This is a genomic window from Bradyrhizobium sp. WYCCWR15520 (assembly GCF_056174665.1).
This window is the reverse complement of sequence record NZ_JBWBWM010000005.1, coordinates 168,898-224,352: the sequence shown is the minus strand read 5'-3', so window position 1 is coordinate 224,352 and position 55,455 is coordinate 168,898. Positions and strand designations below refer to the sequence as shown.

The 55,455-nt window shown below is 62.0% G+C and carries 57 protein-coding genes and 1 tRNA gene (2 of these 58 cut by a window edge); 35 read left to right on the top strand and 23 right to left on the bottom strand.

Annotated features, from left to right (window positions below):
• A protein-coding gene (locus tag AC0QUY_RS07830) for a hypothetical protein (RefSeq protein WP_161851897.1) crosses the window boundary here: on the top strand, positions 1–430 show its 3' portion. 11 nt of this gene lie to the left of the window's left edge; 430 of the gene's 441 nt are visible here — the last part of the coding sequence; the start codon falls outside the window, past its left edge; its stop codon occupies positions 428–430.
• A 142-nt stretch (positions 431–572) separates the two neighbouring features.
• Positions 573–1,349 (top strand): DUF2189 domain-containing protein, encoded by a 777-nt coding sequence (locus tag AC0QUY_RS07825; RefSeq protein ID WP_475386400.1) that lies wholly within the window; start codon positions 573–575, stop codon positions 1,347–1,349.
• 13 nt (positions 1,350–1,362) lie between these two features.
• On the opposite strand, the gene AC0QUY_RS07820 is transcribed toward AC0QUY_RS07825, so the two are convergent.
• The 6 genes from AC0QUY_RS07820 to AC0QUY_RS07795 all read right to left on the bottom strand — a co-directional run bounded on the left by AC0QUY_RS07820 (position 1,363) and on the right by AC0QUY_RS07795 (position 5,509).
• Positions 1,363–3,591 carry an ATP-binding protein gene (locus AC0QUY_RS07820; protein ID WP_475386399.1) on the bottom strand — a complete coding sequence of 743 codons (2,229 nt, stop codon included), beginning with the start codon at positions 3,589–3,591 and terminating at the stop codon, positions 1,363–1,365.
• Positions 3,592–3,804: 213 nt separating this feature from the next.
• Positions 3,805–4,008 carry a hypothetical protein gene (locus AC0QUY_RS07815; protein ID WP_475386463.1) on the bottom strand — a complete coding sequence of 68 codons (204 nt, stop codon included), beginning with the start codon at positions 4,006–4,008 and terminating at the stop codon, positions 3,805–3,807.
• Positions 4,009–4,034: 26 nt separating this feature from the next.
• On the bottom strand, positions 4,035–4,229 hold the full coding sequence (locus AC0QUY_RS07810) for a Fic family protein (RefSeq protein ID WP_475386462.1): 195 nt from the start codon (positions 4,227–4,229) through the stop codon (positions 4,035–4,037).
• A gap of 155 nt (positions 4,230–4,384) precedes the next feature.
• Positions 4,385–4,639 carry a hypothetical protein gene (locus tag AC0QUY_RS07805; protein ID WP_475386398.1) on the bottom strand — a complete coding sequence of 85 codons (255 nt, stop codon included), beginning with the start codon at positions 4,637–4,639 and terminating at the stop codon, positions 4,385–4,387.
• 32 nt (positions 4,640–4,671) lie between these two features.
• A complete protein-coding gene (locus AC0QUY_RS07800) occupies positions 4,672–5,184 on the bottom strand; it encodes an SRPBCC family protein (RefSeq protein WP_475386461.1) in 513 nt (170 codons plus the stop codon).
• 10 nt (positions 5,185–5,194) lie between these two features.
• Positions 5,195–5,509: an ArsR/SmtB family transcription factor gene (locus tag AC0QUY_RS07795; RefSeq protein WP_475386397.1), complete on the bottom strand. Its 315-nt coding sequence runs from the start codon at positions 5,507–5,509 to the stop codon at positions 5,195–5,197.
• Positions 5,510–5,629: 120 nt separating this feature from the next.
• Here AC0QUY_RS07795 and AC0QUY_RS07790 point away from each other — a divergent pair, with 120 nt between their 5' ends.
• From AC0QUY_RS07790 to AC0QUY_RS07780, 3 genes are all read left to right on the top strand, one after another.
• On the top strand, positions 5,630–7,072 hold the full coding sequence (locus AC0QUY_RS07790; protein ID WP_475386396.1) for an LVIVD repeat-containing protein: 1,443 nt from the start codon (positions 5,630–5,632) through the stop codon (positions 7,070–7,072).
• 10 nt (positions 7,073–7,082) lie between these two features.
• On the top strand, positions 7,083–7,628 hold the full coding sequence (locus tag AC0QUY_RS07785; protein WP_475386395.1) for a hypothetical protein: 546 nt from the start codon (positions 7,083–7,085) through the stop codon (positions 7,626–7,628).
• 126 nt (positions 7,629–7,754) lie between these two features.
• Complete coding sequence (locus AC0QUY_RS07780; protein ID WP_475386394.1) at positions 7,755–8,372, top strand: LysE family translocator; 618 nt, start codon at positions 7,755–7,757, stop codon at positions 8,370–8,372.
• A gap of 25 nt (positions 8,373–8,397) precedes the next feature.
• Here the strand turns inward: AC0QUY_RS07780 and AC0QUY_RS07775 are convergent, their stop codons facing one another.
• Positions 8,398–8,619 (bottom strand): DUF3551 domain-containing protein, encoded by a 222-nt coding sequence (locus AC0QUY_RS07775; protein WP_475386393.1) that lies wholly within the window; start codon positions 8,617–8,619, stop codon positions 8,398–8,400.
• A gap of 351 nt (positions 8,620–8,970) precedes the next feature.
• Here AC0QUY_RS07775 and AC0QUY_RS07770 point away from each other — a divergent pair, with 351 nt between their 5' ends.
• Positions 8,971–9,099, top strand: coding sequence for a hypothetical protein (locus AC0QUY_RS07770; protein ID WP_256380320.1), 129 nt, complete (start codon positions 8,971–8,973; stop codon positions 9,097–9,099).
• 175 nt (positions 9,100–9,274) lie between these two features.
• Here the strand turns inward: AC0QUY_RS07770 and AC0QUY_RS07765 are convergent, their stop codons facing one another.
• Positions 9,275–10,072, bottom strand: coding sequence for an N-formylglutamate amidohydrolase (locus tag AC0QUY_RS07765; protein WP_475386392.1), 798 nt, complete (start codon positions 10,070–10,072; stop codon positions 9,275–9,277).
• Between the two features lie 102 nt (positions 10,073–10,174).
• Here AC0QUY_RS07765 and AC0QUY_RS07760 point away from each other — a divergent pair, with 102 nt between their 5' ends.
• The 3 genes from AC0QUY_RS07760 to AC0QUY_RS07750 all read left to right on the top strand — a co-directional run bounded on the left by AC0QUY_RS07760 (position 10,175) and on the right by AC0QUY_RS07750 (position 12,447).
• Positions 10,175–11,095: a transglutaminase family protein gene (locus AC0QUY_RS07760; protein ID WP_475386460.1), complete on the top strand. Its 921-nt coding sequence runs from the start codon at positions 10,175–10,177 to the stop codon at positions 11,093–11,095.
• Positions 11,096–11,098: 3 nt separating this feature from the next.
• A complete protein-coding gene (locus AC0QUY_RS07755) occupies positions 11,099–11,911 on the top strand; it encodes a transglutaminase-like domain-containing protein (protein WP_475386391.1) in 813 nt (270 codons plus the stop codon).
• A 137-nt stretch (positions 11,912–12,048) separates the two neighbouring features.
• The gene (locus AC0QUY_RS07750; RefSeq protein WP_475386390.1) at positions 12,049–12,447 is read left to right on the top strand and encodes a gamma-glutamylcyclotransferase family protein; all 399 of its coding nucleotides are present in this window, start codon (positions 12,049–12,051) and stop codon (positions 12,445–12,447) included.
• Positions 12,448–12,497: 50 nt separating this feature from the next.
• Here AC0QUY_RS07750 and AC0QUY_RS07745 read toward each other — a convergent pair whose 3' ends face one another.
• Positions 12,498–13,064 (bottom strand): chlorite dismutase family protein, encoded by a 567-nt coding sequence (locus AC0QUY_RS07745; protein WP_475386459.1) that lies wholly within the window; start codon positions 13,062–13,064, stop codon positions 12,498–12,500.
• A gap of 242 nt (positions 13,065–13,306) precedes the next feature.
• Between AC0QUY_RS07745 and dnaG the strand changes: the two genes are divergently transcribed.
• Positions 13,307–15,307 (top strand): DNA primase, encoded by a 2,001-nt coding sequence (gene dnaG, locus AC0QUY_RS07740; RefSeq protein WP_475386389.1) that lies wholly within the window; start codon positions 13,307–13,309, stop codon positions 15,305–15,307.
• Positions 15,308–15,649: 342 nt separating this feature from the next.
• The gene (gene rpoD, locus AC0QUY_RS07735; RefSeq protein WP_474416220.1) at positions 15,650–17,758 is read left to right on the top strand and encodes an RNA polymerase sigma factor RpoD; all 2,109 of its coding nucleotides are present in this window, start codon (positions 15,650–15,652) and stop codon (positions 17,756–17,758) included.
• A gap of 91 nt (positions 17,759–17,849) precedes the next feature.
• Here rpoD and AC0QUY_RS07730 read toward each other — a convergent pair whose 3' ends face one another.
• On the bottom strand, positions 17,850–18,086 hold the full coding sequence (locus AC0QUY_RS07730; protein WP_161851912.1) for a hypothetical protein: 237 nt from the start codon (positions 18,084–18,086) through the stop codon (positions 17,850–17,852).
• Positions 18,087–18,429: 343 nt separating this feature from the next.
• On the opposite strand from AC0QUY_RS07730, the gene AC0QUY_RS07725 reads away from it, so the two are divergent.
• Both AC0QUY_RS07725 and AC0QUY_RS07720 read left to right on the top strand, forming a co-directional pair.
• Positions 18,430–19,680: an MFS transporter gene (locus tag AC0QUY_RS07725; protein ID WP_475386388.1), complete on the top strand. Its 1,251-nt coding sequence runs from the start codon at positions 18,430–18,432 to the stop codon at positions 19,678–19,680.
• A 75-nt stretch (positions 19,681–19,755) separates the two neighbouring features.
• Positions 19,756–20,697 carry a DUF817 domain-containing protein gene (locus AC0QUY_RS07720; protein ID WP_475386387.1) on the top strand — a complete coding sequence of 314 codons (942 nt, stop codon included), beginning with the start codon at positions 19,756–19,758 and terminating at the stop codon, positions 20,695–20,697.
• Here AC0QUY_RS07720 and AC0QUY_RS07715 read toward each other — a convergent pair.
• A complete protein-coding gene (locus tag AC0QUY_RS07715; RefSeq protein ID WP_475386386.1) occupies positions 20,660–22,243 on the bottom strand; it encodes a glycosyl hydrolase family 79 N-terminal domain-containing protein in 1,584 nt (527 codons plus the stop codon). The genes AC0QUY_RS07720 and AC0QUY_RS07715 overlap by 38 nt on opposite strands.
• Positions 22,244–22,291: 48 nt before the next feature.
• Complete coding sequence (locus AC0QUY_RS07710; RefSeq protein WP_475386458.1) at positions 22,292–23,188, bottom strand: OmpA family protein; 897 nt, start codon at positions 23,186–23,188, stop codon at positions 22,292–22,294.
• A 284-nt stretch (positions 23,189–23,472) separates the two neighbouring features.
• Between AC0QUY_RS07710 and AC0QUY_RS07705 the strand changes: the two genes are divergently transcribed.
• Positions 23,473–24,225 carry a lytic murein transglycosylase gene (locus AC0QUY_RS07705; protein WP_246738681.1) on the top strand — a complete coding sequence of 251 codons (753 nt, stop codon included), beginning with the start codon at positions 23,473–23,475 and terminating at the stop codon, positions 24,223–24,225.
• A gap of 235 nt (positions 24,226–24,460) precedes the next feature.
• The gene (locus AC0QUY_RS07700; protein WP_475386385.1) at positions 24,461–25,267 is read left to right on the top strand and encodes a lytic murein transglycosylase; all 807 of its coding nucleotides are present in this window, start codon (positions 24,461–24,463) and stop codon (positions 25,265–25,267) included.
• Positions 25,268–25,588: 321 nt separating this feature from the next.
• On the opposite strand, the gene AC0QUY_RS07695 is transcribed toward AC0QUY_RS07700, so the two are convergent.
• Entirely contained in the window at positions 25,589–26,434 is an 846-nt protein-coding gene (locus AC0QUY_RS07695) for an SDR family NAD(P)-dependent oxidoreductase (protein ID WP_161851918.1), read from the bottom strand.
• Positions 26,435–26,604: 170 nt separating this feature from the next.
• On the opposite strand from AC0QUY_RS07695, the gene AC0QUY_RS07690 reads away from it, so the two are divergent.
• The 4 genes from AC0QUY_RS07690 (at position 26,605) to AC0QUY_RS07675 (ending at position 30,271) form a co-directional block, all read left to right on the top strand.
• Complete coding sequence (locus AC0QUY_RS07690) at positions 26,605–27,009, top strand: response regulator (protein ID WP_161856398.1); 405 nt, start codon at positions 26,605–26,607, stop codon at positions 27,007–27,009.
• A gap of 51 nt (positions 27,010–27,060) precedes the next feature.
• On the top strand, positions 27,061–27,678 hold the full coding sequence (locus AC0QUY_RS07685) for a LysE family translocator (protein ID WP_161851919.1): 618 nt from the start codon (positions 27,061–27,063) through the stop codon (positions 27,676–27,678).
• A gap of 622 nt (positions 27,679–28,300) precedes the next feature.
• Positions 28,301–29,524 (top strand): GGDEF domain-containing protein, encoded by a 1,224-nt coding sequence (locus tag AC0QUY_RS07680; RefSeq protein ID WP_475386384.1) that lies wholly within the window; start codon positions 28,301–28,303, stop codon positions 29,522–29,524.
• 123 nt (positions 29,525–29,647) lie between these two features.
• Positions 29,648–30,271 carry a peptidoglycan recognition protein family protein gene (locus AC0QUY_RS07675; protein WP_475386383.1) on the top strand — a complete coding sequence of 208 codons (624 nt, stop codon included), beginning with the start codon at positions 29,648–29,650 and terminating at the stop codon, positions 30,269–30,271.
• Positions 30,272–30,532: 261 nt separating this feature from the next.
• On the opposite strand, the gene AC0QUY_RS07670 is transcribed toward AC0QUY_RS07675, so the two are convergent.
• From AC0QUY_RS07670 to AC0QUY_RS07660, 3 genes are all read right to left on the bottom strand, one after another.
• A complete protein-coding gene (locus tag AC0QUY_RS07670; protein WP_475386382.1) occupies positions 30,533–30,925 on the bottom strand; it encodes a hypothetical protein in 393 nt (130 codons plus the stop codon).
• A 316-nt stretch (positions 30,926–31,241) separates the two neighbouring features.
• Positions 31,242–32,138 (bottom strand): RNA polymerase sigma factor RpoH, encoded by an 897-nt coding sequence (gene rpoH, locus AC0QUY_RS07665; RefSeq protein WP_065750914.1) that lies wholly within the window; start codon positions 32,136–32,138, stop codon positions 31,242–31,244.
• Between the two features lie 214 nt (positions 32,139–32,352).
• Positions 32,353–33,378 carry an RluA family pseudouridine synthase gene (locus AC0QUY_RS07660; RefSeq protein WP_475386381.1) on the bottom strand — a complete coding sequence of 342 codons (1,026 nt, stop codon included), beginning with the start codon at positions 33,376–33,378 and terminating at the stop codon, positions 32,353–32,355.
• Between AC0QUY_RS07660 and AC0QUY_RS07655 the strand changes: the two genes are divergently transcribed.
• Together AC0QUY_RS07655 and AC0QUY_RS07650 are read left to right on the top strand one after the other, a co-directional pair.
• A complete protein-coding gene (locus tag AC0QUY_RS07655; protein ID WP_475386380.1) occupies positions 33,377–33,715 on the top strand; it encodes a hypothetical protein in 339 nt (112 codons plus the stop codon). The genes AC0QUY_RS07660 and AC0QUY_RS07655 overlap by 2 nt on opposite strands.
• Before the next feature lie 131 nt (positions 33,716–33,846).
• Positions 33,847–33,921, top strand: a tRNA-Glu gene (locus AC0QUY_RS07650).
• Between the two features lie 614 nt (positions 33,922–34,535).
• On the opposite strand, the gene AC0QUY_RS07645 is transcribed toward AC0QUY_RS07650, so the two are convergent.
• Positions 34,536–35,129 carry a TetR/AcrR family transcriptional regulator gene (locus AC0QUY_RS07645; protein WP_475386379.1) on the bottom strand — a complete coding sequence of 198 codons (594 nt, stop codon included), beginning with the start codon at positions 35,127–35,129 and terminating at the stop codon, positions 34,536–34,538.
• Positions 35,130–35,296: 167 nt separating this feature from the next.
• Between AC0QUY_RS07645 and AC0QUY_RS07640 the strand changes: the two genes are divergently transcribed.
• From AC0QUY_RS07640 to AC0QUY_RS07630, 3 genes are all read left to right on the top strand, one after another.
• The gene (locus AC0QUY_RS07640) at positions 35,297–36,130 is read left to right on the top strand and encodes an oxidoreductase (protein ID WP_475386378.1); all 834 of its coding nucleotides are present in this window, start codon (positions 35,297–35,299) and stop codon (positions 36,128–36,130) included.
• A gap of 60 nt (positions 36,131–36,190) precedes the next feature.
• A complete protein-coding gene (locus tag AC0QUY_RS07635) occupies positions 36,191–36,487 on the top strand; it encodes a YciI family protein (RefSeq protein WP_161851926.1) in 297 nt (98 codons plus the stop codon).
• Positions 36,488–36,562: 75 nt separating this feature from the next.
• Complete coding sequence (locus AC0QUY_RS07630; RefSeq protein WP_161851927.1) at positions 36,563–37,336, top strand: SDR family NAD(P)-dependent oxidoreductase; 774 nt, start codon at positions 36,563–36,565, stop codon at positions 37,334–37,336.
• A 259-nt stretch (positions 37,337–37,595) separates the two neighbouring features.
• Here the strand turns inward: AC0QUY_RS07630 and fabF are convergent, their stop codons facing one another.
• From fabF to AC0QUY_RS07615, 3 genes are read right to left on the bottom strand one after another with little or no spacing between them, the layout of a single operon-like run.
• Positions 37,596–38,858: a beta-ketoacyl-ACP synthase II gene (gene fabF / locus AC0QUY_RS07625; protein WP_475386377.1), complete on the bottom strand. Its 1,263-nt coding sequence runs from the start codon at positions 38,856–38,858 to the stop codon at positions 37,596–37,598.
• 44 nt (positions 38,859–38,902) lie between these two features.
• Positions 38,903–40,063, bottom strand: coding sequence for an iron-containing alcohol dehydrogenase (locus tag AC0QUY_RS07620; RefSeq protein ID WP_475386376.1), 1,161 nt, complete (start codon positions 40,061–40,063; stop codon positions 38,903–38,905).
• 37 nt (positions 40,064–40,100) lie between these two features.
• On the bottom strand, positions 40,101–40,679 hold the full coding sequence (locus tag AC0QUY_RS07615; protein WP_475386375.1) for a TetR/AcrR family transcriptional regulator: 579 nt from the start codon (positions 40,677–40,679) through the stop codon (positions 40,101–40,103).
• Positions 40,680–41,065: 386 nt separating this feature from the next.
• On the opposite strand from AC0QUY_RS07615, the gene AC0QUY_RS07610 reads away from it, so the two are divergent.
• Complete coding sequence (locus tag AC0QUY_RS07610; protein WP_475386374.1) at positions 41,066–42,265, top strand: ABC transporter substrate-binding protein; 1,200 nt, start codon at positions 41,066–41,068, stop codon at positions 42,263–42,265.
• Positions 42,266–42,631: 366 nt separating this feature from the next.
• Complete coding sequence (locus tag AC0QUY_RS07605; protein ID WP_475386373.1) at positions 42,632–44,215, top strand: AMP-binding protein; 1,584 nt, start codon at positions 42,632–42,634, stop codon at positions 44,213–44,215.
• A 132-nt stretch (positions 44,216–44,347) separates the two neighbouring features.
• On the opposite strand, the gene AC0QUY_RS07600 is transcribed toward AC0QUY_RS07605, so the two are convergent.
• Positions 44,348–44,863, bottom strand: a complete 516-nt coding sequence (locus AC0QUY_RS07600) for a winged helix-turn-helix transcriptional regulator (RefSeq protein WP_161856399.1) — start codon at positions 44,861–44,863, stop codon at positions 44,348–44,350.
• 239 nt (positions 44,864–45,102) lie between these two features.
• On the opposite strand from AC0QUY_RS07600, the gene AC0QUY_RS07595 reads away from it, so the two are divergent.
• Together AC0QUY_RS07595 and AC0QUY_RS07590 are read left to right on the top strand one after the other, a co-directional pair.
• Positions 45,103–45,735, top strand: a complete 633-nt coding sequence (locus AC0QUY_RS07595) for a DsbA family protein (protein ID WP_475386372.1) — start codon at positions 45,103–45,105, stop codon at positions 45,733–45,735.
• Positions 45,736–45,818: 83 nt separating this feature from the next.
• On the top strand, positions 45,819–47,018 hold the full coding sequence (locus tag AC0QUY_RS07590; RefSeq protein WP_475386371.1) for a CaiB/BaiF CoA transferase family protein: 1,200 nt from the start codon (positions 45,819–45,821) through the stop codon (positions 47,016–47,018).
• A 33-nt stretch (positions 47,019–47,051) separates the two neighbouring features.
• Here the strand turns inward: AC0QUY_RS07590 and AC0QUY_RS07585 are convergent, their stop codons facing one another.
• A complete protein-coding gene (locus AC0QUY_RS07585; RefSeq protein WP_475386370.1) occupies positions 47,052–47,729 on the bottom strand; it encodes a glutathione S-transferase family protein in 678 nt (225 codons plus the stop codon).
• A gap of 1 nt (position 47,730) precedes the next feature.
• The gene (locus AC0QUY_RS07580) at positions 47,731–48,474 is read right to left on the bottom strand and encodes an SDR family NAD(P)-dependent oxidoreductase (protein ID WP_475386369.1); all 744 of its coding nucleotides are present in this window, start codon (positions 48,472–48,474) and stop codon (positions 47,731–47,733) included.
• 224 nt (positions 48,475–48,698) lie between these two features.
• On the opposite strand from AC0QUY_RS07580, the gene AC0QUY_RS07575 reads away from it, so the two are divergent.
• The 7 genes from AC0QUY_RS07575 to AC0QUY_RS07545 all read left to right on the top strand — a co-directional run.
• On the top strand, positions 48,699–49,241 hold the full coding sequence (locus tag AC0QUY_RS07575) for a hypothetical protein (protein ID WP_475386368.1): 543 nt from the start codon (positions 48,699–48,701) through the stop codon (positions 49,239–49,241).
• A gap of 264 nt (positions 49,242–49,505) precedes the next feature.
• Entirely contained in the window at positions 49,506–50,243 is a 738-nt protein-coding gene (locus AC0QUY_RS07570; RefSeq protein ID WP_475386367.1) for an SDR family oxidoreductase, read from the top strand.
• A 16-nt stretch (positions 50,244–50,259) separates the two neighbouring features.
• On the top strand, positions 50,260–51,441 hold the full coding sequence (locus AC0QUY_RS07565; protein WP_475386366.1) for an acyl-CoA dehydrogenase family protein: 1,182 nt from the start codon (positions 50,260–50,262) through the stop codon (positions 51,439–51,441).
• 22 nt (positions 51,442–51,463) lie between these two features.
• Entirely contained in the window at positions 51,464–52,594 is a 1,131-nt protein-coding gene (locus tag AC0QUY_RS07560) for an acyl-CoA dehydrogenase family protein (RefSeq protein WP_475386365.1), read from the top strand.
• Positions 52,595–52,645: 51 nt separating this feature from the next.
• Positions 52,646–53,833 (top strand): acetyl-CoA C-acyltransferase, encoded by a 1,188-nt coding sequence (locus AC0QUY_RS07555; protein ID WP_475386364.1) that lies wholly within the window; start codon positions 52,646–52,648, stop codon positions 53,831–53,833.
• Positions 53,834–53,883: 50 nt separating this feature from the next.
• Positions 53,884–54,897: an NAD(P)H-dependent flavin oxidoreductase gene (locus AC0QUY_RS07550; RefSeq protein WP_475386363.1), complete on the top strand. Its 1,014-nt coding sequence runs from the start codon at positions 53,884–53,886 to the stop codon at positions 54,895–54,897.
• Positions 54,898–55,012: 115 nt separating this feature from the next.
• A protein-coding gene (locus AC0QUY_RS07545; RefSeq protein WP_161851943.1) for a flavin reductase family protein crosses the window boundary here: on the top strand, positions 55,013–55,455 show its 5' portion. Its footprint extends 211 nt past the window's final position; only the first 443 of its 654 coding nucleotides appear in the window; its start codon is at positions 55,013–55,015; its stop codon lies off the right edge, out of view.

Below are 55,455 nucleotides of genomic sequence, written 5' to 3'. Positions count from 1 at the left end.
GGACATTATTCTGCTTCTCAATACGCTCTGGTTCGGCGGCGCGTTCATCCAGTTCAGTATTGCCCAGGGCAATACGCTCAAGATATTGGTGCCGCGCGAGGAGCGCGGAAATCCGATCGCCCCGACCTTGTCGGCCAGCGTTGCGTTTCTGGGTGGGATCAATCTGCCGATCGGCCTCCTGTCCTTGTATCTCCTTTTGTTCCGGCCGCCCTTCTTTCAGGCGGACGCGCAGCTTGCGTTGTTCCTGTTCTTCGCCGCGTGTCACTTCAGCCAGTTCGCCTACAACCTTCCGGTCCTGATGCGCGGCGGACGGGTCGGGGTGGCGTATTGGCCTGTGCTGAAGGGGCCGATGCTCCGGATTTTTGTCATCGATGCGGTGCTGTTTGTTGCGAACCTTGTTGTGGCGCTGCTGCTCCTGCTCCGGTTCTGACATGCGGTGCTCCCGTTTCCAGCCGCCGAAGCGGTGAGGGGGAGCCGTCAGGCGGCAATGCCGGCGCCCGATGGCTTGACGAAGATCAATACGCAGTCCCGTGGATCGGCTCCAATACGTCCGATCATGGAGGGGGAGCGCGATGTCGATCTCCGGAAAGGCCGATCCGGTGGTGCGGCCGATTACTGCGGCGGACATTGCGGAGGCGCTGAGCCAGGGGTTGCGGGATTTTCAGGCGATGCCGCTCTACGGGCTCGCCTTCGGTGCATTCTATGCCGCCGGCGGGATCGCAATCCTGCTTTGCCTGACGGCATTCGGCATGGTCTATCTGGTTTATCCGCTTGCCGCGGGCTTCGCGATGATCGGCCCGTTCGTCGCTATCGGGCTCTACGAGGTGAGCCGGCGGCGCGAAGCCGTGCAGCCGGTTTCGTTCGGCGCGATCTGGGCCACGATAAGGTCGCGCAGCGAGATCGGCTGGATGGCCTTCGTCACGCTGTTCGTGTTCGTGGTGTGGATGTACCAGGTGCGGCTGTTGATCGCGCTGCTGCTCGGGCTCAACGCCTCGTTCTCCAGCCTGCACGATTTCATCACGGTGGTGCTCACCACCCATGAGGGTCTGCTGTTCCTCGCAATCGGCAACGCGGTCGGCGCCGCGCTGTCGCTGATCCTGTTTTCGCTGACCGTGGTGTCGTTTCCGCTATTGCTCGACCGCGACGTCGATTTCGTCACCGCGATGATCACAAGCGTCCGCGCGGTGGTGACGAGCCCGCTGCCGATGATCGGCTGGGCGGCACTGATCGTGGTGCTGCTCGCGGTCTCGGCGATGCCGTACTTTCTCGGTCTCGTGGTGACGCTGCCGGTGCTCGGCCACACCAGCTGGCACCTCTATCGCCGGATCATCGCGCCGGTGCCCGGCTAGATCGCGACCCCGATCATTTCGCCTTCAGAACCGCACGCAGCATCGCTGCCAGATCGTGCCGGCGGTAGGGCTTGTTCAGGATCCGCACGTCGCGGCCGGCCCCGTCGATCGCCTCGGCGGGATGTTCGGTATGGCCGGAGGTGAGGAGAATCTTCAACTGAGGCCGCAGGCGCGCGGCCTGGCGGGCGAGCTCGGTGCCGAACATGCCGCCGGGCATCGCGACATCCGTGAACAGGAGATGGATGTTCTCGGGGCCGCGCAGTATTTCGAGTGCCGCGGGCGCGTTGGGCGTGACGATGACGCGATAACCGAGCGCCTTCAGTTCGCCTTCGACATAGCCGCGCACCATGTCGTCGTCCTCGACCACGAGAATGGTTTCGCTGCCAGTCGGCGCGGCCGGCTGACTGCTGGACGGCACGGCGCTCGGCTGAGATGTCCCGACCCGGGGAAAGAAGAGTCTGACCGCGGTGCCATGGCCCGGCTCGGAGCGGATCTGCATCGCACCGCCGGATTGCTGCGCGAAGCCGTAGACCATGCTCAGGCCGAGGCCGGTGCCTTTGCCGACCTCCTTGGTGGTGAAGAACGGCTCGAAGGCGCGGCCGGCGACCTCGGCCGTCATGCCGGTGCCGGTATCAGTCACCGCAACCATGACATAGTCGCCGGGCCGGGCTTCGCCGTTGACATCGACGTCGGTTTCACCGAGCGACGTATTCTTGACCTCGACCGTCAGCTTGCCGCCTGATGACATGGCGTCGCGCGCATTCAGCACCAGGTTGAGCAGCGCCGAGGCCAGTTGGCCGGGATCGACGCTGGCCTGCCACAGGTCCTGATCGAGGTGGAATTCGCACTCGATATGTTCGCCGAGCGTTCGGCGCAGCAATGGCTCCATGCCGAGAATTTTCTGGCCGATGTCGATGTGCTTCGGCATCAACGGCTGCTTGCGCGCGAACGCCAGCAGGCTTCGTGTCAGGTCCGAGCCGCGTTCGGCGGCGGTCGCGATGCTCTCGGCGATGTTGCTCAGCTCCTTGTGAGGAGCCAGCCGCTCGGCAAGGTGCTCGGCATTGCCGAGAATGACGGTCAAGAGATTGTTGAAATCATGCGCCACGCCGCCGGTGAGCTGACCCATCGCCTCCATTTTTTGGGATTGGGTGAGTTTCTGGTTGAGCTCGTCAATGGCGGCGCGCTGACGCTCGAGCGATTCAGCGGTGCTGTTGAACTGTGTCATCAGCCCGCCGAGCTCGCCGCCCGGATGGGGCAGGGGAATCCGCGCGCGCAGATCGCCAAGCCCGAGCTTCGTCGCCATCGCGGCCAAACGTCCGACCTGACGGCCGATAATCATGGTCGCGAGAATCCAGACGCCCGCGAGCAGCAGCAGCGAGGCCACCGCAAGGATTGCCAGGTCCTCGTAAAGACGGCGGTTGGCCGCGGCCACCAGGCTGTCCTTGGGCCGCCCGACCATGATGTGGAGCCCGGCATCGCGCGCTGAGGGCGAGCGAGCAGCAGTCCAGACACGGGTTCGGCCCTCGCGCCCGGCCGCTTCATGGAACGGCTCGCGGTGCGGCGAGGCCGCAAACCGGAACAGCTCCGAACTTGCAATCGATGCGCCGGCCGGCTCGGTCCAGTCCTTGCTGTCGGGCGCGACGAGGACCGTGCCTTTCCTGTCAACCAGCAGAATCTCGCTATCATCGGACAGGCGCCTGTCGTGGTCCTCGGCGAATTTCTGCAGGTTGAACGAGGCGAGCAGGATGAATTTCAGTTCGCCGGATTCGGTGCGAACCGGATAGGCGATCTGCAGCACGGACGTCCCCGTCAGCCGGCCGAACACAGGCTCGAGCGTGACGATGCCGTGTGCTGTCAGCGCCTGCCTGAAATAGGCGCGATCCCTGAGATCGAGCGTCCGGTTGGTTCGTAGCGAATCGCAGAACAGGCTGCCGTCCGGATTGATGGTCAGGATGCCGGTGTAGCGCGTGTATTCCTCGCGCACGGCGGACAGGAAGGCCGAGCAGGCCGCCTTGTCGCTGGTATTGAGGTCGCGGGCGCGGGCGAGGCCATAGTGAAGCTGGGCCGTGCCCTGAATCTTCTCATCGAGATCGCCGAGGATATCGTTGGCGGTAGCCGACAGGCTGGCCAGCGCGGCATCGATGTCGCTCGTGCGGTTCTGCACGAAGCGCAGCCCCACCAGGATGGCCGGCACCAGCATCGCGGCAATAACGAGAATTAATAGCCGGGTGCGCAGGCTCATCGGTGCGTCGTTCCGCGCTCAAATCAGCTGTTTCGTTGTTAGAGTGACGTTCGGAATCTACCTGCGAACCAGCCATTCTGGAACCACGCGTGCTGGAATATCCTCTAGGCAAGTCCGAGTCCACTCGTGAAGCCCGGCAAGAAGGCTATGGCCCTCCATCGTCGTTCCCGTGGGAGCCGTGCTTCTATTGTTGCGCTGGGTTCCGCTGGAGGATCACGCAATCAGATCATTGATCACACTGGCGAGCTTGCGTTCGTCGCCGTCGAAACTGGCAATCATCGCCCCCAGCATTTCGTCCGGCTTCAGTTTTTCGATTTTGAGCGGGTGGCCCGCGCGGTCGGCCAGCAGGGCGAAGAACGTAAGCTGCGACCGTCCATTTCCTTCGCGGAAGGCATGGATCGCATTCAGCTCTGCCAGGAAATGCGCAGCTTGGTTTGCGAACCTCAGCGCATCGAGATCCGAAGGAAATCCGCAGATCGCAAACCGTCGAACAGCTTGTTCGCCTGGTCTTCGATGTTTTCGGGAAAGCAGAACGGATTGCCGCCCTTCGCAATCCTGACCGTGCGGATCTGCCCTGCCCACTGATAGACATCTTGAAACAGATGGTGGTGGATAGCCCTGTAATGCTCGAAGTCCATCGATCCGTCTGGCAGCGGTTCTTCCGCTCGCGCGCTGGAAATTTCTGTCTCGAATGTCTCGAGTTCGTTCTGGTTTCGCAAGTCGAGCTTATTCACCAGTACGGTCGAATTCTTGTAGGTGTAGGGATCTTCGATCGCATCGTACATGCGGTCGGTCAGCCCTTGCGATGGCTGCGAATGATTGCCTGGCGATATTCGTCCGCCGTGAGGCCTTTGCTGCGCGCATCGGTGGCGCGCTTTTTCATCGCCGGCGTGAGCTTGATGCCCTCGACTTCACTGATCTTGGCAAAGCGATCGCTTCCGAGCACGAACCGGCCAGACCCCGCCTTTTTTGCCGCAATGTTCTTCCGTTTCACCATAACCGCAGGATACCACGAGTCGTAGCCAATAGCACGCACAGGAATCGGCACGCGAGTGATGGTTGGGGGAGGAAGGACGCCGCCTACGGCGTCCCGATGCCCATTTCCTTCAGCGCGGCCAGCATTCGTTCCGGCGGCTGCATCTGGATGGCCAGCGCGTTGCCGGTCTCCAGGAGGCTCTTCAGGCTGGACAGGATCGCGGGCCAGCCCGTGCGGCCGCCGGACAGGATGTCGTCGCTGATGTCGCGGTCGTGCGATTGCAGCATCGTCAGCTTGACGACATCGCCGGCCTGCTCGATCTCGTAAGTCACGAGCGTCGGCCCGAGCTTTTCCACCAGCGCCGGCCAGTTGACGTTGAAGGTGACGGTGAGCTTCCTTGGCGGTTCGCACTCGATCACCTCGCCCGAAATATGCAGGGCGCCGTCCGGCGTTCGCATAATGAAGGCACCGCCGATCCTCTGATCGACTTCGACCGCATGGCCGGAGAAATACTTCCTGGAAAATTCCGCGCGCGTCAGCGCCTCCCACACCTTCTCCGGCGTCGAGGCGATGTAGATCGTGTAGACGATCGCCGGCTTGAACTCTTTGATATTCAGAGCCTCAGGCTTACTCATCACGCTTCTCCAACTGCCGTTTCAACTCGCTAAGCGCGGCAAGTTTCCCGCGCTCGAATTTCTTGATCCACCGCTCGCCGATCTGATGAATCGGAACCGGATTGAGGTAATGCAGCTTCTCGCGGCCATGCCGGAGCGTGGAGACGAGGTTGGCTGCTTCGAGAATTCCAAGGTGCTTGGTCACGGCCTGCCGCGTCATGTCGAGGCCGTCGCAGAGCTCGTTCAGCGTCTGTCCGTTTTTGGCGTGAAGCCTGTCCAGCAGCGCGCGCCGCGACGCGTCGGCGAGCGCTTTGAAGACTTCATCCATGGTTCGGATAATAGGCAACCAAAAGGTTGCATGTCAAGAGCGTGTGTTGGGCGCGGCCCACAGCCTGTGTTATCGTGCGCCCAGCCAACGCAGATTGGCCTTGAACAGTCGGGGTGGAACATGGTCGATCGCCTCAAACTCGCAGCCTGGTGCTCGATCTATTTTCTCGCTTGCCCGGGCGCTGAGGCGCAGCAACAGGTGATCGGCGCGCCGCCCGAAGCGCTCAACATGAAGCTGGTTGGAACCAGCGATCTGCAGGCGCGCAGCGCCTATCAGCCGACCATCCACCATCAGGGCGACCGCTGGATTGCCTATATCGGTCATCACGGCGGTAGCGACGAAATTCCGGCGCCGGTCAATCCGCAGACCGGCAGGGCGGAGCCGAACGGCACGTCGATCGTCGACGTCACCAATTCCTCGCAGCCGAAATATCTGCGCCATCTCCCGGGCCAGGAAGGAAAATATGAAGGGGGCGGCGCGCAGATGGTGCGGATCTGTGACGGCAAGGCATTGCCGAAGGGCGATCGCAACGCGGTTTACATGCTCAGGACGTTTGGCGGCGAGGCGCATGAGATCTGGAATGTCGCCGATCCCGCCAATCCCGTGCTGATCACGCGGATCGCCGGCCTGAAGGACACGCACAAGAACTGGTGGGAGTGCGACACCGGCATTGCCTTCCTGGTTTCGGGCGCGCCGGACTGGCGCACACGCCGCATGACGCAGGTCTACGATCTCTCCGATCCTGCGCATCCGCAGAAGATCCGCGATTTCGGCCTGCCTGGCCAGGAGCCGGGCTCGACCGGCGCGGTGCCGACCGAACTGCATGGGCCGATCTCGACCGGGCCTTCCGGCAACCGGGTCTATTTCGGCTACGGTACCAACAAGGGCGGCATCTTGCAGATTGTCGACCGCGAGAAGCTGCTCAACGGGCCCAAGGAGCCGACCCCTGACAATCTGCGGCTGCCGGAAATTGCGCGGCTGCCGATGTCGGCATTCAACGGCGCCCACACGACCTTTCCGATGCTTGGCATGCCGATTGCGGAATTCGCGCGCGACAAGGACGGCAAGACCCGCGACATCGTGATGATCGTCGATGAGGCGATCCTGAACGAATGCAACGAGCCGCGGCAGATGGTGTGGTTCGCCGACGTCACTGTCGAGAACCGGCCGATGATGATCTCGAGCTACACCGTGCCAGAAGCGAGCGGAACGTTTTGCGAGCGGGGCGGGCGGTTCGGCGCGCATTCCTCCAACGAGAGCATGGCGCCGGTGTTCTACAAGAAGATGGCCTTCATCGCCTTCTTCAATGCAGGCGTTCGCGCCCTCGACATTCGCGATCCCTTTCATCCCGCCGAGGTCGGCTATTTCATTCCGGCGATCACGGCGGCGACCGACAAGCGCTGCGTCAAGATCGATGACAAGCACCGCTGCAAGGTCGCGATCCAGACCAACAATGTCGAAACCGACGAGCGCGGCTACATCTACATCGTCGACCGCGCCAACACCGGCCTGCACATTCTGGAACTGACCGGCTCGGCGCGCGCCGTCGCCGGCCTGCCGTAAGGGGCCGGCGATGCGCCGCTGGCCGGTCATCGCGTTCGCCACCATCGCGCTCGGTGCGCTGTCGGGCGCTGCGGCCTACCAGCATGCAGGGTCGTTTCAGCACGAAGGGAATGGCGAGTGGCGGGAAATCCCTTGGCCGTTCCCGCGCGATGGCTGGCCTGCCGGCAAGGCTTTTCGCTGTGATGGATGCGGCGGCGATGTCGCGATCTATCTACGGTCGAAGATCGGTTTCTGCAATTGCGACCGCGGCGTCGCCGACGACGATGAGGTCGATCGCGTCGCCGATGTCGATTTGATAAATGAGCGCTTTGTGCCCGTCAGCAGCGGACAGGTGGTGCGCGTGGCAGATATGCCGGGGCGGATCAGGACGTATGAGCTGCCGCCGGCCGCCAGCACGAGACACGCGGTAGGCATCGCCGTCTCGCGCCGCTGCGATCTCCTCGTCGCGGTCGCGCATGGCAACGGCGACGCGTCGGAGATAGGGCGCGCCGCGCTGGCGTTTCTGGCTACAAATGAGATGACCCGCTGGGTGATCGCCGCGATGGAGGAACGGTGACGGTGCTTCTTAACCTCGCCCCAGCACTCTCCCCGTAAAGAATGGGCAGAGAGAGTCAGAGCGCGGCTTCCATCTGCGGCTCCCACATGCATAATGTCCTAACCGCCCTCACAGTCGGAACCCCACATGTCCCTCCAGGTCTATCTAGCCTTTGTCGCCGCCTGCATCGCACTCGCCTTGTTGCCCGGTCCAGTCGTCACGCTGTTGATCGCGAACGGGTTGCGGTACGGGACGCGCGCGGCGATGATCAATTGCGCCGGGGTACAAACCGCGATGGCGATCGTGATCGGCACCGTCGCCATCGGTCTGACCTCGCTGATGGCGACCATGGGTTACTGGTTCGACTGGGTGCGCTTTGCCGGTGCAGCCTACCTGATCTGGCTGGGCATCAAGCTGATCCGCGAGCCGGTCGAGGGCGTCAACGCCGACGAGCCGCCACCGCCGCCGCGCGGCGGCTTCTTCCTTCAGGGTTTTCTGGTGCTGCTCTCCAATCCGAAGGTGCTGATTTTCTTCGGCGCGTTCATCCCGCAGTTCATGGACATGGAGAAGCCTCATCTGCCGCAGGTGGCGCTGCTCGGCATCACCTTCATGGTGATCGCCGCCTCGACCGATGCGATTTACGCGCTGCTGGCCGGTCGGGCGCGAAAATTCTTCTCCAAGCAGCGGACGCGGCTGGTGTCGCGCGTCTCCGGCGGCGTCATGATCGGCGGCGGCATCTGGCTGGCGCTGACACGGGCGCGCTGATTCTACGGCCCCTGCCTCGAGCGCATCAGCGACGGCGTTTCCCGTAATACGGGTTGGTCACGCATTGCGCCGAGCGGCCGGATGCGACTGCTTTGCACTGCGCCATCGACCCAAAGCGGCATGAAATGCCGCCCTGAGGCCCGTACGACTGCAGGCAAACCGGGTAAGCCGGATCATACATCTGGGCTTGCGCGGGCAGCGTCGTCGGGCCCAGAACCAGCACGACTGAAATGGTCAATGCGCGCATCATAACTCTCCCGACGCACTTTTCCGGATCATGGTCTAGCGCCTGGACTTCGGCTAGGACAACGCTGCTGTTTGATCCAGATCAAAGGCGCTGCGGGCGATCGGTAAGGTGGGGTGACCGAATACTGCACGTTGGATCAATAGCAAACGCTGCCGGTTCACGCTTCGATGGGATTGCGGCCGCAGCTTGCCGGCACCCACCCCGCCAAGCGTGCTCGTGCGCTGGCGAGACCCCAGGGCTCACCCCCTCAAACGGCCAGGGCGGTCTTGCCGGCAGGCCGCACTGTGTGGGCCAAAGGAGGGGCATCCCTTGGAGACGATACATCTGGACTGTCCGAAATGCGGACGGAAAATGATCCTGGTCGCAACGCGCGACGGCAAGATCCCTGCGGTCATGCAGTGCCCGACATGCGACCGTCCCGACCCGCTGAAATCCGAAATCGTCGAAGGCTGGATCAGCTCGCTTCGGCCGCCTGCGTGACCCGCAGCTCGCCGCTGCAATCTCGTGTCAGGGCTCAATGAATGGCCAACATCGTCGCCATTTAGGAGCGAAGCGAGAGCCACGGGGGCAGTAGGCTCCCTCCCCCACAAGTGGGGAGGGAACGTACCTCGTGCATGGCATGCCGGGCGGAACCAGCAGCCCAAGGCAATCGGGGTCAAATCAACCGCTGCGCCCGCAGTGCCACTTCGATCTCGCCAAGGATCCGCGCCAGCCGCTCCGCCCATGCCTTCTCGCCCGCGGGATCTGAGATCAGGTCCTGGCGGATCTCGATTCCCGTGTTCATCAGCCCGCGCGCCTCGCCGTGGACGGGGATCGTGTAGTCGGTCTCGTCGCTGACGGCATAGGGCTCGTTGTCGCCGACCACGAGATCGCCCTCGGCGCGCAACAGTTTCAGAAGCAGCGGCGCCAGATGCGTGTCGCGGTGGTAGAGCGTGCCGATGTGCCAGGGCCGCGCGATCCCGGCATAGACGGGCGTAAAGCTGTGCAGGGATACCAGCACCGTCGGCATGCCTGCGTTGCCGCGCTGGTCGATGATCTCGCCGATGCGGCGGTGGTAGGGATCGAATATCTGCGCACGCCGGATCGCGGCAGCTTCGCGCGAAATGCCTTCGTTGCCGGGTATCGTGGTCGCCTCGCTGATGCGCGGGATCGAGCTTGCGACATGGGGCGGGCGGTTGCAGTCGATCACGAGGCGCGAGTATCGCTGCACGATCAGATGCGCATCCAGATGCGCAGACAGCGCTTCCGCGACGCCGGCGATCCCGATGTCCAAGGCGATATGGCGCGTCAGTTCGCTCTCGCTCACGCCGAGATCGCCGAGCAGGCGCGGAATAAGCCTGCCGTAATGGTCACATGTGAGCAGAAACGGCGAGCGGCCTACTGCATTATATTCATGGACCGGAGGAACATCCTCGGCGCTGAGGAGTAGGGCTGTGCTTGCGGAGTCGTTCAAATCATTTTCCCTGAACCGGTGCCTATCGAAGCGGCAGCCCGATCTACAATTGAGCAGGATTCGGCCTAGATGAGACCTACCAGAATCGACGATTGTTTGACGATGCCGCTCCTGACCATCAATCACAAGACTGTTTATCGCTATACGCGCCCGGTCGCGTTCGGCGAACACCGCGTCATGCTGCGCCCGCTGCCGGGGCACGACCTGCACATCCGCGCCAGCCACCTCGAGATCGAGCCGCAGCCGATGCAGCTGCGCTGGATCCACGACGTGTTTGGCAACAGCGTGGCGATCGCGACCTTCGACGAGCGCGCCGACACGCTATCGTTCACCGCGACCGCGACCGTCGAGCACAGTCCGGCGGAAGAGTTCGCGCTGACGCCGGACGATCCGGCCTATTTCTATCCGTTCCTCTATGACGACGAGGAGTTTCCGGACCTGTTGCAGTTCGTCACGCCGCAATATGGCGATCCCAACGGCGAGCTGTCGGCCTGGGCGCGGCAATTTCTCGACGCCGAGGCGCCGACGCCGACGTTCAAGATTCTCAGCGGCATGACGCACGGCATTCGCAAGGCCTTCATCTATCGCAAGCGCCATGAGCAGGGCACCCAGCATCCGCTCGACACGCTGCAGACCGGCTCGGGCACCTGCCGCGACTATGCGCTGTTCATGATCGAGGCGCTGCGCCGGCTCGGCATCGCCGCGCGCTTCGTCTCCGGCTACATCTTCATTCCCGGCGACGGCGCGCATGGTTATGTCGGCGGCGGCTCGACCCATGCCTGGGTGCAGGTCTACCTGCCGAGTGCAGGGTGGATCGAGTTCGACCCGACCAACGGCATCGTCGGCACCCGCGATCTTGTCCGCGTCGCGGTCGCCCGCGATCCGCGCCAGGCGATCCCGCTGCACGGCACTTATCTGGGCTCAGCGGATGAATTCGCCGGCATGGAGGTCGCTATCAGCGTCGTCGCGGCCGGCGAAGAGGCGGAAGTGGGGGAAGGGGTCCAGCAGGCGGAAGAGGTCTGATCCATGGAGATCAAGGTCGGCTTCGAGATTTCCTATGCGGCCGCGCAACCGACGCCGATGGTGATCATGCTCTCGATTCATCCCTCGCGCTTTGCCGACATCGTCGGCACCGAGCGCATTGTCGCCGAGCCTGACGTTCCGATCGGCTTCTATCGCGACAGCTTTGGCAATGTCTGTGGCCGCCTCGTCGCGCCCGCCGGCGGCGTCACGCTGCGCGGCGAGGCGCTGGTGCGCGATTCCGGCCTGCCCGACGCGGTGGTGCCGACCGCGCAGCAGGTGCCGATCGACCAGTTGCCCGACGATGTGCTGCTCTATCTGATGCCGAGCCGCTATTGCGAGACCGACAAGCTGACCGACATCGCCTGGTCGCTGTTCGGCACCACGCCGCCCGGCTGGGCACAGGTGCAGGCGATCGTCGACTTCGTGCACAACCACGTCACCTTCGGCTATCAGCACGCCCATCACATGAAGTCGGCGCATGACGTCTACGAGCAGGGCGCCGGCGTCTGCCGCGACTTCGCGCACCTGGCGCTGACCTTCTGCCGCTGCATGAACATTCCGGCGCGCTATTGCACCGGCTATCTCGGCGACATCGGCGTGCCGCGCAGCCCCGCGCCGATGGATTTCTCCGGCTGGTTCCAGGTCTACCTCTCGGGACAGTGGTACACCTTCGACGCCCGCCACAACGTCCCCCGCATCGGCCGCGTCCTGATGGGTACCGGGCGGGATGCAGCCGACGTCGCGCTGACCACGAGCTTTGGCCGGATGGATCTGGTGAAGTTTTTCGTCGTCAGCGACGAGGTCGTGCCGGCGTAGCTGCCTGCCAGAGCCGTCATTGCCTGCGACAAACGCGAAGCGTTTGCGCAAGGGAGCGAAGCGACGAAGCAATCCACCTTTCCGCGCATGAGGCGGCAATGGATTGCTTCGCTTCGCTCGCAATGACATAGAAGGCCATGATTTCAGATCGTCTCTTCGTCTACGGCACGCTGATGCGCGGCTTCGACCATCCGATGGCGCAGCTCTTGTCGCGTAGCGCGGATTTTTTGGGCACCGCGACCTGCCGCGGCCGGCTCTATCGCATCAAGCATTATCCGGGGCTGGTGCTGTCAGACAATCCGGCCGACATCGTGTTCGGCGAACTATATCGCCTGCGCGACCGCGACGCCTTGCTCGGCGAACTCGACATGTATGAAGCCTGCGGCGAAGGCTTTCCGGAGCCGACCGAATACGTCCGCCGCATGCTGCCGCTGGCGCTGGAAGACGGCAGCACCGGCGAGGCGTGGACTTATGTCTACAACTGGCCCGTCACCGGCCTGCCGCAGATCGCATCGGGGAAGTTTCTGGAGGCGTGAGTCTCTTGTCCCGGACGCGGTGCATCGATCGCGGCGATGCGAAGCGAGACCTACCCCGCATCCAGCCGCTCGCGCTCCATCCTTATATCGATCTCGCGCTCGACAAATTTCCATTCCTCGGTGGCGCGCAGCGTGCGGACCAACTCCTCGAATTCGTCGGCATGCGCCGGGGCGTATTCGAACCAGGTCAGGAAGTCGAAGGGCTCGCCGAGATCGCGGCTGTGGAAGAGCTGGCGGGCGACCGCTGGCAGATGTTTCAGGCTGCTCGCGATGTGCTGGGATTTGTCCTCGAAAATCTGCCGCCGCTCCTCCTGCGTCAGCTCCCACCAAGCCGCCGATTTCTTGATCGGGATCAGCGCGGCATAGGTCGCCTCGGGGCGGCCGATCTCGGCAGGCGAGGCGTCGAGCTGTTGCTTCTCGGCGCGCTCGGCATAGCGCAGATGGCTGGCGACGCCGGCAAGCCGCCAGGCGGTCGGCGAGGGCATGATCGGCAGCGTGATGGACAGCGTATGCACGACCGACACCGAAGGCGTCGGCGCCAGCGACGCTCCCTTGACGGGCGCGAACCGCGTCACCCGCCACGCCCCGCTCCTGCCACCCCGGAAGATCGTGAACATGAACGGGATGGAAGCGCGGAACGGGAAGGGATTCAAGCAGGGTCGGCGCCCGCGTACGCCGTCAGGCCCGCCCCTGACCCGGGCATCCACGTCTTTCTTTGCTGTGGCGGGCTATGGCGGCGAGCGATAGTGCCACTTTCCGTCCTGTGAATAGCGGCGAGAAGCCTGATAAACATCGCTTTCGGAGCCCGCCTCCCTATATCCATGCTCGGTTGGCAATCGCCCAGGCAAAAGCTTAACTTATGCGCTTCACCCCCCAATTCCTCGAAGAGCTGCGCGCCCGGCTTCCGGTCTCCGAAGTCGTCGGTCGGCGCGTGAAGCTGAAAAAGGCGGGGCGGGAGTTCAAGGGGCTGTCGCCGTTCCAGCAGGAGAAGACGCCTTCGTTCACGGTCAACGACCAGAAGCAGTTTTACCACGACTTCTCGACCGGCAAGCACGGCAACATCTTCGACTTCGTCATGGAGACGGAAGGCGTTTCGTTCCCCGAGGCCGTCGAGCGCCTCGCCTCCATGGCCGGCATGCCGCTGCCGGCGGCAACCCCGGACGCCGCGCGCCACGAGCAGCGCCGCAAGACGCTGCACGATGTGATGGAACTCGCGGCCAAATTCTTTGCCGACACGCTCGCCTCCCGCAACGGCGCCAAGGCACGCGGCTATCTCGGCGACCGCGCCATTTCGCCGGCGACGCAGCTCCAGTTTCGCCTAGGGTATGCGCCGCCGGATCGGTTTGCGCTGAAGGAGCATCTGGGCGCGCAGGGCATTTCCACCGAGGACATGGTGGAAGCCGGGCTACTCGTAGCCGGCGACGACATCCCCGTTCCCTATGACCGCTTCCGCGACCGCGTGATGTTTCCGATCACCGATGCCAGGGGCCGCGTCATCGCCTTCGGCGGCCGCGCGCTGGAAAAGGACGTTCCGGCAAAATATCTGAACTCGCCGGAGACGCCGCTCTTCCACAAGGGCGACAATCTCTACAACCTCGCCACCGCGCGGCAGGCGACGCACAACGGCGCGCCGCTGATCGTGGTCGAGGGCTATGTCGACGTCATCGCCATGGTCACCGCCGGCTTCGGCGGCGCCGTCGCCCCGCTCGGCACGGCCTTGACCGAAAACCAGCTTGCGCTGCTCTGGAGGATGGCGGACGAGCCGATCCTCTGCTTCGACGGCGACCGCGCCGGGCAGAAGGCCGCCTACCGCGCCGCGGATCTCGCGTTTCCCAATCTCGCGCCCGGCAAAAGCCTGCGCTTTGCCCTGCTACCGGAGGGGCAGGACCCGGACGACCTCGCGCGCACCGGCGGCCGCGTCGCGATCGAGGAAGTGATTTCTGCCGCGCGCGGACTCGCCGACATGATCTGGTCGCGCGAGATCGAGGGCGGGACGTTTGCCACCCCCGAACGGCGCGCCGCGCTGGAAGCGCGCATCAACGAACTTTCCAACGGCATCCGCGACGAGGTTGTGCGCCGCTATTACCGCCAGGATCTCGCCGAGCGCCTGCAGCGCACCTTTGCGCCGCAAGGCGGGGGCGGCAGTTACGGAAGAGGTAATTTCCGGTCCGGCCGCGGCGAATCACCCCGCGCGTTTGCCCCGCGCGGAGCGGCTCCGGCCGGCCGATTCGCCCCCCGCGGCGGCCGTCCCGGGGCAGCCCTGGGGATCGCGCCCGGCCCCTACCAGGCGGCGAGCCCCCAGCTCGCGACCAGTCCGATCATGCGGGGACAGCGTAGCGCCATGTCCCGCCGCGAGGCGCTGATCCTGCAATCCCTCATTAACCACCCCTGGCTGTTGCACGACCATCTGGAGGAGGTGGCCGCCCTGGAACTGGCCCATCCCGAGGCCAACAAGCTCCGCGCCGGCATTATCGCGGCCTTCGCCAACGACCATCACCATTCCCCTGACGTCGAAGAGCAGGCCGAGAAAATGCGCGGCGATCTCGAAATCCGTGGATTAAGCGAGATTCTTCAACGGGTTGAGCGGGCGATCACGACCGCTGCCGTGTGGGCTGCAAGGCCGGGCGCGGCCCGCGAGGATGTTTTGGCCACCTGGCAGCAACTGGTTGTCTTGCATCAGAAAACACATGCCCTACTTAGGGAGAAGAAAGATGCCGAATTGGCGTTGGCTGAGGAGACCAGCGAGGCCAATCTGGCATGGCTGAAGGATGTCGGCGCCCGGCTGGACTCCCTCGACGGCACCGAGGCCCTGATCGAGGGTTTTGGGGAGCTTTCGGGCCGGTTCCGTAAAAGCGTTTGACGTTTAAAAAATGATGCGGACGGCCTTGGCCTGGCCCGCGAAAAGACTCGCCAAATCCATGATTTGGCGGCAAAAACAGGGTTAAGCGAAGCTTAAGGGCCCTTCGGGCTACGAAAGACAGAAACCGACGAATTGGAATTCGGGGTGGCGACGGTCTGCGCCGCCCTTTGCGCGTCGTAACCATGGTGCGGAAAAGCGGGTGCCGCTTTCCTCTCGTCATGCGAAGGCGAATGAACAGAACGGGGTGACGATCGCTCGACGTCATCTCGAACGAATTGAGTGAACAACTTGCGGGCCGGTGTGACGCACGCCCGCATGAAGCGCGTTTCGGGAGCTTGATGAATGGCCACCAAGGCAAAGACGCTGCAGGTTAAGGACAAGGAAAAAGACGACAAGGCAGCGGACGCCCCCGAGAAGGACAGCCCCGACGCACCGTCGCCGTTGCTCGACCTCTCGGATGCCGCCGTCAAGAAGATGATCAAGCAGGCCAAGAAGCGCGGCTTCGTGACCTTCGATCAGCTCAACGAAGTCTTGCCCTCCGATACCACCTCGCCCGAGCAGATCGAGGACATCATGTCGATGCTCTCCGACATGGGCATCAACGTCTCCGAGGCCGAGGAGGCCGACGAGGAGGCCGAGAAGGAAGAGGCCGACGACGACACCGACAACGAGCTTGTCGAGGTCACCGCAAAGGCCGTCACCGAGGTCAAGAAGTCCGAGCCCGGCGAGCGCACCGACGATCCCGTCCGCATGTATCTGCGCGAGATGGGCACGGTGGAGTTGCTGTCGCGCGAAGGCGAAATCGCGATCGCGAAACGCATCGAGGCCGGCCGCGAGGCGATGATCGCGGGCCTCTGCGAAAGCCCGCTGACCTTCCAGGCCATCATCATCTGGCGCGACGAACTCAACGAAGGAAAGATCTTCCTTCGCGACATCATCGATCTCGAAGCCACCTACGCCGGCCCCGACGCCAAGAACAACATGAACCCGGCGATGATCGCAGCCCCCGCCGAAGGCGCTCCCGCCAATGGCGAGGCCGCGCCCGCGCATGTCGCGCCGCCGGCCGCTCCGCCGTCGCCGACCCCGTTCCGCGCCGCGCCCGCCGGCGAAGCCGAGGTCGAGGAGAAGGATCCGGCAGAGGCCGCCGCCGAAGGCGACATGGATGACGACGAGTTCGAAAACCAGATGTCGCTCGCGGCCATCGAGGCCGAGCTGAAGCCGAAGGTAGTCGAGACCTTCGACAAGATCGCTTCCGAATACAAGAAGCTGCGGCGTCTTCAAGAACAGGACATCGCCAACCAGCTTCAGAGCGAGTCGCTCTCGCCCTCGCAGGAGCGCAAGTACAAGAAGCTGAAGGACGAGATCATCGTCGAGGTGAAGTCGCTGCGCCTGAACCAGGCTCGCATCGACTCGCTCGTCGAGCAGCTCTACGACATCAACAAGAAGCTGGTCTCGTTCGAGGGCCGCCTGCTGCGTCTGGGCGACAGCCACGGCGTCGCGCGCGAGGACTTTTTGCGCAACTACCAGGGCTCGGAGCTCGATCCGCGCTGGCTCAACCGTGTCTCGAAGCTCTCGGCCAAAGGCTGGAAGAATTTCGTCCACCACGAGAAGGACCGCATCAAGGAGCTGCGTCACGAGATCCAGTCGCTGGCGGCGCTCACCGGTCTTGAGATCGGCGAATTCCGCAAGATCGTGCACGGCGTGCAGAAGGGCGAGCGCGAGGCGCGCCAGGCCAAGAAGGAAATGGTCGAGGCCAACCTGCGTCTCGTGATCTCGATCGCCAAGAAGTACACCAACCGCGGCCTGCAGTTCCTCGATCTGATCCAGGAAGGCAACATCGGCCTGATGAAGGCGGTCGATAAGTTCGAATACCGCCGCGGCTACAAGTTCTCGACCTACGCCACGTGGTGGATCCGGCAGGCGATCACACGCAGCATTGCGGATCAGGCACGCACCATCCGCATCCCCGTGCACATGATCGAGACCATCAACAAGATCGTGCGCACCTCTCGCCAGATGCTCAACGAGATCGGCCGCGAGCCGACCCCGGAAGAGCTCGCCGAAAAGCTCGGCATGCCCTTGGAGAAGGTCCGCAAGGTCCTCAAGATCGCGAAAGAGCCGCTCTCGCTGGAGACGCCCGTCGGTGATGAAGAAGATTCACACCTCGGCGATTTCATCGAGGACAAGAACGCGATCCTCCCCATCGATGCGGCGATCCAGTCCAATTTGCGCGAAACCACCACGCGCGTTTTGGCCTCGCTCACCCCGCGCGAGGAGCGCGTGCTCCGCATGCGCTTCGGCATCGGCATGAACACCGACCACACGCTGGAAGAAGTCGGCCAGCAGTTCTCGGTCACCCGCGAACGTATTCGTCAGATCGAAGCCAAGGCGCTGCGCAAGCTGAAGCATCCGTCACGGTCGCGCAAGCTGCGGAGCTTCCTGGATAACTGATTTTGTCAGTCAGTATTGACTGTCATTGCCGGGCTTGACCGGCAATCCATCGAAAAGAAACGGCGGGCCGAGGCCCGCCGTTTTTGTTTATCTACTTCTTCTTCGCGCCTACCCGGCTGATGCTCTTGATCTTGAGTTGCGGCCGGCCGGATTTCTCGGCGATTTCGCGATCCTGCTCGCTCAAATACGCGCGCGCCGGCTCATCGCCATCGAGCCCGCCGAGCAGTTCGGCGGGCACGCGGCGGTTGGAGCGCTGGGAATCGTCTTCATAAACGACGTTGAAAAAGGCGAATTCGCCTTTGGGATTGGTTCCGGGTTTTTTCGGCATGCGCGGCTTGTCCCCGATCGGGGCGCCGCTGTCAAAGAAAATAACCCGCGTTGCGCGCCGATCTGCCCTGCGCGATCGGCGGAGAAAGCCCGTGCGAAGCGAGAGCGGTAAATCAAGAGCTGAGCGGTCTCGACGGGCAACTGTCGGCTGGCGACACTGCCAGGCTAACGCCGCCGGTGACGCGATTTGTTTATGACGGCTTTGGCGGCATACTGTTCGCCTGGAACAAACGGAAGGGGCGGTGGTGATGCCGGCGGCCTCCAACACGAAGAGCGATCTCGCATCGGTGCTGATCGCGTGCTGCCTTGCCATGCTGGCGGTGGGCGACAACAGTACGGCGATCATGGCGGCGCTCCCCGACATGAAAGCCAGCCTGCAGCTTGGTCCGGCGGAAGTCGAATGGGTGGTCAATGCGTATCTCCTGACGGCCGCGATCTTCATCATCGTCGGTGGCGGCGCGGCGGACCAACTCGGAGCGCGCAGGTCCTCGGTTGCCGGCATCGCCTTGTTCGCCCTCGTTTCGCTGCTCATTGCGCTTGCGCCGACAGGCTCGGTCGTGGTCGGCGCACGCGCGCTGCAAGGGCTCGGAGCCGCGTTTGCGGTGGCCGGCACGCTCGCGGCAGTGTCCGAAGCCGCGCCTGATGCAAAACGGGCGGAGGCGATCGGCGCCTGGACCGGCTTTCTGATGCTCGGCTTCAGCATCGGGCCACTTATCGGCGGGGCGGTGACGCATTACGCGGGCTGGCGCTTTATCTTCTGGCTGAACGTCGCCGCCATGGTGCCCGCCGCGCTGATGCTGCAGCGGCATCCCGGCGCGGGCGGCCGACGCGCGATTTCGATGGACTGGGTGGGCCTCGGCATTCTCGCCGTCTTCATGGTGACGCTGATATCGGGATTGCAGGCGCTGGCGCATGTCCGCACCAATCCGCTGGCCGCCATTGTCCCGCTCGCGCTGGCCGTGATGGCGTTCATTGCATTGATCCGGACGGAGACACGGCGTCCGCAGCCGCTGGTCGATTTCGCCCTGTTCGCGAACCGGAATTTCGCGATCGCCGCCGGCCTGTTGTTTCTCGTGATGTTCGACATCATGACGCTGCTGCTCTACTACAACCTCTTTGCGCAATCTGCCGACGGCCTCGATATGTCAGCCATTGCGGCCGGCCTTTCCCTCTTGCCGCTCTCGATTGCGCTGTTCGCCTTCGCGCGCGCGGCTCCAATGATTGCAATGCGGATCGGTGTGCGGCGCATGCTGACAGGCGGATCGCTTTTGCTCGCCGTCGGCTGCGCCATCGTCTGGTTGTCGTTTCAGACGAACGCGAAGTTCGCTGCTCTGATGCCCGGCCTGTTTGTCGCCGGCGCAGGGATAGCGGTCATCTACGCCTCGGCGCCGCGGCTCGGACTTGCGACACTGCCGCAACTGCAGGCGGGGAAGGGCTCCGGCATGCTCAATTCGTGCAGCTTTCTCGGCGGAACAGTCGGGGTGACGTTCGGGGGCATCGTATTCGCGCTCGCCGGATTCTCCGGCGTGCTTGTGCTGCTGGGAATTTCGGCACTGGCGAGCGCTGCGCTCTGCCTTCGGCTAAGGACGGAATGAAACTGCGCTTTATCTGAGGGAAATCTGCAAATCTCCGCCCAGCTTTGATCGCGGTCATCAGCCACGCTCCGCGGCGTGCATCACGTCCCCAACCCGAGCGCCGCCGCCATCTGGGCACCGCTTCGCCGTTTTATCGCGGGCGAATATCGCCTCGGCCGCTTCATGGCGCGCCGCCGCGCGACATCAGCGGTTTACGAATTCTTCCGCTTTGGCGTGAAGCAGGCATGGGCCTGCCTGTTCGGCGGCATCGCCGTGTTCCTGATGATCGCCACCTGGCGGTTCTATCCGGCGAGCGCGCCGCTCGCGCGCTACGACTTCCTGTTTCTCTGCATGATCGCCGTTCAGATCGCGCTGCTCGCCGGCCGGCTGGAGACGCTGGAAGAAGCCAAGGTGATCCTGATCTATCACCTCGTCGGCACGGTGATGGAGCTCTTCAAGACCGAGGTCGGCTCCTGGATCTACCCGGAGCCGAATTTTATCCGGATCGGCGGCGTGCCGCTGTTCTCCGGCTTCATGTATTCCTGCATAGGCAGCTATATCTGTCGCGCCTGGCGTCTGTTCGATTTCGAATTCACCGGTCACCCGCGTCGACTCGCGCTGGCTGTGCTCAGCGTCGCGATCTATGTCAACTTCTTCAGCCATCACTACATGCTCGATCTGCGCTGGCTGCTGTTCACTCTTGCGGGCTGGCTCTTCTTCCACACCCGCGTCTATTTCAGGGTCTGGCACGCGCAACGTTCGATGCCGCTGTTGCTCGGGCTCGTGCTGGTAACGCTGTTCATCTGGTTTTCGGAAAACATCGGCACGTTCACAAAAACCTGGGTCTATCCATCGCAGCGGCACGGCTGGTCGATGGTATCCGTCGACAAGATCGGCTCGTGGTTTCTGCTGCTGATCATCAGCTACACGCTGGTGAGCCTGATCAACAAGCCGAGGCAGAGGCGGGGGGATGATCGTGCGACCAGTGTCCGGGAACAGCTCAATCGCACGCCGGATTTTTCGCATCCCCGATCGTGAGGAAGGTGATCGTGGCAGGCAGCAGCTCAACCGTATCAGGTGACGCTGTCACCGCGGCAAGCTGCGGAAGTTTCTCATTCGGGCCAAGCTCCAGGACCGTTCCATTGAGCTTCACGGCTTCGCTTTGCAGATCATCCGCCGACAGCGTGTAGCGTTCGCCGGCCTCGGGCAATCGCAGCGCTGCGGCATCCGTCCTGCTGGTATTGATGGCAAGCAGCGTGACGGCCCCACGAATGCCGCGCCGGCAATGCGCGTAGAGATGCATCCCCTTGTGCCTGCCGGCGTCGAGAACCATCGTGCCCATCAGGGCGCGCCACAGCAGCGCCGCCCAATAGTTCGGCCGCGGGCGGAACGTCCTCTCGTCAAGCAGGCCGTAATCGCTCGCAGCCAGCGTGTTGTGCGCAACCATTTGGACGCCGGCCCTGGCAAGCCGGCCAAGTTGATCGAGATATCGAAACGTATCGAGGAAAGTGGAAGCCCAGGGATTACCGCCGCAAGCTGCCTCGGCGGTTTCGGTCAGCCACATCGGCTTGTCAGCTGCAAACTCGTCCCTTAGCGACTGGTAGAACGCGCGCGTCCGGTCGGTGCTATCAAGCCAGTCTTCCGAAAGCGCGGCCTCCGGCGTGGTCTGGCCCGGAATGCCGGAGCATCGTTGCGAGAGCGCGCCGTAGTGGTGATAGGAAAAAGCGTCGATGCCAGGTCCGGACGCTGCCAGCAAGTCTCGCGTGATGATGAAATCAGCGCTGGATTGTCTGGACGATTGCTGCGCTGTCTCGCCGATCGAACCGGGACCCAGAACGATCACATCCGGTTCGCTTGCCTTGATGAACGCAACAAAGGCTTTGAAGTCCCGCCCATAAGCTGCCGCGTCGTATCCCTTGGGTGCGCCGCCCATCGCGGCCAGCGTCGGCTCATTCATGAACTCGGCGGCGGCAATTCTGCCACCGGCGGATTTTGTGTAGGCGAAGATGCGACGCGCCTGATCGCTCTGCCATTGACCTGCTGCGTCCCGGACACCGGGGCCTGTTGCCATCGAGGTCACGATCTCTGCGCTGACAGCGCCGGCAAAGTCGATGACAGCTTTCCAGCGTTCGCGGCTAAGCACCGCGCGGAAACCGTCGGGCGGCGTCGAGGGCGCCTCATCGTTCTCGGCGAAGTATGTGGTGTTGGCCCAGGTGCCGCTGACGCGCAGGTAAGCAGGAGCCAGCGCCGCAGCCAATGTGCGCAGTCGCGGATTCGATAGGTCGATGGGCTGGCGATATTCGTAGAGGTCGGGATTCCCGCCCCTTGGCATGTTTCCGGCGTTGACGGCGCCGCGATCCGATGGCGCCAGGCTACTTGCCCTGTAAGGCTTCCAGAAGCGTCCCCCGGTTACCTCGACCATTTCCAAATTGTACGATTGAAAGCGCTCGTCGATGGTACCGAGCCGGGGCAATCGTGAAGGGTCTACGAAAAGCGTTGGCGCCTGCGCGGCTGCCTTCTGGCTTCCGGCCAGCGCGGCGACCACAATTCCCATTCCGACTTTGAAACCACTGGACCTGGGCATAGCCATTGTCCTTGGCAGCCAAAGCGGGCCTAGGCCCACGCGTTGATGCTACGGCGCCACCAGCTCCACCCGCCGGTTCAGCGCGCGGCCGGCCTCGGTGGCGTTGGAGCCGGCCGGCGCCAGCAGTCCGACACCCGCGGTGCGCAGCCGTGGCGCACCGATGCCGTAGTTCTTCACCAGCTCGGCGGCGATCGCCTCGGCGCGGCGTCGCGACAGATCAAGATTGTAGGCGAATGGCCCCTGGTTGTCGGTGTGGCCGACGATGAAGACGCTGAGTCCGACCTGAGCGGTCAGCAGCTTCGCGATCTGCTCGAGGGTGGGGCGGCTTTCGGGCTTCACCTCGGCCCTGTCGGTATCGAAATAGATCCCGTAGAGCGCGATGCGGCCGGTCTCGCGGAGGCCCTTGGCCATGCTAGCCGCGTCCACCATCTTGTTCTCGATCGCTGCTGGCACGGCGATGACGAGCTGCGCATAGATGTCGCGGTTGTTCTCGCTGACGATGAGGCTGACAAAAGTCTCGCGGCCGCCGTCCACCTTGCGTCCCGCAAAATAGCGGTAGTTGAAACCGTCCACCCACATCTGCGGGATCGGCAGCGCGTCGATCGCCTCGGAAAAGGGAATGCCGCCGCAGGCCTCGACGTCGCAGGCAAGCAGCGTCTCAAAGCCGGCCTTCGCCAGCTGGGTTTCAAAATTGCGCGACACCTCCAGGATCGAGGGACCGGGATTGGTGCGATAGGCGATGCGGGTGATGCGGCCTTCCAGCCGCCGCGCGTCGGTGGGCTGGCCGTCCTTGAACGCGGCCCCTTGCATCCGCGCCGCATCAAAATCCTTCACCTCGTATCCCGTGATGACGCTGCCGCCGAAGCGGCCGATGCCGGGATAATCCTTTGCGCCGATCACGTCGCGCGTCTGCGCGGCCGCGTTCGTCATCGCGCCGAGCGACATAGCGAGCAGCAGGAGGATCAGCCTCAACAGTCTGTGCGGTCGGGTCATCGGAAATCCATTTGTTCGAGAAAAGATCGATGGAAAGGGAACGCGGCCGGCAGATCAGCCGGTTCAAATGAGCCGCAATCATGGCCGTTTTCGGGGAGATTCTGCCCCCCATGCATCGGCTGCAACCCTCGAAGCGCGGCCAAGGACGTGCTAGAAGCCAATGCTTATTTGCAGTCTCTCTCAGGAATGGCTTTTCCATGCTCCGCATCGCATTTGCTTTCAGCGCCACCCTGGCAATGTTCGCATGCTTCAACTCCCAAGCCCACGCCGCCCAATGCGGCAACTCGTCCGCCGGTTACGAATCCTGGAAACAGCAATTCGCCGGCGAGGCTCGCGCCAAGGGCGTCAGCGCTTCGACCATCCAGGCCCTGATGGCGACCAACTATGCGCAGGCGACCATCAATGCCGATCGCGGCCAGCGCAGTTTCAGTCTCTCGCTCGATCAGTTTTTAGCCAAGCGCGGCGCCACGACCATCGTCGCGAAAGGGCGGCAGCTCAAGCGGTCGCAGGGCGCGCTGTTCGCCTCGATTCAGGAGCGCTATGGCGTGCCGCCGGGACCGCTGCTGGCGATCTGGGGAATGGAGACCGGGTTCGGCAGCCAGCGCGGCAATCAGAACATGCTCGCCTCGATCGCGACGCTCGCCTATGACTGCCGGCGCTCGGCCTATTTCACCGAGCATCTTTACGCCGCGCTGCAATTGATCGACCGCGGCGCGCTGTCGCCCAGCCAGCGCGGCTCGATGCATGGCGAGGTAGGCCAGACGCAGTTCATGCCAAAAGCCATCCTGGCCTACGGCACCGGCAATCTCGAAAACTCGGCCAATGCGCTGATGTCGACCGCGAACTTTTTGAAGGCGCATGGCTGGCGCGCGGGCGCAGGCTACCAGCCGGGCGAGCCGAACTTTGCCGCCATCCAGGCCTGGAATGCCGCAGGCGTCTATCAGAAGGCAATCGCGCTGATGGGCCGGCAGATCGACGGAGGGGAATAGGGGGCTGCGACCGCGCTTTGCGTTCGACAGTTATCATCAAGCCAACAGGTCGTCGTCCCTGCGAAAGCAGGGACCCATAACCCCGGGCGCCAATTGGTCAAGCGAAGGCCGTCAACCACCTCGCCTTTAACAATATCGGCCGCGGCGTATGGGGCCCTGCTTTCGCAGGGCCGACGAGGTTTCGCGGGCGTTTTCCCCATGGCATGATCGGCCCGACAACTAATAAGGGATTCGCATGCGCATCATTCGTTGGGCCGTTTTTGTCGGCGTTGTCATCTGCTCCACCCCCACCTACGCCGCTCGCTGCGGCGGCGATTTCAACGCCTTCGTGGCGGCGATGTCGCAGGAGGCTCAGGCTGCCGGGATTTCGCAAGCGGTGATCAGCCAGGCGCTCGGTGGTGTCACGCAGGATCCGGCGGTGCTCGCTTTCGACCGCCGCCAGCGCGGCACCTTCAACAAGTCGTTCGAGCAATATGTCTCGACCCGCGTTGGCCCCGGGCGGATCAATATCGGCCGGCAGATGCTGCAGCGGCACGGCTCGTTGCTTTCGCGCATCGAGCAGAAGTTTGGCGTGCCGCCGGAGATCGTGGTCGCGATCTGGGGGCTGGAGAGCGATTTCGGCAAGGGCGATGTCGGCAAGATGCCGGTGATCCGCACGCTCGCCACCATGGCGCATGATTGCCGCCGCACCGAATTGTTCCAGGGCGAGCTGCTCGCCGCGCTCAAGATCGTGCAGCGCGGCGATCTCCCGTTGCGCGATCTGATCGGCGCCTTCGCCGGCGAGATCGGCCAGACGCAATTCCTGCCGTCGTCCTACATCAAATACGGCGTCGATTTCGACGGCAACGGCCACGTCGATCTGCGCCACAGCGTGCCCGATGTTCTCGCCTCCACGGCGAATTTGCTGCACGTGTCCGGCTTCAAGGGCGGCGCGCCCTACGGCGAGGGCACCGCGAATTTCGAAGCGATGCGTGAGTGGAACAGGGCGACGATCTATCGCAAGACGATCGGCTATTTTGCGGACAGGCTGATGGGGCGATAGCGACAGTCTCTCCGTCATTCCGGCGTCATTGCGAGCGAAGCGAAGCAATCTACGTCTCAGCAAGCCACGCTATGGATTGCTTAGCTGCGCTCGCAATGACGGCAAGAGAATTTTTGATTTCGAACCACGCCATCGCCCCACGCACGCTGCGCTCCTTCTCGCCTTGTGGGAAAAGGTAGCACGGACGCAGTCCGCGTCGGATGAGGGGTCTCTATCCGCGGAGACAGACCCCTCATCCGGCTCCCTGCCGCTTCGCGTCAGCATTCCCCTTCTCCCACAAAGGGAGAAGGGGAATGCTGGTCGAAGCTGGTGGCTAACGCCTCACTTCCCCTTCTTGCCCGACATCCGCTCAATCCGTTTCGCCAGCACCTTCCAATACGTCGCCGGCCGAAACCGCTGCAGCAGGTCCATGAACCTCGCGTCGTTGCCGATCAGAATCCGCGGCTGGTTTTTCTCGATGCCGGCGATGATGCGTTGCGCGGCAATCGGCGGCGTGGTTTTGGCGATCGCATCGAAACGGTCGATCGATTCCGCCCGGCGCGCATTGTCGGTGATGCCGCTTCCGGTGCGGGAGTTGCGAACGATGTTGGTCAGCACGCCGCCGGGATGCACCACCGACAATTTCACCGGGCTGTTGGCCATCGAAAGCTCATGCCGCAGGCTTTCCGAAAAACCGCGCACCGCGAATTTCGCGGCCGCATAGGCGGTCTGGCCGGGTGGGGCGATGATGCCGAAGATCGAGGACAGGTTGACGATATGCGCCTCGCGCTGTTTCGACAGATGCGGCAGGAACGCGCGGGTGCCGTGCACGACGCCCCAGAAATTGATGTTGATCAGCCATTCCATCTGCGCCTGGTCGACCTCGTCGAAGCTGCCCATCAGCGCGACGCCGGCATTGTTGATGACGATGTTGAGCGCGGGGTGCGCTGATATCGCCGCGTTCGCAAATTCCTGAATCTGGGCCGGCTCGCCGACATCGACACGATGGGTCGTGATGTTGCGCTTGCCGGCCTGGCCGATCTCGGCGGCGACCTCAAGCAAGCCGGCCTCGTCGCGGTCGGCGAGCGCCAGATCGCAGCCGCGTGCGGCGAGTTCGAATGCGAGTGCGCGGCCGATGCCGCTGGCGGCGCCGGTTATCGCGGCCGCGCTTCCGGATATCGCAGTCATCGGTATCTCACTCCATCAAATCAAAAAAATCGCGGGTTCCCATAATTTTTGCAAATTGGAACCGAACCATAAAGAGGTTTCCGCTCTTAGTGTCGAGTACCTGACAGAGTGATGCTTTCGACCGACGCGACTCCCCTTTGCAGGAGGCTGATATGGGACAATCAAAGCCCTTGGGACAGTCAAAACCCTCTCGCGCGACCGCCCTGATCGTCGAAGACGATCCGATGCAGCGGGACATGATTTGCCTGTTGCTGGAGGAAAGCGAGGTCGACGTCATCGAATGCGAAAGTGCGGAGGCTGCGGAACTGGTGTTGGAGCGCGCCGCCGGCAGCCTGGTCTTGATGATGACCGACGTGCAACTCGCCGGCAACATGGACGGTGTCGAGCTCGCGCACATCGCCAGGAAGTACAATCCCGAGATGGGCGTCATCGTCACCTCGGGCAAGCCGCTGCATCAGGAATTGCCCGACGGTGTGGAGTTTTGGGCCAAGCCATGGGCCCCGCTCGACGTGATCCGCACTGCGGAACGCATGATGCATGAACGGCGTCACGACCATGAGGCGCGCGCGCGTTAGTGAACAGGCGTCCCGCTTCCACGGCGGACGCCGCCGTGGTAATGGCAGGGCATGACGCTGTCGTTCCTGCTGACCTCCCTGATCGTGGTCGCGTCCCCCGGCACCGGCGTGCTCTACACGCTGGCGGTGGCGCTGACATCCGGCGCGCGGCCGAGCATCGCGGCGGCGTTCGGCTGCACGCTCGGCATCGTGCCGCATATGGTGGCCGCCATGCTCGGGCTCGCCGCGGTGCTGCATACCAGTGCCCTGGCGTTCGCCGTGCTGAAATGGTGCGGCGTTCTCTATCTGCTCTACATGGCCTGGCAGGCGCTGCGCGAGCGAGGGGCGCTTGCGGTCGATACGGGCGCGGCCGCAAAGGCGCGCTCCAGCCGGCGCGTCATCTTCACCGCCGTGCTGGTCAACATCCTCAATCCGAAACTGTCGATCTTCTTCCTCGCCTTCCTGCCGCAGTTCGTCGCCGTCGACGAGCCGCAGCCGCTGGCGCGGATGCTGGAATTGAGCGCGGCCTTCATGGCGATGACGTTTGCGGTGTTCGCAATCTACGGCCTGTTCGCCGCCGCGTTGCGCGACCGCGTCATCACAAGGCCGAAGGTGATGGCCTGGCTGCGCCGCAGCTTTGCTGCCGGCTTCGCTGCGCTCGGCGCCAAGCTCGCGTTCGCGGAGCGGTAGATTTTTTAGCGCGGCCGTCGTTGCGCACCGCCGGAATCAAAAAGGCGGACCCTTGGCCCGCCATTCTCCAAAATTCACCCGGAGTTGGGAGCCCGGGCGGAGCTGAGCACTCCACCCGGGCCGAAATTCACTTCTTCTTGGCTTTCTTGGCCTTCTTGGCCTTCTTCGCTTTCGCCTTCTTCGCTTTCTTAGCCATAGTATCCTCTCAAGGTTTTCATGGATTGAAACGCGACACCGAGGCATGCTTGGCGGAGGGCCAGCCTCGCAACATCCTCAATCATGATCCCAGCAGATTCGCAGGCCGCTGCCGCGTGCCGTCATGGCGTTGTCATCACGTTATCCACAGTTGTTATGCATTTTGACGCGATTTTTGGTCGAAATGCGCGCGGCCACCCGCCATCCGCATCGCGCGCATCATGCTTAACGATGTCCCAATGCGCGCGATCTTCATCAATTCAAAACCACGGTTTGGATTGGCCGATGGCGGTCAGGGTCCGTTAAGCGGCGCGGATGCACCTTGTTCCGCAAGACGACGGGGATCGTCGGCGAGGGAAGTCTCGGGGAAGTCTTGAGCGGTCGTTAGACAAGAGGGGAGACGGGACGCGCGCGTCCTGAGTTCGCGATGCTGAGCGTACCGACGCTGTGGACGGTGTTCGTCATCAATTTTCTGGCGCTGGGCCTGATCTGGGCCTACGTCATGCGCTGCTATCCGTCGTTCGAGGCGGCGCGGTTCTGGACCGGCTCGGCATTCACAGCGGCGGCCGGCGCGGCGATGGCGACGCTGCGCGTGATCTTTCCCGATACGCTGCTGCCGCTGCTGTTCGCCGGCACCGCGCTGATCCTGGCGATCTGCCTTGCCTCGATGGGGGTGCAGAAGTTCTTCGACCGCCCCCTGTCATGGCGCAACACCCTGCTCATCACCGGTCTCGGCACGATCGGTCTGTGGTTCTTCACCTTCGCGCACGACAGCGTGCCCGCGCGCATGACGGTCTTCACCATCGCCCAGACCTTGCCGATGGCGCTGAGCCTGAAGCTGTTGCTGAGCCGGCATGAGAGCCGGGTCAATCCGGGTGCCCGGCTCGCGGGCATCGTCACGATCCTGATTATGGCCGTGCTCGCGGTCAGGCTGGTCGGCGCGGTCACCGGCTTCGGCTTCTCCTACATGCATTTCAGCCCGGTCCAGTCGGTGGTGGTGCTGGTGCTGGTGTTCCTGTCGATGGCGCTGAATTTCGGCTTCCTGCTGATGGCGATGGACCGCCTGCGCAACGAAGTCGCGGACCTGGCGCTGCTCGATGATCTCACCGGCGTCGGCAACCGCCGCTATCTGCTGCAGCGGCTGACGGAAGAATGCATGCGCTCGGAGCGCAGCGGCCAGCCTTTCGCGCTGCTGGTGATCGATCTCGACGGCTTCAAGGGCATCAACGACACCCATGGCCACGCGGCCGGCGACGCCTGCCTGCAGCACTTCACCCTGATGGCGCAAACCCGGCTGCGGCCCGGCGACATGCTGGCGCGGACCGGTGGCGACGAGTTCTGCATCGTGCTGCCGTCCTCGACGCTGCGCGAGGGCGCCATGATCGCGCGCCGAGTCCTGGAGGTTTGCCGCGCGGACGCCGAACAATGCACCGGCAACGACATTCCGATCGCGGTGTCGATCGGCGTCGCGCAATGGAGCCGCGAGATGGGTGGCTATCCGGACCGCGTGATTGCGGCCGCCGACCATGCGCTGTACGACGCCAAGAAGGCCGGCCGCAACGGCTTTGCCACCTACGACCCGGCTCCGCCGCTGGTGCCCGAACCTGCGAGCCCGCCAATGCCTGATGTGGCCCTGCGCAAGCGGGCATAAAGCGTTTTCGAGCGAAGCATGCCCTCGGACTTGATCCGTGGGTGGCTACCGGTTCGCGTGAAGAAAACGCGTCCAACAAGAACCGGGCATGCTATTTGAGGGTCCGTCACCGGACCCTCGCGCATGAATCTTCGCCTCGTCGCGGCCGCACTGTTTGTCCTCGCACTTCCCGCGTGTGCTGTCGCGCAAGCGTCGGACCTCGCCGCAATCGCGCGGGCATCCGGCACGCCGGATATTCCCGGCCTGAAGATGGTCTGGCTGGCGCCGTGGGGCGACCTCGCCAAGGCCCATCCATGGCGCAACATCATCGTGCACCAGACCGAAGGCCCGGCCGGCTCCGCACGCGGCGGCGCGCTGGCGCAATCGAAAAAGCCGACGCGGCGCGGCGTCATGGTCTGGGTGGAGACCGATGGCACCGTGTACTGGGCGGTCGGCGAACATCTCGTCCCGACCCATGGCGACGGCGCCAACCGCAACGACAACAAATACATCGACAACGGTCCGACCTATCGGCAGGTGGTCGGCAACAATTCGGTCGGCGTCGAATTCGCCGGCAATTATCCCGACGTGACCCGTGGTCCCACCGAGGCGCAGATCGCGGCGTGGAAAATTTTGGTGAAGGTGCTGCGCGCGCGGTACGGCATCCCGCTCGATCGCGTCTATGCGCACAACTGGATCGACTACAAGGACGCCCGCTATTGCGAAGGCTGCGAGCTTGCAAGGATGGCGCGGGAGTGGGGCGAGTAGGGCGGGCGCGCTCGATCCGCCGAGCAGCATCGCGGATTATCTGCGGACGTGTGATTGAGGGGCTCTCTCAACTCGTCGTGCCCGCTTTCGCGGAGGACGACAGCGGAGTTGGTGGCGCGCGCCGTGCCCCAAAAACGAAGGCCGGCGTTGCCGCCAGCTTTCGCGCCTTCAACGATTGGTCAAATTGCGCCTTGCAACAGAGGGCCGAAACCGCCGGTGCCGGACGCAATCGAGACCGACCGCCATCGAGCCTTCTCATGCTCAGGAAAATGCCTTGGGCAGGTCGGCCGACGGCTTGGTGACGATCTGGTGCGCATCTCGCCAAATCATCTCGCGCTGGCCCGACACGGTAATTGCCCGTACCGGCAGGCCACCTTCCTCGAGCAGCCAAGCGCAATAGCGCGCGCGGCTGACTGCCTCGCGGGCTTGAGGATCGAACCAGCAGATGCCCCAAATCGTATCGCGCCGCTTGAAGTGCCGCGCGATACGTCCCGGAATCGGCAGATGCTGTCCGAACCAGCTGAACTGGTCGGAGAGCTCCTGCCGGATCCAGTCGGGACAGTTGTTCTGGTAGATATACCAGGACGCACGAAAGAAGCCGCTCTCCACGCGGCTGTGCGGGTGGATGAGCGGTGTGACGAACCGCAAATACATGACGACAGGGCGCGACGCCGCGTTGCGTCACGCACGCTCCTCGCAGATGGATTGAATGGAAGAACTGCCGGGAAGGGCGGCGTTCAGCTCACGACCAATTGCCGATCACCGATGGGCGGCGGCGGTCAGAACGTATCGATCTCAACTTCATGTCGCCTCCCTTGAAAAGCGCTGAACAAAAAGTGCGCGAACTCGCGCCCGGGGCGCAGCACATACACCAGCAAACGTCCTGCGGCAAGGCGGTTGCAGAATCTATTACTGACAACAAAAAGCCGGCGTTGCCGCCGGCTTTCGTCATCACTCACTTCGACCGCAATCAGTGCGCGGCTTCGAGCTCGGCTTCCTGCCGGGCAATCGTGCCCTTGACGGCCGACTGCACCTTCTCGAAAGCACGGACCTCGATCTGCCGCACGCGTTCGCGCGACACGCCGAATTCGGCGGCGAGGTCTTCCAGCGTCATCGGCTCTTCCGCCAGGCGCCGCGCCTCGAAGATGCGGCGTTCGCGCGGGTTGAGCACGCCGATGGCGCCGGTCAACGCCTTGCGGCGGTGATCGAACTCCTCGTGCTCGGCCATCACGGCTTCCTGGTTGGGCGAGTTGTCGACCAGCCAGTCCTGCCATTCGCCGGCTTCACCGTCGTCGCGGATCGGCGCGTTGAGCGACGCGTCGCCGCCGAGGCGGCGGTTCATGTCGACCACGTCCTGATCCGTCACGCCGAGGCGCTTGGCAATCAGCTTCACCTGGTCGGGGTGGAGATCACCCTCGTCCAGCGCGGAGATCTTGCTCTTCGCCTTGCGCAGGTTGAAGAACAGCTTCTTCTGGTTCGCCGTGGTTCCCATTTTCACGAGCGACCAGGAACGCAGGATGTACTCTTGAATAGAGGCCTTGATCCACCACATGGCGTAGGTGGCAAGACGGAAACCCTTCTCGGGCTCGAACCGCTTGACCGCCTGCATCAGGCCGACATTGCCTTCCGAAACGACTTCGGAGATCGGCAAGCCGTAGCCGCGATAGCCCATGGCGATCTTGGCCACGAGCCGGAGATGGCTGGTGACAAGGTGATGTGCCGCGTCGCGATCGTCATGCTCGCGCCAACGCTTGGCGAGCATGTATTCCTGCTGGGGCTCCAGCATTGGGAATTTGCGGATCTCGGCGAGGTATCTAGAAAGACCGGATTCTCCATTGAGAACCGGCAACGTAGCTGTACGGGCCATTGAGCGCCCTCCAGTGGTTCAGGCCCCCGATAGCGGCGGGCCCGGCAGGTGATCGCTGTGTTAAAGCCAATCACGCTGCGATGTTCCGCGCTGGATATTCAGCGCAGGTGCAACATAGCGGAAAACGAACAAATAGGGAAGGAATGCTGACGTCACGTCCCCGTGTGTCAGCTATAACCTATTGTCATAACTAAGGTTTTCTGAAGAGGCTGCGTCATTGGGCCGCTTCCAGCGCCCGCTGCAGAACAAGCAGATCCTCCGGCAAGGCGGCCTCCCAATGCAGGAGTTCCCCGGTCCGGGGGTGCTCCAGGGCCAGCAGATAGGCGTGCAGGGCCTGCCGGCCCAGTGCATCGAGCGCCGTCCGGGCTTCGGTCGGGAGGTGGCCGGCCTTGGTCTTGAAGTGCGGGCCATAGACGGCATCGCCCATCAGGGGGTGGCCGATATGGGCGAGGTGCACTCGGATCTGATGGGTTCGTCCGGTCTCGAGCTGGCAGGCGAGCAGCGAGGCGACCGGCTTGCCGTCGCGCCCCTGATACGCCGCCTGCAATTCCCAATGCGTGACCGCCTCGCGTCCGCCCGGGCGCACCGCCATCTTCTCGCGAGCGTAAGGATGCCGGTCGATCGGCGCGTCGACCGTGCCGCGTTGGCGATTGGGGACGCCCCAGATGAAGGCCATGTAGCCCCGCTGCATCGGACCGGTGCGGCCGTGATCGGCGAATTGCGCGGTCAGCGATTGATGCGCCTGATCGTTCTTGGCGACCACCATCAGGCCGGTGGTGTCCTTATCTAACCGGTGCACGATACCCGGGCGACGGACGCCGCCGATGCCGGAAAGACTGGCGCCGCAATGGGCGATCAGCGCGTTCACTAGCGTGCCGGTCTCGTGTCCCGCGGCGGGATGCACGACGAGGCCCCTCGGCTTGTCGATGACGATGATGTCGTCGTCCTCATAGATAATGTCGAGCGCGATATCCTCGCCCAAAGGCTCCGGCGGCGCGGCTTCGGGAACGTCGATTGTGATCGTATCCCCGGCCGCGACATGATAAGCGGGGTCGCGGATGGGGGCGCCTTTGGCGGAGACGGAACCGGCCAGGATCAGCGCTTTCAGCCGCGAACGCGACAGTTCCGGGCGGAGCACCGCGAGCACGCGGTCAAGACGGGGCGATCCCTCGTCGCCGCCGACAGTGACCTCCAGCCTTTGACCGCCGTTAGAGCCTTGTTCCAAAGCAGAGTCTTGCATGACCGATACCGTTGCGCCCGAACCGACCCCCGAGCAGGCCGCGCTGATCGCGCGGGTGCGGCGGATGATGCTGATCGCGGGCCTGACCTCGGCGCTCGCGGTGGCCGTGGTCCTGATCGCCGTCGGGTACCGCCTTTACCGCGGCGAGGGAAGCCCCACCCCAGGCGCGACTGATATCATCGAGACCCTGCCGAAGGGCGCCCGCATCGTCGCGACGGCGGTGGCGGGCGAGCGGCTGGTGCTGACCCTCGATATCGGCGGGGTGACCGAACTCCGCACTTTTGACGCCAAGACGCTGAAACCGGCCGGAAAGCTCAAATTCGTCAACGAGCCCTGAGGCCTGCGGGATCGGCCAAGAATGCCCGGGCCCGGCGCGCGGACACACGGCAACAGATTTACCCAACCGTGCAAAGGTCCGCAGACTTGCCTTGCCCACCGCACATTTCGCGGTTATTCCCTCTGACACACGCTCCCTTCGTCTAGCGGTTAGGACGCGGCCCTCTCAAGGCTGAAACAGGGGTTCGATTCCCCTAGGGAGCGCCAGCAAACTCAGGCACTTAGGTAGCCATCAGCCGCGTTCGTTGATTAATGGTTGAATAAGACGCTGGTGAACAGCGGCGAGCGCTTGCGGAATTTACTGCCGACATCAGCAGATTAGCCTCGGCGCGATGCCTCACTGTCGCTGGCGTATTCGCGAAAAATTTCTTCGTCGCCCTTGGTATCCGGAAATATTCAAACCGCCGCTGACGTGCGCTGCTGTACGCGAGCGCCCTCGGATGTTCGCATTGACGATGCTCGTCGCTCAATCAACTCTTGTTCCTGTCGAGCTTTGTACGAATGGGAGGGCCACGTGAGATAAAATCGACGAGAGAAAACTGGCGGCCAACTGTCACAAGTCAGTCTATCCACTCCGAATGCCGCAGAACCGAGCACGATGCCATTCGCCCAGCGGCTTACCTGCACGATTGACGATGCGTGCGAAGTGACCGGCTTGGGACGCACGAAGCTGTACGAGTTGATGGGAGCTGGGCATATCGTCACGACAACGATCGGACGTCGGCGAGACGCCAGTGAAAGGGGTTATTCAAGCGAGCGCAATTTCAACGGATGGCTCGAGAAGGTGCGTCGGCGGGTCGGAGGCGGCGCCGATCGGCTCATCAAGCAGTTCGAGAAGATTTCGCATGGCGTTTCACCAGATCATTCGAGACCGTGTCGATGATCTCATCGGATAGTGCGGGATCTGGCACCACGCGGGAGAGGACAACCGATCCGATCATCTCGGCGAGCGCCGTTATTGCCGCGCTCCGCTTCGCTTTTGCACTGCTTCCTGGCACGAGATTGGTTAAAAGCCCGATATAGTTGCTGACGATGCTGCCGAAGCACTCCCGCAGCGCCGGATCGTCGTGACGTGCCGCGTCGGCAGCCATTGCTGCAAGGCCGCATCCCTGCCCCGGATCATCGCGGTGGTCGCGCGACACGTAATGACGCATGAGGGTCTCCAGCGGATCATCGCTCGCTGCAATACGGCCCGCGATATCCTCGCTCATATCCTTGTTGGCCCGCTTGACCGCTTGAACGATGAGGTCGTCCTTTGACTCGAACTGCCGGTAGAAGCCTCCGGGAGTGAGCCCGGCAGCCCTCATCAAGTCGACAAGCCCGATACCGTCGATCCCACGTTCCCGGAACAGCCTTGCGGCGGTCGCGATCACCCGCTCGCGATTCTGCTCGACCGTTTCCTTGCTGACCTTCACGAGCCCTTTCCTTCCGATGGCGGCGGCCGACACACAACGCCGGCGTGACCGCTTTCGACGGGCTCGGACCCGGCGTCCAGAGGCCCTTGACAATGATTACGTACATAATCATAAATGGATGATGATTACGATCATAATCATTAGCGGCACTGACAAGGGAATTCGAGATGGCACAGGCACAATCACGCACAGCGGAAGAAAAGGTCGCCCTGATCACGGGCGCTTCCGGAGGCATCGGGCTTGCGGCCGGACTTGCCCTGATCCGCGCGGGATATCGGGTGTTCGGCACCAGTCGTCAGGCCGCGCCCGACGAGGTGCGGCAGGGCATTCATATGCTCCGCTGCGATGTCACCGATGATCAGTCGGTCAAGCAACTGATCAAGGATGTCGTCGGGCTTGCAGGCCGGATCGACGTGCTCGTGAACAATGCCGGCCGTAGCTTGATCGGCGCCGCCGAGGAATCATCTCTCGATCAAGCCCGGAGCCTGTTCGACATCAACGTCTTCGGCATCCTTCGCACCACCACTGAAGTGCTGCCCATCATGCGCAAGCAGGGCCGGGGCCGGATCATCAACATCAGTTCGGTGGCAGGCTTCCTGCCCGGACCATATACAGCGCTCTACAACGCCACCAAGCACGCCGTCGAAGGCTATTCCGAATCGCTCGATCACGAACTGCGAACATTCGGCATTCGTGTCTCACTGGTCGAGCCAGTCTTCACCCGCACCGCGCTGGAAGAGAATGGCGCCAAGCCCGACCGGATCCTGAGCGTCTACGACAAGGGACGCGCGGCCATGAACGCGACTTGGCGCAACGGCATCGCGGCCGGCGATCCCGTGGAAGCCGTGGCGGACAAGGTGGTGCAGGCTGCCACCGAAAAACAGCCGAGCATTCGGTACACGCCCGGAAAGGTGGCGGGCCGTCTCCGCCTGATGCGACGCTTTGTTCCTGAAAAGACTTTCGAGAAGAGCTTTCGCAAGCAGATGGGCGTGGCCGATTGATCGCGCTACTCGAGCGATCGCCAAGCAAGCAGACATGTCTCTTTCACCGAGGAGCGACCCATGAGGTACTATTTGTGCAAGTACATTCCGCCGCGCGCTGATTTTCTCGCGACCATGACCGCCGATGAGAAAGCATGGATGAAGCAGCACGGCGCGTTCCTGGATGACCTGCTCGAAAAGGGGCAGGTCGTCGCGCATGGCCCTGTCATGGACCCGAGTGGCGGTTATGGCGTGTCGCTCTATCAGATCGCCGATGACCAGGAGATAAAGGCGATCACCTCGGAAGACCCCATCGTGAAGAACGGCGCCGGTCACTATGAGCATCACCCGATGCTTCATCTGAAGGCGCGTGGCTAACCGTGCCGCTCCGACGACTTGACATCATCGATCCCCGGGCATCCCGATACTCGAAACTCAATTAGGACAGCATCCATGACGACCGCACTCGTTACCGGCGCCTCGAGCGGCATCGGCGCAGTTTACGCACGCCGCTTGGCCGCACGCGGCCACGATCTCGTGCTCGTCGCTCGCGCGACCGACAGGCTCAATACCCTCGCCACCGAACTGCGCAATGCGCATGGCATCGCGGTCGAAGTCATCACGGCCGATCTGATCGACGTCTCTCAACTCGAACCGGTTCTCCGACGCCTCCGCTCCGATCCGTCTATCGACATCCTCGTCAACAATGCAGGCGCGGCGTTGATCGGTGATTTCGCGACCGCCGATCCAGTCAAGATGGACGAGCTGCTACGGCTGAACGTGGTCGCGCCGACGTTGCTCGCGTCCGCCGTCGTCGGCCGCATGGTTGAACGCGGCAACGGCGCGATCATCAATATCGCGTCGGTGCTGGCTCTGCTCCCCGAACATTCCCGGGGCATCTACTCAGCCACCAAGTCCTACCTGATGACGCTGTCGCAAGGCCTTGCCGCCGAAGTCGCGTCGAAGGGCGTCTATGTGCAGGCCGTGCTGCCTGCGGCCACGCGCACCGAGATTTACGAACGAGCTGGTGGCGACGCCAGCAAGGTGCCCAATGTCATGGAGGTTGAAGATCTCGTGGATGCGGCCTTGGTCGGCTTCGATCGCAAGGAATTGGTGACAATTCCGCCGGTGCCCGATGTGGCGGCGTGGGACGCCTTTGAGAAGGCGCGCGGCGTTTTGGCGGCAGGCTTCGGCAACTCCAAGCCCGCCGCGCGTTATCGCGCCTGACGGCGAAGTTGGTCGTCGTCGCTCGCTGATTGGCGCGAGCAAATCGGACATCTGAGCGATCAGAGTGGTCACCATTTCGGAGCGCGCCGCCGGTACTCGAGTGCTTCCCCCGCCACCACGGGCCGATTTTGTACGACAACCAACGATTTTGTACGACTTCTTGTGCTTGATGGTAGCTCCCCTATGTCCGCGTGATCGATCGGCCATCGCTTTCATCAGCCTGGACATGTTATTCGGCGTCGGAGCTATCGATTTTTTTTCATTGCCAACGTCGAAAGATGATGCAGGCGTTGACGCCTCCGAAGCCGAATCCATTCGAAATTGCATGCTCCATCGCCATGCGCCTGGGCTCGCGAGAGACGAGGTCGACGCCTTCGGCTGCCGCGTCGCCGTTTTCGAGATTGAGGGTGGGCGGTGCGACCTGGTCGCGTAATGCGAGGATCGTAAAGATCGCTTCCGCTCCCCCGGCTGCGCCAAGCAGATGACCGGTCGCCGATTTGGTGGCGCTGACGGCAATTTTACCGTCGCGGCCGAATACGGCTTTGATCGCTTCAAGTTCGGAAACGTCGCCAACCGGCGTCGAAGTGGAATGGGCGTTGAGATGCTGGATGTCACCGGGCTTGAGGTCGGCCTGCCTCAAGGCGCCTTCCATCGCGCGCCGCGCGCCGTCTCCGTCCTCCGGTCCTGAGGTGATGTGGTAGGCGTCAGCCGTCGTGCCATAGCCGGCGATTTCCGCGATCGGTTGGGCGCCGCGGCGGAGCGCATGTTCCAACTCTTCGATGACGAGGATACCGGCACCTTCACCCATGACGAAGCCGTCGCGGTCGCGGTCGAAGGGGCGGGACGCGCGCGCTGGCGTTTCGTTGAAGCCCGTTGAAAGGGCCCGGGCAGCGGCGAAGCCGCCGAGGCTAACGAGATCGATGCAGGCTTCCGAGCCACCGCAAATCGCAACATCCGCTTCGCCGCCTCGAATGAGGCGTGCGGCATCGCCGATCGCCTGCACGCTCGCGGCGCAAGCTGTAACGGGCGTACCGATGGGACCCTTGAAGCCGTAGCGGATGGAAATATGACCGGCCGCGAGATTTGCGAGAAAGGACGGCACGGTGAAGGGTGAGAGGCGCCTGACCCCGCGCTGATCGGTGGTGCGAACCGCCTCGACAATTGCCGGAAAGCCTCCGATGCCCGATGCGATCACGGTCGCCGTGCGCTCGAGCGAGTGTGCGTCGGAAGGAGTCCATGCGGCTTGTGCAATGGCCTCGGCCGCGGCGACCAGTGCGAACAGGATGAAGCGATCCATCCTCCGCTGGTCCTTGGGAGCAACGACCAGATCGGGATCGAAGCCGCCATCCGGATCGTCGGCCTTTGTCGGCACGATTCCAGCGACCCGCGCGGGAAGGGCAGCCGCCCATTCGGGAAGGGCAGCCAGCCCTGAACGGGCCTCGAGCAGGCGGGACCATGCCAACTCACTGCCGCAACCCAGCGGTGATACCAGTCCCAACCCTGTAACGACGACACGACGCATAATGAGATTACCTTCCAATCTTGATCCATCGTCGCTGATGGCGGCTAAGCTGCCATTCGCAGCAGATCGATGATCTCGGCTTCGTCTTTGAAGGGCCTCGGATTGGCCTGTACGAAGCGATGATTGATTGCGATCTTGCTAATCGGATCGAATTTGTCTTCGCCTATGCCGACATCAGCGAGGCGGACAGGTAGTCCAAGCGATTTTGTGAATGCTGCAAAGGCATCTGCAGCTTCGGCACCCGGGGCGCCAAGAGCCGTCGCCAAACGCTTCTGCGCATCCTCGGTGAATGGCTTGTTGTAGCGAAGAAGGCTCGGCATGATGACGGGTGTGCAGTAGTAGTGGGGAACCCCGAAGGTGCCTCCAAGCACATGGCCAATGCCGTGGCTTGCTCCCATCGGGACGCGTGCCTGGAGGCCATAAGACGCGAGCCATGAGCCGTATTGAGATAGTCGACGCGCCTCCAGATCGTCAGCTTGCTGCAAGGTCCGGAGCATTCCCTCGCGCAGAATGCGGATGCCCGCCAAGACGACTTCATCAGCTAACGGGGTGCCGGCGGGCGAACACAATGCTTCGATACCGTGATCCATCGAGCGCGTTCCCGATCCCATCCAAAGGTTCGATGGCGTTTGAAGGGTGAGGGCAGGATCGAGAATGATCGCCAGAGGCATCATTTGGGGGTGGAAGAAGATCTGCTTCAACTTATGGCGCTCATCCGTGACGAGCGCTGCTGCATTGTATTCGCCACCATTCAGGGTCGATGGTACCGCGATCTGTCGGACTGTGGGCGAAAGGAACGGAGAGAAGTTTACCCCCGGGCCCATGGGAAATAGATCGAAACCGGCTTCATCGCGGATATCATGTTCCATCGCCATGATGACGATCTTAGCGAGATCGATCGCGGAGCCTCCCCCAATAGCCACGATTAGATCAGCTTCTGCGTCATTAGCTTGACGGGCCACCTCGGCAGCCTGCTTACGCGTCGTATGCTGCGCAATTCCATCGAAGGTCGCCACATGTTTGTCGCCAAGAGCACGACGAATCTTCTCGATCTCATCCGTCTTGGTGTTCAAGGTTCGACTGACGATGAGGAAGATGCGTTTAGCATCGAGTCGCACCGCCTCATCTTTCAAAGCGTCAGCCGCTGGTCTGCCATAAACGACACGATCGATTGCCGGAAAATTATGGATCCCGGATTTGCGCATTTTTTTGTCCTCCATGAATTTATAAAATAACTAGCCATCAAGCGGCGGCAGCTTCGCGAACCTGTTTGGCCGCCGCCTTCAGAAGGGACTGAGCCAGATCGGGGTCGTTGACGACGCGCGACAGCATCAGCGCACCTGCCATCGTCGAGAGAATGGCCATCGCTTTGCCTTTGGGATTCTTGCCGTTGGTTTCGGCAATCAATCGGCTGAGGATTTCGAGATGCTCTTTGATCCCGGCTTCGAATGACGCTTTCACGTCGCTGCCCTGTCTGGCGGCATCTGAGCCGAGCGCCACGATCGGGCAGCCGTCCATCTTTTCATCGCGATGGTCGGCGCTGAGGTAGAACGCGACCACTGCGCCGAGTGGATCCTTGGGTTTCGCCGCGGTCGCGGCCAACCATCGGAGGGTGGCGCTCTCCAATGCCCGCCTGGACGACTGCGCCGCCAAGTCCTGCTTTGACGCGAACTGCTTATAAAAGGCGCCTTGGGTGAGCCCGGCACCCTTCATCAGATCCTTGAGGCCGATGCCATCAAAGCCGCACTCCCGAAACAGGCGACTTGCGACATTGATTACAGTTTCGCGGTTTTCCGCAGCCTGAATACGGCTCACGCGCATTGTAGGTCTCTCGTGCTTTAGATTGCAGTCGAAATCTATATCAGTATAGAGTTCGAGCGCAATCTATTTGGTGAGGCCGCAGCCATGAAAGTGATGCATCGAAGTTAGTTCGATAATAGAATTGAAACGCGCGCTGGACGAGACGGTATCCCCGTGACTTCCCCGGCTGGCGTTCGACGTCCGATCGCGCGTGGTCCCCATGAGGCGATGGCCCGCAAAATGCAGATTTGCCGGAATGGTTTAACTCTTAAGTTTCAGTCCGCGCCCCCGAGACCGCGCTAGCGGGCCGGCGAGTGATATTCTAAAGTACTTGACGAGTTCTAAAAAAGAACTGTAGGCTGCAGCAGCGACGTACCCCGGAAGGTGCGCGTTTGGGAGGACGAGCAATGTTGATGAAATGGAAGGCCGTGGCGGCTCTGGCTTTACTGTTGAGCGGGCCTGCATTCGCGGCTGAAGAGCCCGGAATTTCAGCGACGGAGATTAAGGTCGGCGGCGTTTTTCCCTTCAGCGGACCGGCCTCATCGATCGGTCTCGTAGGGAAGGGACTTATCGCCTACATTCAGTTGGTGAACGACCGCGGCGGCATTAACGGACGCAAGATCAACTACATCGCATATGACGACGCATACAGTCCTCCCAAAGCCGTGGAGCACGTCCGAAAACTCGTCGAGAGCGACGAAGTGTCGTTCATGTTTGGCCAGCTCGGCACTCCTGGCATCTCGGCAACGGCGAAATACCTGCGGTCGAAAGGGGTGCCCAGCATCGCGATTATCAGCGGGTCATCCAAGTTCACGGACGTCGCCAATTACCCGCTGACCACAACCGGTCTCGTCAGCTACGACACCGAAGGCAAAATCTACGCCAAGTATCTGACGAAGGCACTGCCAAACGCCAAGTATGCAATCCTCTATCAGAACGACGACCTCGGCAAAGACTATGTCAACGCCTTCAAGGCGTTTCTCGGAAAGGATTTCGACCGAAAGGTCGTGACCGCTTCCTATGAGGTCACCGAACCGACGGTCGATTCACAGGTCGTCAACCTGAAGAGCTCCGGTGCTGAAGCTCTTGTGATCGCCGGCACACCGAAGTTCGCCGCTCAGGCCATCCGGCAAGCCGCGGTGATCGGCTGGAAGGCCACCGTAATCCTCAATTTCCCATCCGGGTCTGTCGGAGGCACGCTCGCACCGGCCGGCCTCGACAAATCGGTCGGCGCGATTGTCGGCACGACCAACAAGGATATTCTGGATCCGACCTGGAAAGACGACCCTGCCATGCAGGCCTACCGGTCATTTCTGGACAAGTATTTGCCGGGTGTCGATATCACCAATGGCAGCTATCTGACCGGCTATCAGCAAGGCATCCTGCTCGAGCAGATTCTGAAGCAGTGCGGCAACGACCTGTCTCGCAAAAATATTCTGGCGCAGGCCAAGAACCTGAAGGATTTCGTCGTTCCGACGGCGCTGCCCGGCATCAAGGTCAATACAAGCAACACCGAGAACATGATCTGGACGCAGATGCGGTTGCAGCGATGGACGGGCACAAGCTGGGAAGGCTTCGGGGAAGTGCTGGACGCCAGGTCCGAGTGACCTCGCATTAGCGAAGCGACGGGCGCGGTAGTTAGCGGAGGCGAACTGCCGACCGGTCCGGCCGGGCACAGCAGCGATGGGCATCAGGGTTGAACCTCGTCTCGCGCGCTCATCGGACCTTCACAGCAATTCAGGAGGTCGTTTTCGATGTCGACGAAGGCACTGACGTTTGCGGCGAGGGAGCTTTCCATCGAGCGTCGAACCGACGGAACGCTCGTGTTGAGCTCGCCCCTCGAATTGGGGAAGTGTGACTGGCGCATCACGGATTTTCTTCCGAGCTGGGCAGGTTCCGTTCCGGATAGAATTTTTCTCGCGCAACACAATGCGAATGGGGGGTGGGACGAGATCACCTAGAGCGAAGCATGGTTGCAGGTTCAGGCGGTCGGCCAAAGCCTGATCGATATGGGCGCAAAGCCGGCTGACAAGCTGGCGATACTTTCAGGAAACTCCATCGAGAACGCGGTGATCTCGTTTGCCGCAATGTCGATAGGGGTGATCCTGGCGCCGATATCGCCAAACTACACGCTGATGCCCGGCGGCCTAGCCCGTCTCAGGGATATCGCGGAAACGTTGCGCCCGAATTTCGTTTTCGTTCAGAGCGCGAGCGGCTTTTCCGCCGGGCGCTCCATTCCCGAACTGGCAGCCGCGACCTGGATCAGCGTCGATGGTGGGCCGGACACCGTGCCTTTCGGCGCACTGACATCCCGAACCGGGAGCGAAGGCTTCGCGGATGCTTCAAGGGCAATTTCTTGCGACGCCGTTGCAAAGATTCTCTTCACATCCGGTTCGACCGGCTTCCCCAAAGGCGTGCTCAACACCCACCGCATGATGGCGAGCTCCCTGCAAATGGGGAGTCTGCTGGTGTCTCCTCCGGAGGCGCCGGTGCAGGTTGAGTGGCTGCCCTGGCATCATACGATGGGCAGCAACGTAATCCTTCACAGCATTCTCAAGAATGGCGGGACGCTCTACATCGACGATGGCCGGCCGCTGCCTCAGCTCTTCCACAAGACGATCGCGAATCTCAAGGAGATTTCGCCTACCGCCATGTTCAACGTACCGGCCGGCTATAATCTCTTATGTGACGCAATCGAGAACGACCTTGATCTTGGCGCCAGCGTGTTCAGGCGGATGGACAGATTGAGCTATGCCGGGGCTGCAATCTCGCAGGGCACGCTTGAAAAACTCTATCGGCTGTCGTCGTCGATCACCGGCCGGCGAATTCCGGTCATGTCGGGCTACGGCACCACCGAAACGGCCCCGACAATCAGTACGACTCATTGGGCGACGGACCAGCCGGGAGAGATCGGTCTTCCCGCGCCGGGTCTTAAGTTAAAACTCATCCCTGTTTCCGATACTTACGAGGCAAGGGTCAAGGGACCCAACGTTACGCCAGGTTATCTCGGAAGGCCGGATTTGACCGAAAAGGCCTTCGATGAGGAAGGGTTCTATCGCATCGGCGATACCGTCTCGTTTCTGGATCCTGAGAAGCCGGAGCTCGGGCTGCGTTTTACAGGCAGAATTTCCGAGAATTTCAAACTAACGAACGGAACGTGGGTCTCGATCGGAAATATGCGCGCGGCGATTTTGGCTGCAGCGCGCGGTGTATTGCTGGACATTGTCGTTGCGGGAGAAAATCGTGAATCGTGCGCGCTGCTCTGCTGGTTGAATCCTACCGAGGCAGCGCGGATTTCGAAGACCCCAGCGTCGGATTTGACCTGCGACCCTCTCGTGATTCAATTTCTGAAGGGTCGTTTTCAGGAATACAATGAAACCGTTGGAAGCAGTGAAAGAATCTGTTCATTCTCGCTGCTGAAGGATCCGCCGTCATTGGCGGCGGGAGAAATCACCGACAAGGCCTATGTCAACCAACGTGCTGTGTTGAAGCATCGCTCTGACCAGGTCGAGCGTCTCTACTGCAACGAAGCAAATCGAGATGTGATCCAGGTTTGAGGGCGAGTTCAGCCGTCCGCGACCGTTGCCGGACATCTCGTGTCCGCCAGGTGGCGCCTTCAGATATCGCCCTGCGCTGTGAACTGCTGAGCATGGCCTTCGATGAGGTATTCCCCGGGGTGTGCGGCCACCTCAAGCGGCTTGGCGCCGCGGCTTTGCCCTTGGCTTCTCTGGCCCCTTTGTTGCCGGGGTTGTGCTTCGGGCACCGGGGCCGGGATGGGTATGAACCTCTTTGGCCGAAAGGGGCTCGCCGCATTCGGAGCACACCATGACTGGATCAAAGTTCTTGCCGCATTTGCGGTGCTGGTGCAGCAACGGCCGCCCGCGTTCGTCGACCATGTGGGTGTCGCCCCAATGCACAATCGCCATCATGATCGGATAGAGATCGAGACCCTTCTGCGTCAGGATATACTCGTGGCGTTTAGGCGACTCCTGATATGGAATACGGCGCAGCACGCCCTGCCGAACCAGCTTTTTCAGCCGCTCTGCGAGCAAATGGCGCGTGATTCCAAGCGCTGACTGAAAACCCTCGAAGCGGCGCGTACGCAGAAAGCATTCGCGAAGGATCAGAAGCGTCCAACGGTCACCGATCACACCGATGGTTCGAGCCATCGAACATGGCTCTTGCTCAAGTTCATCCCATTTCATTCCTGCTCTCCGGTCGGTAGGCGCCTGTTCCGCCCGAATCAATCCAGGGAACCGCGCCGCCTTCACCATTCTAGATAGGTACTAAATGCCAAACAATACCCCGCGATCAGTTGAAAGTAGCAGAATTCAGCGTAGATTTGACAGTTCAATTTTAGAACTGTATGAACGAATAGTAGCCAAGGTTCGGTTCGAAGATCAACAAACCCGACCACCCATTTCGCTCTGCGGGAGGAACTGACATGCCCCTGAAAGTTGAATTCCTGTTCGATTTCGGTAGCCCGAACGCTTACCTCGCGGAACTGGTCCTTCCGGGGATCGAGCGGCGTACCGGCGTGAAGTTCGAGTACGTTCCGGTTCTACTTGGCGGCATCTACAAGGCGACGGGCAACATGTCGCCGTTCGACTCGCTTCGCGGGATCAAGAATAAGCCGGAATACCAGGCGCTCGAGACCCAGCGATTTATCCGGCGCCACAACATCACGAAATTCCGGCAGAATCCGTTCTTTCCGGTCAATACGCTGATGCTGATGCGGGGGGCTGTCGCTGCCCAATTCGAAGGCGTCTTCGAGCCTTATTTCCGCGCCGCCTACCATCATATGTGGGAAGAACCGAAGAAGATGGATGACCTCGAAATCTTCCGGAACGCATTCATCTCCTCGGGGATCGATATCGACCGGTTGATCGGGCGCGCCCAGCAGGATGACGTCAAGAAGAGGCTGATCGACTTGACCAACGATGCAGTCAGCCGGGGAGCATTCGGCTCGCCGACTTTCTTCGTTGGAAAGGAAATGTTCTTCGGCAAGGATCAGCTTCGTGACGTCGAGGAGTCGATCGTCGAACAGATCAGGCAACCTGTTCCCAAGACGGCCTAGTAGCGGTGGCCACCGTCCCAGGTTAAGTGGCGAAAGACAAAACCCTCGGACCTGAAGCAGAAGTAAAATCAGGGAGAATGCCCATGCCTGGCCCGCTTAGCGGTGTTCGTGTCCTCGACCTGACCGGCGTTGTGTCGGGCCCGTTCGCGACCATGTTCCTGGCGGATCAGGGCGCCGACGTCCTGAAGATCGAGCCGATCGGCGGCGACATCACCCGCCGCAGCCGTGCCACGATCGATAAGGACGGCGAGTTCTCCGCGCTGTTCATCTCTTCGAACCGCGGCAAGCGTTCGCTGTCGATTGACGTCAAGAGCGCGGCTGGCCGCGAGGTGCTCGCCAGGCTGGTCACGCAGGCTGATGTGCTGGTGCAGAACTTCCGGCCCGGCACCATGGAGCGCCTCGGACTCGGGGTGGAAGAGTTGCGCAAGCGGCATCCGCGCCTGATCTACGTCTCGATCAGCGGCGTCGGCGATACCGGCCCGTACGTGAAGAAGCGCGTCTACGATCCGATCATTCAGGGCCTGTCGGGCTTCGCCGATATCCAGTCCCAGCCGGTCACAAATCGTCCGCAGATGATCCGCACGATCGTATGCGACAAGACCACCGCGGTGTTCGCCGCACAGGCGGTGGCGGCGGCGCTCTACGCCCGCGAGAAAACCGGGCAGGGCGATCATATTCAGATCGCTATGCTCGACGCGATGATTTCCTACCTGTGGCCGGAAGGCATGATGCAGTATACGGTCGTCGGCGCCGAGGCCGCCGCCGCCGACCCCAACGACCGGCCCGATCTCGTGTTCAAGACCAGCGATGGCTACATCACCGCCGGTACTATTTCGGATTCCGAGTGGCAGGGCTTTTGCCGCGCCTCCGGCGATCCCGAACTTGCCAACGATCCTCGGTTTGCGACACCATCGGCGCGTTCGGTCAACGCCACGGCGCGCATCAACAAGATGGCGGAATACATTGGTCAACACACCACCGCCGAATGGCTGGAGCGCCTCGACGCTGCCGACGTGCCGTGCGCGCCGATCCTGCGCCGGGGCGAAATCATCCACAATGAACAGGTGATCGCGCGTCAAATCATCGCGGAGTTCGATCAGCCGAAGGTCGGGCGGGTAAGGCAGCCGAAGCCGGCGGCCCGCTTTGAGATCAATGAGGCCGCGATCGGCGGGCCTGCTCCCCGGATCGGCGAGCACTCGCGCGACGTGTTGCGGGAACTGGGTTACGACGACAGCGCCATCGACAAGATGGTCGCCGGGCGCAGCGTTCGCGTGGCCGTCTGAACCGAAGCCCTGTTCGCGACCGGCGAACCTCTGTTAGCCTTTCGCCGCGGCCGGGGTAATCGGTGACACCGGGACATTCGCGGCCACAGCCCGCCGATAAGCCTCCCGCCCCTGGATACGTTCGAGATAGGGTTGCGCGTTGTCGCAAATACCAACGCCGTAAGCGATGGCCCAATCCAGGCAAGTCGTCAGCAGGATGTCAGCGCTGGTAAATTGGTCACCCATCAAGAACGTCCGCCCATCTGCCAGCGCCACCTCAACGTGTCGTAACTGTTGCCGAAAATAGTCGCCGGCTTGTGCGACGACTTCGGGCGCAACTCCATAGATGTGGCCCAATGCGTCTGCGCGATGGCGGCGCATGACGTAGAGGCTGGTGGAGTCGAGTTCGGCCACGATAAAGAAGCACCATTCCAGCCAAGCGGCGAACTCGCGCTGGGTTATGGGAATCAGTGAACGGTCGGGCGTCGAATAGGTTCGCGACAGATAGGCGACGATCGCGGCGCTTTCGCCGATGCAGAAATCGCCGTCCTGCAGCAAGGGAATCTTCTGGCGGGGATTGAGCCTGGTGTATTCAGCGGTTTTGGTCTCGCCTGTCCGCGGCCCGATTGGCTTGGATTTGTAGGACAAACCAAGTTCGTGCATGGCCCAGTGCGCACGAATGGTGCGGCTTGTGCCGACGCCCCACAGGGTCAGGTCTGGCGTCGCGTTCATGTTACCACTTCTCCACGGATGGACGGAGATCGAGCTCGTGGGTCCAGCCATCCCTGCTTTGCTGGTGGGTGAACCAATAGGCGTCTGCAATGGAAGACGTCTTGGTCAGGCTATCCGGGGGAATTTCGCTTGGCTCGATCCCCTTCGCCGCTTTCATGCGCTGGTGAATCGCCTCGCTGTCGACGCCGGCGTCGATCAGGAGATGAACGACGTGAATATTCTTCGGTCCGAGCTCGCGCGCCATCGCCTGAGCTACTGCCCGAAGTCCGAATTTGGCTGATGAGAATGCCGCAAACCCTGGACCGCCACGCACACTGGCGGTGGCACCTGTAAAGAAGATGGTGCCGCGTTGGCGCGGAACCATGACGCGGGCAGCCTCACGTCCGACCAGGAAGCCGCCGTAGCAGGCCAACTCCCAAGCCTTGAAGAACAGCTTCTCGGTTGTATCCAGCAATGGCTTGCTGACGTTCGATCCCGCGTTGAAGAGGCAGACCTCGATGGGCCCCAACTCCTTCTCGATTCGCGCAAATATGCCTTGGACCTCTGCTTCCTGGCGGGTATCGACGCTGAAAGCGTGAATGTTATGCCCCGCAGCCCTCAGCTCGCCCACAAGCCCCTGCGACTTGGACGCATCGCGCCTGCAGATGCAAACCGTATAGCCGCCCTTCGCAAAACGCCGGGCGACCGCCGCTCCGATGGCGTCGCCTGCGCCTACCAGTATCGCAACGCCGTGCCTCTCTGCCATTCCGTTTCCTGCATAAGTTCTGATTTGATACTGTAATAGTAGCGGCGGCAGGATACGTTGTAAATCAGGCTTTTCGCTCTCCCCGAACGAATAATTGGGCAGCCACGTTGTCCCTTAGGAACCTCGCGATCTGAATTAGGGATTGACGAGTTCTAAAAAAGAACGTTAGATAATTGGCGAACGGCCGCGCTGCAAAGCGGCACGGTTTGGTCGGGAGGTCGGTCGTGGCGGAGCTTTCAAAGGCGATCAATCTCGACGAGATTGCTGTCGGCTCGCCGCGCCGCGTCCATGACGTGACGGCAAGGCAGGTTGCCGAAGCCCCCGACCGGATCGCGCTGGTCGGGAACGGGGCGTCCAGGAGCTACCAAGATCTGGAGCTGCGCGTTAGAGAGATCGCTACCGTCCTCTCCTCGCTTGGAATCAGAACGGGCGACTTCGATGTGCTGCGTTCTCACCACGTGGTTGGCAGGTTGCTGCCGGGAGTGGAAGGGCGCCTCAGAACGATCGACGGCATACCACTCTCAAAGGAACAAGTCGGAGAACTCCACGTGCGCGGGCGCAACGTGGTGCGCGGCTATCTCCGTGCTCCTGACCTTACAGGCAAAGTGATCGACGGCGAAGGCTGGTTCAATACCGGTTATGTTGCCCGCTTTGACGGAGATTGCCTGTACATTCTCGGCCGTACCTGGCGCCCTCTCGGCCAAGATCGAGGCAATTCTCAATTCACGCAAGGACGTGCAATCCGCCGTCATCGGACGAGGCCTTAATGGCGACGGGGAGCTTGTCGCATTCGTGCAACCGTCGCCAGGATCGCGTGTCAAGGCGACGCATCTGATACATTCCATCGAGCCTTGGCTCACTGCCTATATGCCGCTGCCGAAAATCGTCGTCGTCGATGTCTTACCGGGAAGCTCAACCGGCAAGATGCGCGAGCATGAACTCGCGGCCTGTTTCCATCGCGACCGAGCTGCTGCCAGGCAGGCGGCGAGATTCCAGCGACGAACTCACTTAACCTGACCGGGAGAACGCCTTTGCAAAAGAGAAACGCAACCGTGGCCGTGATCGGCGCCGGGGACTTTATCGGCGGCGAGATCGCAAAGAAGTTCGCCTCAGAGGGCTTCACGGTTTTTGCCGGGCGCCGTAACGGCGCCAAGCTCGAGCCCCTCGTCAAGGAGATCGAGAAGGAGGGAGGTGAAATCCATGCGCGTTCGCTCGATGCGCGCAAAGAGGAGGAGATCATTTCCTTCCTCGGTGATGCCGATAAGCACGCGCCGCTCGAGGTTTGCATCTTCAACATCGGCGCTAACGTCAATTTTCCAATTCTGGATACCACCGAGCGCGTGTTCCGCAAGGTATGGGAGATGGCTTGCTACTCCGGCTTTCTCGCCGGCCGGGAAGCCGCGCGGCTGATGCTGCCGCGCGGCAAGGGCAATATCTTCTTCACCGGCGCGACCGCGAGTCTGCGCGGCGGGGCGGGTTATGCGGCGTTCGCCAGCGCCAAGTTTGGCCTGCGCGCCGTGGCACAGGCGACCGCACGCGAGTTGGGTCCCAAGAATATTCACGTGGCGCATCTCATCATTGATTCCGGCGTCGACACCGAATGGGTGCGCCAGCGGCGGATCGAGGCGCTCGGTCCGAATGCCCTCGACGATCCCGATGCTTTGATGCCGCCGTCCTCGGTCGCAGAATCCTATTGGCTGCTTTATCAGCAGCCCAGAAGCGCCTGGACCTTTGAACTGGAGATTCGTCCCTTCGGCGAGAAGTGGTAGCGGGAGCCTTCTCACGATGGAACTCAATCTTTCCAGTGAAGACGCTGCGTTTCGTGACGAGGTGCGCGCTTTTATTGCGGAGAACTATCCGCAGGAAATGCGCGTTCCAAACCCCGAGACCGATTTGACCAAGGAGCAGTCGCTGCTCTGGCACCGCATTCTCCACAAGAAGGGTTGGATTGCTCCGCTCTGGCCCAAGGAATACGGCGGCCCAGGCTGGTCGGTCACGCAACGCTTCATTTTTGAACAGGAGACCTCACGCGCCGGAACGCTGCCGCCGCTGGCGTTCAGCGTCACCATGGTCGGCCCGGTCATCTACACCTTCGGCAATGATGCGCAGAAGAAGAAGTATCTGCCGCGGATTCTCTCCGGGGAGGACTGGTGGTGCCAGGGCTATTCGGAGCCGGGCTCCGGTTCCGATCTCGCTTCGGTTCGCACCAAGGCGGTGCGCGACGGCGACCACTACATCGTCAACGGCCACAAGACCTGGACGACGCTGGCCCAGCATGCCGACTGGATCTTCTGCCTGGTGCGGACCGATCCTTCGGCAAAGCCCCAGGCCGGCATCTCCTTCCTGTTGATCGACATGAAATCGCCCGGCGTCACGGTGCGGCCCATCATCACCATCGACGGATCGCATGAGGTGAACGACGTCTTCCTCGAGGATGTGCGCGTCCCCGCCGAGAATTTGATCGGCGAGGAAAACAAGGGCTGGACCTACGCAAAGTTTCTGCTCGGCAACGAGCGCACCAGCATGGCCGGGATCGGCCGTTCGACACGTTATCTGGAGCGTCTCAAACAGATCGTGAGAACCGAAGTCGGGGAGGACGATCCGGCGTTCGGGGAGTTCATCAGGGAGATCGCGCGCGTCGAGCTCGATGTGCTGGCCTTGGAGGCGACTGAACTGCGCATCATTGCGCAGATGTCGCGCGGCATCGATCCGGGACCGGCGGCGTCACTGTTCAAGATCAGGGGCACCGAGATATTCCAACGCATCACCGATCTTACGCACCAGGCGATCGGCAATTACGGCCTGGCCATCCGTGAGCACCCGGTAAGCGCCAACCGCTTCATGCCGGGGCCGGACTATGGACACACCGCGGCCGAAAAGTATCTGAACTCCCGCAAACTCAGTATTTACGGGGGATCGAACGAGATACAGCGCAACATCATCGCGAAAGCGGTTTTGGGTCTCTGATTACTTCGCACGAGGCATATCGATGGATATTCAGTTGACCGAAGAACAGGAATTGCTCCGTTCCAGCATTCAACGGTTTCTGCGCGAGCAATACGATTTTGACGAGCGCCGCAAGATCGTTGCGACCGACGAAGGCTGGAGCCGCAGGCACTGGAAATCCTTTGCCGAACTCGGGCTCTGCGCGGCACCTTTCCAGGAAAGCTCCGGCGGCCTTGGCGGCGGCTCGCTCGCGACGATGATTGTGATGCAGGAGTTCGGCCGTAACCTCGTCGTCGAGCCGTATTTTGAGACGGTTGTTCTCGCAGGCGGTCTGATCGAGGATGTCGGCTCGGCCGAGCAGCGCGAAACATTCCTGCCGAAGATCATGGAGGGCGATGCAATATGGGCCCTAGCTTGGGCGGAGGGACGATCACGTTATGATTTCAACAACGTAACCACCACGGCACGCCGCCAAGGGAACAAATTTGTACTGAGCGGAACCAAAGCTGCGGTGGTCGGTGCGCCGTGGGCCGATAAGCTGATCGTATCGGCGCGAACGTCCGGTGGCCCCCGCGATCGCGACGGCGTGAGCCTTTTTGTCGTCGATCGGCATTCGGCCAATCTTCACCTGCAGGGCTTCAAGACCATCGACGGCCGGCGCGCCGCTGAACTCACGCTGATGAACGTAGAGGTGCCTGCCAGCCAGATGCTGGGCAGCGAAGGTGAGGGCGTGATTGCCCTGGAGGCGACCCGCAATCGCGCCATCGCTGCGCTTTGCGCGGAAGCGGTCGGCGCCATGGCGGAGCTGAACTCGGCGACGCTCGAGTACAGCAAGACGCGCAAGCAGTTTGGTGTTGCGCTGGGAACGTTTCAGGTGCTGCAGCACCGCATGGTGGACATGTTCATCGCGCTTGAGGAGTCGATTTCGCTCACCCAGCATTTGAATTTAACGCTGGCATCGAAGGAAGCGGACGGATCGAAACTGGCATCCGGCGCCAAGACGAAGGTAGGCTATGCCGCGCGCTTTGTCGCGGAGCAGGCCGTGCAACTGCACGGCGGCATGGGCATGAGCGACGAGTTGAACGTCGGCCACTACTTCAAGCGAATAAGCTCCATCAACGTCCAGTTCGGCGATCCCGCCTATCATCTGATGCGGTACGCGCAGCAGAGCTAAATGTCCTTCCAACGCAGCAATCGACTACCGTACCCCGACCAGAGGTAAACAATGACCGAAGCCGTAATCGTCTCGACTGCTCGCACCCCCATTGGCAAGGCCTACAAGGGCGCCCTCAATAATACCGAAGGCGCGACGTTGCTGGGTCATGCCATCTCCGCTGCATTGTCACGCGCCAACGTGGAGGGCGCCGAAGTCGAGGATGTTGTGATGGGTTGCGCCATGCAACAGGGGACGACAGGTACCAACATTGCACGCAAGGCGCTGCTGCGCGCCGGACTCCCGGTCAGCGCGGCCGGAACCACCATCGACCGGCAATGCGCATCTGGTCTACAGGCGATTGCCTTGGCTGCGCGCTCGGTCATTTTTGATGGCGTGGAGGTTGCCATCGGCGGCGGCGGCGAATCCATCAGCCTGGTTCAGAACAACCAGTTCAACGGCTTTCATGCCGTCGATCCCGAACTGCTCGCGATGAAAGGGGACGCCTACATCGCGATGCTGGATACTGCCGAGATCGTCGCGAAACGCTACAATATCTCGCGCGAACGTCAGGACGAATACAGCCTCGAGAGTCAGCGCCGGACGGCGGCAGCGCAGCAGGGCGGTCGCTTCAACGACGAACTCGCGCCGATCAAGACCACGATGGCGGTCACGGACAAGGCGACCGGCGCTGTGTCGTATCAGCAAGTGACACTGTCGGCCGACGAGGGGCCGCGTCCCGATACCACGGCCGAGGGTCTTGCTGGCGTCAAGCCGGCAAAGGGGCCCGGCTTCACTGTTACCGGCGGCAATGCGAGCCAGCTCTCGGACGGCGCCAGTGCCGCCGTCATCGTGAGTGACAAGCTGGCCGCACAGAAAGGATTAAAGCCACTCGGTATCTTCCGCGGCTTTGTCGCAGCGGGCTGCGAGCCAGACGAGATGGGAGTGGGGCCGGTCTACGCCGTGCCCCGGTTACTCAAGCGTCACGGGCTTAAGATCGATGATATCGATCTCTGGGAGCTGAACGAGGCATTTGCGGTGCAGGTGATCTATTGCCGCGACAAGCTCGGGATCGACCCGGAAAAGCTTAATGTCAATGGCGGATCGATCGCAGTCGGTCATCCCTACGGCATGACGGGAGCGCGTCTGACCGGCCATGCCCTGCTCGAGGGCCGTCGGCGCCAGGCCAAGTATGCTGTTGTCACCATGTGTATTGGCGGCGGCATGGGCGCCGCCGGCCTCCTCGAAATTGTCCACTGACGAACGACGGGCCATTAAGGCCGTGCATCTCTAACCTATCGGAGGCAGACTTGAAGACAGTAATCACCGAGATGTTCGGCATCGAACATCCGATCATTCAGGGCGGAATGCACTATGTGGGATTCGCCGAACTCGCCGCCGCGGTGTCGAATGCCGGCGGGCTTGGAATCATCACCGGCCTGACGCAACGGACGCCTGAACTGTTGGCCAAAGAGATCGCGCGCTGCCGCGACATGACGGACAAGCCGTTCGGTGTGAACCTTACTTTCCTGCCGAGCTTCACCGCGCCGCCATATCCGGAATATATCGCCGCTATCAAGGAAGGTGGTGTCAAGGCGGTGGAGACCGCCGGCCGCAGCCCCGAGCAATATATGCCGGCGCTGAAAGCCGCCGGGATCAAGGTGATCCACAAGTGCACCTCGGTGCGGCACTCGCTCAAGGCGGAGAAAATCGGCTGCGACGCTGTCAGCGTCGACGGCTTCGAATGCGGCGGCCATCCCGGCGAGGACGACATCCCGAACATGATCCTGCTGCCCCGTGCGGCGGACGAGCTGAAGATTCCGTTCGTGGCGTCGGGCGGCATGGCGGATGCGCGGAGCCTCGTCGCGGCGCTGTCGATGGGGGCCGCCGGCATGAACATGGGTACCCGCTTCATCGCCACCAAGGAAGCGCCCGTCCACGACAATGTAAAGCAGGCACTAGTCAAGGCGACCGAACTCGACACCGTGCTGGTCATGCGCGCGCTGCGCAATACCGAGCGCGTCTTGAAGAACAAGGGCGTCGACGATCTGCTCGAGATCGAGCGCGACAAGGGCGCAAGCCTGAAGATTGGCGACATCCACGAGCAGGTCGCTGGCGTCTATCCGAAGGTGATGATCGACGGCGACATGGACGCAGGCGCGTGGAGCTGCGGCATGGTCGTAGGGCTCATTCGCGACATTCCGACGGTGAAGGAACTGATCGACCGCATCATGGCGGATGCCGAGCGAATCATCCGTCAACGCCTGACTGGTTTCCTCGATGGCGCCGACCAAAGGCCGGCTGCCGCCCGGGCGATCGCGTAGCCGGATGTTCTAACGAGGTGATACCCACGCACGGTTGTGCGTGGGGTGATTGTGATGGTGAAGCTCGATTGACCAGCAATGGATGGCCTTCGGCAGTCTCGGGGGAGGGGAGTTTATGGATCTGGCCGACTTCCACTACTACGAGCCTTCGAAGGGCCACGGGCTCCGACATAATCCATTCAACGCGATTGTCGCGCCGCGTCCGATTGGTTGGATTTCGTCACGCAATGCGGCTGGTCAACTGAACCTCGCTCCATACAGCTTCTTCAACGCGTTCCTCTACGACCCTCCGATAATCGGGTTCTCCTCAATTTCGTGGAAGGACACCGTCAAGAACGTCAGCGAGACCCGCGAATTTGTTTGGAATCTAGTTACGATGGATCTTGGCGAGCGCATGAACGTCACGGCGACGCCGCTCGATCACGGCGTGAGCGAGTTCGAAACAGCAGGGCTGACGCCAATCCCCGGGCGCCACGTAGCGGTGCCGCGGGTAGGCGAGAGCAGGGCCGCGATGGAATGCAAGGTCGTCGAGGTCTCTCAGTTGGCGAATGCGCGCGG

Coding starts and splice junctions, on each gene's coding strand:
- AC0QUY_RS07825 (WP_475386400.1), top strand. CDS start 573: ATGTCGATCTCCGGAAAGGCCGATCCGGTGGTGCGGCCGATTACTGCG.
- AC0QUY_RS07820 (WP_475386399.1), bottom strand. CDS start 3,591: ATGAGCCTGCGCACCCGGCTATTAATTCTCGTTATTGCCGCGATGCTG.
- AC0QUY_RS07810 (WP_475386462.1), bottom strand. CDS start 4,229: ATGGACTTCGAGCATTACAGGGCTATCCACCACCATCTGTTTCAAGAT.
- AC0QUY_RS07795 (WP_475386397.1), bottom strand. CDS start 5,509: ATGGATGAAGTCTTCAAAGCGCTCGCCGACGCGTCGCGGCGCGCGCTG.
- AC0QUY_RS07790 (WP_475386396.1), top strand. CDS start 5,630: ATGGTCGATCGCCTCAAACTCGCAGCCTGGTGCTCGATCTATTTTCTC.
- AC0QUY_RS07785 (WP_475386395.1), top strand. CDS start 7,083: ATGCGCCGCTGGCCGGTCATCGCGTTCGCCACCATCGCGCTCGGTGCG.
- AC0QUY_RS07780 (WP_475386394.1), top strand. CDS start 7,755: ATGTCCCTCCAGGTCTATCTAGCCTTTGTCGCCGCCTGCATCGCACTC.
- AC0QUY_RS07775 (WP_475386393.1), bottom strand. CDS start 8,619: ATGCGCGCATTGACCATTTCAGTCGTGCTGGTTCTGGGCCCGACGACG.
- AC0QUY_RS07770 (WP_256380320.1), top strand. CDS start 8,971: ATGATCCTGGTCGCAACGCGCGACGGCAAGATCCCTGCGGTCATGCAG.
- AC0QUY_RS07760 (WP_475386460.1), top strand. CDS start 10,175: ATGCCGCTCCTGACCATCAATCACAAGACTGTTTATCGCTATACGCGC.
- AC0QUY_RS07755 (WP_475386391.1), top strand. CDS start 11,099: ATGGAGATCAAGGTCGGCTTCGAGATTTCCTATGCGGCCGCGCAACCG.
- AC0QUY_RS07750 (WP_475386390.1), top strand. CDS start 12,049: ATGATTTCAGATCGTCTCTTCGTCTACGGCACGCTGATGCGCGGCTTC.
- AC0QUY_RS07745 (WP_475386459.1), bottom strand. CDS start 13,064: ATGTTCACGATCTTCCGGGGTGGCAGGAGCGGGGCGTGGCGGGTGACG.
- dnaG (WP_475386389.1), top strand. CDS start 13,307: ATGCGCTTCACCCCCCAATTCCTCGAAGAGCTGCGCGCCCGGCTTCCG.
- rpoD (WP_474416220.1), top strand. CDS start 15,650: ATGGCCACCAAGGCAAAGACGCTGCAGGTTAAGGACAAGGAAAAAGAC.
- AC0QUY_RS07730 (WP_161851912.1), bottom strand. CDS start 18,086: ATGCCGAAAAAACCCGGAACCAATCCCAAAGGCGAATTCGCCTTTTTC.
- AC0QUY_RS07725 (WP_475386388.1), top strand. CDS start 18,430: ATGGCGGCGCTCCCCGACATGAAAGCCAGCCTGCAGCTTGGTCCGGCG.
- AC0QUY_RS07715 (WP_475386386.1), bottom strand. CDS start 22,243: ATGCCCAGGTCCAGTGGTTTCAAAGTCGGAATGGGAATTGTGGTCGCC.
- AC0QUY_RS07710 (WP_475386458.1), bottom strand. CDS start 23,188: ATGTCGCTCGGCGCGATGACGAACGCGGCCGCGCAGACGCGCGACGTG.
- AC0QUY_RS07705 (WP_246738681.1), top strand. CDS start 23,473: ATGTTCGCATGCTTCAACTCCCAAGCCCACGCCGCCCAATGCGGCAAC.
- AC0QUY_RS07700 (WP_475386385.1), top strand. CDS start 24,461: ATGCGCATCATTCGTTGGGCCGTTTTTGTCGGCGTTGTCATCTGCTCC.
- AC0QUY_RS07695 (WP_161851918.1), bottom strand. CDS start 26,434: ATGACTGCGATATCCGGAAGCGCGGCCGCGATAACCGGCGCCGCCAGC.
- AC0QUY_RS07685 (WP_161851919.1), top strand. CDS start 27,061: ATGACGCTGTCGTTCCTGCTGACCTCCCTGATCGTGGTCGCGTCCCCC.
- AC0QUY_RS07680 (WP_475386384.1), top strand. CDS start 28,301: ATGCTGAGCGTACCGACGCTGTGGACGGTGTTCGTCATCAATTTTCTG.
- AC0QUY_RS07675 (WP_475386383.1), top strand. CDS start 29,648: ATGAATCTTCGCCTCGTCGCGGCCGCACTGTTTGTCCTCGCACTTCCC.
- AC0QUY_RS07670 (WP_475386382.1), bottom strand. CDS start 30,925: ATGTATTTGCGGTTCGTCACACCGCTCATCCACCCGCACAGCCGCGTG.
- rpoH (WP_065750914.1), bottom strand. CDS start 32,138: ATGGCCCGTACAGCTACGTTGCCGGTTCTCAATGGAGAATCCGGTCTT.
- AC0QUY_RS07655 (WP_475386380.1), top strand. CDS start 33,377: ATGACCGATACCGTTGCGCCCGAACCGACCCCCGAGCAGGCCGCGCTG.
- AC0QUY_RS07660 (WP_475386381.1), bottom strand. CDS start 33,378: ATGCAAGACTCTGCTTTGGAACAAGGCTCTAACGGCGGTCAAAGGCTG.
- AC0QUY_RS07640 (WP_475386378.1), top strand. CDS start 35,297: ATGGCACAGGCACAATCACGCACAGCGGAAGAAAAGGTCGCCCTGATC.
- AC0QUY_RS07635 (WP_161851926.1), top strand. CDS start 36,191: ATGAGGTACTATTTGTGCAAGTACATTCCGCCGCGCGCTGATTTTCTC.
- AC0QUY_RS07630 (WP_161851927.1), top strand. CDS start 36,563: ATGACGACCGCACTCGTTACCGGCGCCTCGAGCGGCATCGGCGCAGTT.
- fabF (WP_475386377.1), bottom strand. CDS start 38,858: ATGCGTCGTGTCGTCGTTACAGGGTTGGGACTGGTATCACCGCTGGGT.
- AC0QUY_RS07620 (WP_475386376.1), bottom strand. CDS start 40,063: ATGCGCAAATCCGGGATCCATAATTTTCCGGCAATCGATCGTGTCGTT.
- AC0QUY_RS07615 (WP_475386375.1), bottom strand. CDS start 40,679: ATGCGCGTGAGCCGTATTCAGGCTGCGGAAAACCGCGAAACTGTAATC.
- AC0QUY_RS07610 (WP_475386374.1), top strand. CDS start 41,066: ATGTTGATGAAATGGAAGGCCGTGGCGGCTCTGGCTTTACTGTTGAGC.
- AC0QUY_RS07600 (WP_161856399.1), bottom strand. CDS start 44,863: ATGAAATGGGATGAACTTGAGCAAGAGCCATGTTCGATGGCTCGAACC.
- AC0QUY_RS07595 (WP_475386372.1), top strand. CDS start 45,103: ATGCCCCTGAAAGTTGAATTCCTGTTCGATTTCGGTAGCCCGAACGCT.
- AC0QUY_RS07590 (WP_475386371.1), top strand. CDS start 45,819: ATGCCTGGCCCGCTTAGCGGTGTTCGTGTCCTCGACCTGACCGGCGTT.
- AC0QUY_RS07585 (WP_475386370.1), bottom strand. CDS start 47,729: ATGAACGCGACGCCAGACCTGACCCTGTGGGGCGTCGGCACAAGCCGC.
- AC0QUY_RS07580 (WP_475386369.1), bottom strand. CDS start 48,474: ATGGCAGAGAGGCACGGCGTTGCGATACTGGTAGGCGCAGGCGACGCC.
- AC0QUY_RS07565 (WP_475386366.1), top strand. CDS start 50,260: ATGGAACTCAATCTTTCCAGTGAAGACGCTGCGTTTCGTGACGAGGTG.
- AC0QUY_RS07560 (WP_475386365.1), top strand. CDS start 51,464: ATGGATATTCAGTTGACCGAAGAACAGGAATTGCTCCGTTCCAGCATT.
- AC0QUY_RS07555 (WP_475386364.1), top strand. CDS start 52,646: ATGACCGAAGCCGTAATCGTCTCGACTGCTCGCACCCCCATTGGCAAG.